The following is a 54,052-nucleotide window of genomic DNA, read 5'->3' as shown; positions in this document are numbered from 1 at the left end:
TGGCCGCGGGCTTGCTGGACGACGAATCGTGACGGTCGGCCTACGGGATGAGGTGTGGATCACCACTCTCTAGCATCCCCTTCTCTCGCTCACAGCGTTCTGCCAGCGAAACTCTACCGTACGTAAGGTAGGGTTATGATCATGAGAACAAGTTCACGCACAGATATCCTCGAGGCTGCGATGCGCGTGGTAGGTGATGTCGGCGGCGCCGACATCACCTACCAGTCCGTCGCCAGCGAAGCGGGGCTGACCAAGGCCGGCCTGATGTATCACTTCGCCACGAAAGACGCGCTGATGATCGCAGTCATCGAACATGTGATCGAACGGTGGCAAGCCGAACTGCAGCACGTGCTCGACGTGCCGATCACTGAGTCGACACTCGACGAGCGCGTTCGTGCTTTCGTGCGGTTCGCGGGCGAGGGCGGCGTGACGCAGGGGGAATTCGTGGTGTTCTCCGAAGCTGTCCGCCGCCCCGAGCTCTCCCGGCCATGGCTGGAATACCTGCAGACCTGGTTCGGGTTCGGCGACGGCGTCGACACGACACCGCTGCTGCTGGTCTGGTTGGCGGCGAACGGGCTGTGGGTAGCTGAGGCCACTGGCATTCTGACCATCGCTCCCGCTCAACGAGAGGCTCTGCTGATGCGTCTGACTGCACTGATCGAAGGGAGTCTCGAATGAAGAAATGGCTGATCCTGGGCGGGGCGATCGTTCTGGAAGTTGCCGCGACTCTGTCGTTGCGTGGCGCGATCGACAATCCGTGGTGGGCGATTCTTGCCATAGCGGGCTACGCCGGTGCGTTCGTGGCGTTGTCACTCCTGCTGCGCCTCGGTGCCCCGATCGGCGTCGTATACGGCATCTGGGCCGCCGCCGGCGTCGCGCTTACTGCGGTGATCGCATCGGTGATCTTCGGTGAACCCTTCACCTTCATGATCGGACTAGGGATCGCGATCGTGATCGCCGGTGTCGTTCTGGTCGAGACCGGCCATGGCGCGCCGAAGGCTGCTGACACGGAGGTCTCCTCATGACTTGGCTCTTGCTCGCCGGAGCGATCGTGACCGAGGTCGCTGCGACCATGTCTCTGCGGGCTTCGGAAGGGCTGCGGAAGAAGCGATGGATCGCACCGGTCGCCGTGTTCTACATCTCCGCCTTCTCATTGCTGACGATTGCACTTGCTCAAGGGATGCCGGTCGGCATCGCCTACGGGATCTGGGCGGCATCCGGTGTCGCACTCACGGCGGTCGGTGCCCGCGTGTTCTTCAAAGAGCGCCTCACCTGGCGGATGATCGCCGGCATCGTCCTCATCGCCGTCGGCGTGTTCGTCATCGAGCTCGGCGCCTCGGCCCACTGATTCGTCGCATCCGCGGCTACCGACCAGAAAGCACACCCATGTTCACCATCGCTCCCGCTTCCTCCGCCGACGTTCCCGAGGCGGCCTCCATGCTCGCATCCGCGTTCGCGCATGACACCGTCATGGGCACCCTCGTCGACGGCGAACACAAGCAATCTCGCCTCGCACGACTCTTCCGGGCGCTCCTGCGAGTCGGCGCGCTCCGTACGGGACGCATCGACCTCACTCGGCGAGACGTCGACGGCGGGCTGCTCGGCGCCGCCATCTGGGAGCCACCAGGACAGCACACCTCGCTCCTGGACCAGGCGCGAGAGCTGCCGAGCTTCCTCCGCGCGCTGGGCTGGGGAGGGCTCGGCAGGGCCGTACGGATCCAGACGGCCCTGGCCCGCCACCGTCCGGCCGAACCGCATTGGTACCTGGCACAGATTGGAGTGAGTGCTGAGGCTCGAGGGATGGGAGTCGGGTCTGCGTTGCTGGAGTCCAGGTTGAAGAAGATCGATGCGGAAGGACTGCCTACCTATCTTGAGTCGTCCAACGAGCGCAATCGATCCCTATATCGACGCCACGGCTTCGAGAGCATCGCATCGATCGACGGCATTCCGAATGCATCACCCGAGGCGATGTGGCGGCCGGCTCAGCGGTAGGCGACGCGCTTGCCGGTGGGCATGACCGCGCGAGTGCGCTGCGCGACTACGTGACTTCATGTCCGGCGTCGCGCAGCGCGGCCGCCTGCGGCGTGCGCGCTAGGCACCAGGATGAGGTCGCTGTCGAAGGTCGACACGACGAACATGGGGATTGCTCGTGCGGATATCGGCGACACAACCGACTGAACGACGCCGGTGACGTTGAACGGGATGGGGCCATCGATATACCAGGCGCACCAGGGTCCGACGGTATTTGCGCCCGTCGGATCGAGGGCGGGCGGGCACACAATCGGCAATTCGGAACTCGTCCGGGTGACCGAGAGAAGCTGCGCGTCCGCGGCGAACAGTTCCGGCGGGAGGGGCGCAGCCGGGTCGAGCCTTACGATGACGAACTCCTCATCGATGCGGGAGAGGCCAACACACTTGGGGGAGGGATCATGGGGTTGTTTGTCGGAGTTGCCGGCGGTCGGCCTCTCGTGCGGGATCATTGTCAGACTGGGCCGTGCCGTACGTCCCGGCGAGGTGATCGCGTAGGGCCGCGGCGAAGTCTTCGGCGTTGTCGCTCGCGAGATGACCGACAAGGCGCTCGTGTTCGGCGATGATCTCGGCGCAGCGGGCGAGGAGGAGGTCTCCGTAGCTGAAGAGCAGGAAGCGCTGCCGGTCGGCGAGCCGATCGTTCAACTCGAGCAGCACCGTATTCTCTGCCGACTCCACGAACGAGCGATGGAAGTCGATGGTCGATTCGATGAAGGCTCGGACGTCGCGAGCGGCGAACGCCTCGCGTTGCACTCCGATCGATGCGGTCAGTCGGCTTGCCAATCCGTGGCGGGCCTGCGTTGACGCGCGCGCGACACCTGCGGTTTCGAGCATGAGGCGTGCGTCGGCGAGATCGGCGGCGGCGCGTTCACTCAGTCCGTTCACGAGCGCTCCGCGCTTCGGGTAGACGGTGATCCATCCCTCGTCCTGCAACCGAGCAAGAGCTGAGCGGACGGGGGTGCGGCTCACTCCGATCTCCTGGGCCAGTGACGCTTCGCCGAGCATCGAGCCGGGGGCGTGGATCCCGTCGAGGATGCCGTTACGGATCGTCTGATATGCCCGCTCGTTGGCGCTCGGGTTGCTGTCTGACACAAACGTCTCCACCTCAGTTGTCGTGCGCTCTCAGGATACGACGTGGGACCGGGGCTCACCTGTGGTGAGGGGGAAACAGAGCGCGATCGGACGCCGCCGCTGTCACATCAGGCAGCGGCGCGGTCTTGCCAGTCGTTGCGACTGCGGAGCGTCGCGACGGCGCAGTCGGCTACGGCTGTGGTCTTCACGGACTCTCCTGGCACACCGACGATAGTGGTGCCGGCGGGAAAGCTCCTCGTGACGACTGCTCCTGCGCCGATGGTGGAGTAGGCGCCGATCGTGATCGGACCGAGGACTGCTGCGCCCGCACCGATGGTGACCCCGCATCCTATGGTCGGGTGCCGCTTGCCCGGTTGAGGACGTTGCCCGCCGAGAGTGACTCCGTGGTAGACCAGCACATCGTCACCGACTTCCGCGGTTTCACCGATGACGACACCCATGCCGTGGTCGATGAACACTCGCCGGCCGATTCGGGCCGCAGGGTGGATCTCCACTCCCGTCAGCGTCCGTGTCGTCTGTGCGCCGAGTCGCGCGATGAACCGGTGTCCTCGCCTCCACAACCAGTGGTGGATGCGGTGGGCCCAGATCGCGTGGAGCCCGGGGGAGAGCATCATGACGGCGATTGCGGAACCGGCTGCGGGATCCTTGGACTGCGCGGTGGCGATGTCTTCACGCAGCCGGCACCACGGGATGCCCGGATCGTGGCGGAGTCGCTTCATGGTTCTTCCAATGTCCAAAGTCTCTTTGATCCTGGGCGACCGTGCCGCCCGTGCGCCAGGATGCGGGTCCTGGCGCACGGACGGCTCGGGCATCAGATGATCGACAGCTCACGGAGTTTCGCGTCGACCTCGGCATTACTCGGCTCGACCATGTGGGTGCCGTCGGGGTAGACGACGACGGGGATGTTGGTCCGACCTGAAATGGCTTTGGCCTTTTCGGCTGCCTCAGCATCCGCTTGCACGTCTATATAGACAGTCTCGACACCCAGCCCGTCGAGCTGCCGCTTGGTGCGCCGGCAGTCGCCGCACCAATCAGCCCCGTACATCGTGATGCTGGAGCCACCAGTCGTCGCGCTAACTCGAAGGTCGTCAGATCGCTCACTCGGGACGACGGACTGTCTCACCGCAGGCGTTGCCGGACGGACCTCAGCGGCGGGCTGCGCGTCCTGCGCCGGGCCCTCGTCGAGGGCTGCGAGGTAGCGCTCGGCGTCCAGAGCTGCCACGGTTCCGGAACCGGCTGCGGTGACGGCCTGACGGTAGTGAGGATCGATGACATCGCCGGCGGCGAACACACCGGAGAGGTTCGTCAGCGAGCTGCGTCCCGCCACGGCGACTGTCCCGTCTGAGGTGAGATCGAGTTGGCCGTGCACGAGGTGCACACGAGGGTCGTTGCCGATCGCCACGAAGACACCCGTGACGTCGAGGTCCCTGGTCTCTCCGGTCACAGTATCGGTGAGTTCGAGACCCGCCACGCTGCTCGCGCCCCGGATGCCGGTCACTGCGGCGTTCCACACGAACTCGATCTTGTCGTTCGACAATGCCCGCTCCTGCATGATCTTCGACGCACGCAATTCGTCACGCCGATGAACGATCGTCACCTTGGACGCGAAGCGGGTCAGGAACAACGCTTCCTCCATCGCCGAGTCGCCACCACCGATCACCGCGATGTGCTGCTCGCGGAAGAATGCCCCGTCGCACGTGGCGCACCAGGACACGCCGTACCCGGACAGCCGATCCTCGTCGGGCAGACCGAGTTTTCGGTACGCCGAGCCCGTGGCGAAGATCACCGTGCGGGCCTCGTGCACCGTGCCTGAGCCGAGGACGACACGCTTCGTGTCACCGGTGAGCTCGAGTTCAGTCACGTCGTCATAGACGAGTTCGGCCCCGAAGCGCTCTGCCTGCTGCTGCATGCGCTCCATGAGCTCGGGGCCTGTCACGCCTTCCGGGAACCCGGGGAAGTTCTCGACCGTGGTGGTGTTCATCAATTCGCCGCCTGCCTCGACGGAGGAAGCGATCATCAGTGGAGCTAAACCGGCGCGCGCAGCATAGATCGCTGCGGTGTATCCGGCGGGGCCGGAGCCGATGATGATGATCTGTCTCATGAGTGATCAGTCCTTTCGTGCGTTCCCGCGTTCACCTTCACGATCGCTGGAGTACTAGTCACTTCAGCCCTGCTGTGTCGCGTGGGCGCGGACCTCGTCCATGTCGAGTGCGCGAACTTGTCCGATCAGGTTCTCCAATGCGGGCGCAGGCAAAGCTCCTGCCTGGGAGAACACAAGAATTCCGTCGCGGAACGCCATCAGAGTGGGGATCGACGTGATCCTCATGGCTCCCGCGAGGTCCTGGTTGGCCTCTGTGTCGACCTTGGCGAACACGATGTCCTCATGCTTGTCCGCGGCAGAGTCGTAGACGGGCGCGAACGCGCGGCACGGGGGGCACCAGGCCGCCCAGAAGTCGACCAGGACGATCCCGTCGGATTCGACAGTGGAGGGGAAGTCGGCCATTGAGAGGTCGCGTGTGGGCATGGGTTCTTCCTTTCGTGGGACGGCGGCACTTGTGGTCCGCCCTGAGGGGCATCGTGGCCACGCAGAAGGGTGATCGCTATACGACACACCGATCCGTGTTGTATCCAACATGAATGCTAGGACGGTGTAACGCGAAGCCCGACGGAATATTCCGCGCTGCTCGATGCCTATGGAAACCCGGCTGTGCGCGCCGTCTCCCGCACGATGTTGCGCCGCGGATGCCCTATAGACGCACGTACGCTGCGCCGGCGCGTTGCGCGAACACGATCGCAACGGCGGCAGAGTCGACCAGGCTGACCGGCGTCTGAAGTTGGCTCTCGTCGATGCCTCGCCGGCTGAGGCCGACTCTGCATGCCTCGATCGTGACTCCGGCAGTCACGTCGAGTGCAGGTGCGGAATCGAGGAGGCCGCCGAGCGCCGGGCCGTTCACGATGATCCGTACCCGCAGCGCCGGATCGGCCAGAACGATCGCGGCTCCTGCCCCGGTTGCGCGCGCGACATCCTCGGGGTTGTCGGCGACATGCACGATGACTTCGTCGCGCTTCTGGGTGAGTTCGGTCTTCATGCGTTGTTCTCCTTGATCGGTGGGGTGGGGGAGAGGAGCGAAGGGTCCCGGGTCGCGCGCTTCTTGCTCACGCGGACGATGATCCAACCGATGAGCGCGGCGACGCACGCCACGCCGATGACGACGCCGTCCGGGATGCGGGCGGCTTCGCGAAGAACGGTGCCTTCGAGCGCGGATTGGTCTGATGCGCCGAGGATGCCGCTCAGCGAGGTCGTGCCTGAGGTGACCAGGAGGAGGACTCCCACGCCGACGGTGAGCAAACCGCCGATCAGCCCGGTCCAGGTATTGCGCCAGCGTCCGATGATGATCTCGCGCGGTCGGATGAGGCGTTTGACGAACGGAAGCCGTCCCCACAGCAGCGAAGCGACCAGAAGGGGAAGCGCCATGCCAGCGGCGAAGACGAGCAGGATGATGCCGCCGGAGAGGGCATTGCCCGAGACGGCGGCGACCGTGAGGACCGCGCCCAGGATGGGTCCTGCGCAGACGCCGGCCAATCCATAGACGGTGCCGAGTGCGTACACGGCGACGTTGGAGGTGCCCTCGGTCGTCTCGCGTCGCGCGAGCAGGGGGATGGGAATGTTCAGCACCATGACCAGCCCCAGCGCGATCACGATGACGGAGGCGACAGTGACGAAAGTGAATCGATGTTCGTTCACGAAGGCGCCGAATGTGCCGGCGAGCACTCCGAGCGGTACCAGGCTGGTGATCAACCCGAGGTAGAAGATGCCGGTACGAGCGAGGAGCTCTGCGGGGCGAGCGAACGCGTATGAGAAGAACGCGGGCAGCAGCATCGCCGAGCACGGGCTCAGCAGTGTGAGGATGCCCCCGAGGAATGCGCCGAGAAGGCCGATGTCCATGCGGGTCTCACTTCGCCGCTTCTAGGGACGCGTCCAGGAACTGGCGAAAACTCTCGAGAGGCTGCGCCCCGGAGAGCGCGGTGTCCCCGGCGACGAAGAAGGGGACGCTGTTCACGCCGAGTTGCTGCGCCGACAGCGTGCTCGCCTTCGCCTCCTCCCTCAGCGCGGGGTCATCGAGGTCAGCCGTGAACTGCTCGATATCGGGCACACCTGCTTGCTCGGCGAAATCGATGAGGGTCTCACGGGGTAGATCTGCGTGTGCGCCTTCGGGGGCGACATCGTAGATCGCGGTGGCGAACTCCATGAACCGTCCCTGGTTCGCGGCCGCCCGTGCGGCAACGGCAGCGTCTTCAGATTGTTCTCCGAAGAAGGCGACGTCGTGGAACTCGACGCGCACGAGGCCTGTCTCCACGTATTCCTCGATCAGCGCGGGCAGTGTGTCGCGGCTGAACACCGCGCAGAAGGGGCAGCGCAGGTCCGTCCACTGCGTCAGCACCACGGGGGCGTCGACGTCGCCGATCGCCATCGGATCGTCGGCCTCACGCCGCACGAAGGGCATCTCGTCGGCCTGGCCCGGTTGTGAGGACGCCGATGCGGCGGGCCCCGAGGGCGGTGCAGAAGTCGGAGACTGGCCGGGCAGGAACTGGGCGACGACGACGATCGCGAGGAAGACGACGATCGCGACCAGGGCGACGGTCCATCGCCGTGAGCGGCGAAACTTCTCCTTCAGCGCGGTCATGGATTCGGCCTCTGAACTAGTCACCTTTGTAGGATACAAGATGGATCCAAGGCGGCGGTCCGACTCTCTGGGTCAGGGATCGGACTCGTGCGGCGCGGAATCACGTGAGCGGCGAGCGTGGCCGCGGAAATCAATTCTTCTCTCGGGGCGCCCGAGGCCGCTTCGATGCTCATTCCGTCGATGGTGGCCATGACGAATCGGGCCAGCACTGTACAGTCGGCGTCATCCGGGAGGTCGCCATCAGAGGCGGCGTCCCTGAGTCGCGACAAGACGGTTCGTCGCGTTCGTTCGCGTGCGTTCGACAGCAGGCCTGCAATCTCATGGCCGGGGTCGCCGGATGTCAGCCCCGCCTGAACCGTCATGCAGCCAGAAGGCTGCCCCGGTTCGGTGAAGATCTCCGCTCTTCCCGTTAGGAGAGCGAGCATCGCCTCGTGAGCAGTCGGGCGCGCCATGGCCATCTCTACCTGGGCGGTTCGGTCATCCATGTAGCGCTGAAGCGCCTTCTCGAACAGGTCGCGCTTGCTACCGAAGGCCGCGTAAAGACTCGGAGGGTTGATGCCGAGCGTTCGGGTGAGGTCGGTAATGGAGGTGCCTTCGTATCCTCGGCGCCAGAACAGCTCCATCGCTGCCTGCAGCGCCTCCTGATCATCGAACCCGCGCTTGCGACCTCCGGGCATGTGCTGTCTCCTCAGCCTGATCTGTGCGAGAGTTGCGCACATTCTGTAACGTCCACTACAGTGTAGCTTACAAGTTATTTAGTGAACGCTACAGAATGGAATCGTACTCACCATGGGCAAGTTGACTGGCAAGACGGTAGTGATCACCGGCGGCAGCACGGGCATCGGCCTCGCAACCGCAAAGCGGTTCGTTGCCGAGGGCGCCAGCGTGTACATCACGGGTCGTCGTGAGGAGGAGCTTGCCAAGGCGAAGAAGGACATCGGTGGAGATGTCACCACCGTCCGCGGCGACATCGCAGACCTCGCCGACCTGGACCGACTGTGGGCGCAGGTGAAGCAGGAGCGCGGCTCGGTCGACATCATCGTGGCCAACGCGGGAATCGCGGAGCCGGCGCCGCTGCCCGTCGCCACCCCGGAGCACTTCGATCGTGTCTTCGGCATCAACGCGCGAGGCACCTTCTTCACCGTGCAGAAGGCGCTGCCGCTCCTCAACGACGGCGGTTCGATCGTCCTCATCGCCGGAGCGGCGCACCAGGTCGGCTGGCCGGACTTCCCCGCCTACTCCGGGAGTAAAGCCGCCATCCGCTCCTATGCGCGCAGCTGGGCCGCCGCACTTCTTGACAGGAACATCCGCGTCAACTCGATCAGCCCCGGCCCGATCGAAACTCCCATTCTCGATGGGCTTTCGACTCCCTCGAACGATGGCGCGGCTGTGCGCGCCGGACTCGCCGCCACGGTGCCCATGGGGCGTCTTGGTGAAGCGGAGGAGATCGCGTCATCCATCCTGTTCCTCGCCTCGGACGACAGCAGCTACATGACCGGCACTGACCTCGCCGTCGACGGCGGCTCCACTCAGCTCTGATTCGCGCCCGGGCCGGCTGCGTTCTCCCGTAACCGGCCCGGCCTCTCGTATCGGCCGACTTAAGGAGACAAACATGGCTTACCACGAGCACACCGACCACCGTTACCTTCGCAACCTCCGTGCAGGGGCGCCCGACGCGGTGAAGGCCTTCCTGGCGTTCGATCAGGAGGCGCTGAAGGGCGCCAGCAAGGTGATCTCGCGCAAGAACACCGAGCTGATGGCCGTCGCCGTCGCTCTGACGACCCAGTGCGCCTACTGCATCGAGGCGCATGTGCTTGCGGCGAAGGCTGAAGGTGCTTCCGCTGAGGAACTCTCCGAGACCGTGATGATCGCTTCAGCACTGCGTGCAGGAGGGAGCTTCGCCCACGGATTCATGGCGATGAAGTTCTTCGACGGAGCGTCGGATCCTGAGACAACATCCAGCGACGTCGCTCCCAGCGGGACCGCATAGTCTCCGCTTGCACGGCATGGCATCCTGCACTCACGAACGAAAGGACACTCATGAACACGCTCGCTCTCATCGGCGCCGGACGAGGCCTCGGCGCAGCCGTCGCTCGTCGATTCGGTGCCGAAGGATTCCCCATCGCCCTCATCTCCCGCAGCCTCGAACGAGTCGAGGCCCTAGCCGCGGAACTGCGCGAGGAAGGCCTCATCGCTCGTGGGTATGCGGCGAACGTCCGTGACCCTCAGGCGATCGTCGCGGCGTTGGATCAGGCGACCCAAGACCTGGGGCCTATCGAAGTGCTGACGTACGCGCCTCTCCCGTCGAAGGAGTTCCTGCGTCCCGTACTCGAGACGACCGTCGAGGATCTTCGAGCCGCGGTCGAGTTCTCGATCTATGGGCCGGTCACGGCCATGCACCACGTATTGCAGGGGATGCGCTATCTCGGAAAGGGCAGCGTTCTGTTCGTCAATGGCAGCAGTGCCGCACGACCGAGCGCGGGCGTCGCCGGAACCTCTATCGCCTTCGCCGGAGAATCGGCGTACGCGCGCATGCTGCATGACACCCTCGCGCCGGAAAACATCCACGTCGGGCAACTCATCATCCCCGCCGCTATCACGCCCGGCCATCCCACGCACGATCCCGACATTCTCGCGGAGAGGGTGTGGACGATGCACGCCGGCAGGGGCGACTTCCGAGTCTTCGCCGAGCCGATGGCGGGGGCCTAGCCAGTAGGCGGCCCGGCGTTTCGCCCCTTGCCTCGCGCGAGCGAGGCTCAGCGGGCGACAGCCGATCGAGCCGCCTCGGCGGCTCGGATCCGAACGAGAGCCAGATCCAGAAGCGGCGTGCTGACGCCGAGAACGCGTGCCCTCTGGGCGAAGTCGCCGAGTATGTGCTCGGCTTCCGTCGTCTTCCCTGCCGACAGATCGCGGAACAGCGACGAGGTGAATGCCGACCCCGGTTCGGTGAGGATCCCCCGAGACTGCGCCTGGGATGCCTCGCGTGGCTCATGACCGGCGGCAGTGGCGACGCGCTCGGACTCGGCGATCGCCGATTCGAGGTAGGGGAGTCCGCCCGCTTCTCGGATGTTCCCCACTGTGTTGTCGAACAAGCAGGTGACGATGCCGGCGGCTGAGATGAAGGCCCACTTCTCCCACAGGTCTTGTTCCACCTCGGCTGCTTCGATCACTGTCAGACCGGCGACGTCGAGTGCATGCTTCACCCACGATGGCGGTGGCCCGGCGGGAAGGGAGCCTATGGTGACTTCTGCGAGTGAAGTCATCTGCACCGCTCCGCCCTGATCATCGAGCGCAGCGACGATCTTGATGAGACCTCCGATGACGTGGCCCGGATAACGTGCATGGAGCAGATCCATGTGCCTCATCCCGTTGAGGAACGGGATGATGATCGTCTCCGCTCCGACCGCGGGAGCGATTTGTTCGACCACCGCTTCGATCGCGCCGGCCTTCACGGCCACGACGACTAGCTCGGGGTCGCGTTGCGTCAGATCGCAGCGGACTTCGGGATCAGCGAGACCTGCCTGCAGAACTGGGTCCGCCAGGCCGCCGTCGAGTCCGGCGCGAAGCCGGGCGTGACCCGGGCCGAGGCTGACGAGGCCCGTGAGCTGCGTAAGCGGGTTCGTCTGCTGGAGCAGGAGAACGAGGTGCTCCGCCGCGCGGCGGCGTATTTCGCGCAGGCGCATCTGCCGGGAAAATGACGTACCCGCTCGTGACAGAGCTCGCCGCTGACGGGATCCCCGTGACGGTGACGTGCCGGGTCCTCAAGCTCTCCCGCCAACCGTATTACCGGTGGCTCGCCAACCCGGTCAGCGACAGGGAGATCGTGGAGGCGTATCGCGCGAACGCCCTGTTCGACGCCCACTGTGATGATCCCGAGTTCGGGCATCGGCTGCTCGCCGACGAGGCCCGCGACGCCGGGGAGCCGATGGCGGACCGGACCGCGTGGCGGATCGCCTCGGACAACGGCTGGTGGAGCGTGTTCGGGAAGAAACGCGGCAAGAACGACCGCAAGCCCGGTCCCGCGGTCCATGACGACCTCTGCACCGTGACTGACGCGGACGGGCGGGGGCGGCACGAGTTCACCGCGGACGGGCCGAACCAGCTCTGGCTGACCGATATCACCGAGCACAAGACCGCCGAGGGCAAGCTCTACCTCTGCGCGATCAAGGACGTGTTCGGGAACAAGATCGTCGGATACTCGATCAGCGATCGGATGAAGTCCAGCCTCGCGGTCCGGGCGCTCGAGAACGCCGTCCAGATGCGCGGTGACGTCGCCGGCTGCATCGTTCACAGCGATCGCGGGTCGCAGTTCCGCAGCCGGAAGTTCCTGCGCGCCCTGGCCCGCCACCGCCTGGTCGGATCGATGGGAAGAGTCGCGTCCTGCGGCGACAACGCCGCCATGGAATCGTTCTTCGCCCTGCTGCAGAAGAACGTCCTCGACCGCCGCTCCTGGACCACCCGGGAGCAGCTGCGGATCGCGATCGTGACCTGGATCGAACGGACCTACCACCGCCGGCGTCGGCAGGTCGCTCTGGGCCGTTTGACACCGGTCGAGTTCGAGACCATCATGAACCAGACCCTGGCCCTCGCGGCCTAACCAAAACTGTCACCTATCCGTGCAGCAGCCCCGTCTTCTCATCGCGGTCGGGGGTGCGATATGCCGTGAGCTGTTCGAAGACTTCGGCCTGTCCCACGATCACACGTCCTCGCCCTTCTTCGCTCAGGAGCGTCTGACGCAACACGAGCAGCATGGCAGTGTCGAGGAAAGTCAGGCTCTCCGAGCGCACGGCGTTCGGCGTCTGGTTAGATGGCGCATTGCGTACGAATGCGAACTCGTTCGCCGGGTCCACCACGAGGTCGAGGAAGAGATCCGCGAGCCGTTCGCGGATGGCGGATTCATCGCTGAGGAGCACTGCCCACAGTTGCGGCTCACGTGCTCCCGAGAGGTACGGTCCGCGCACAAGCCTCAGCAGCACGCGGCGAGTGCGATCGGGGAGCGTGCCTGTGTCCCCTGGCCAGAGGCTCTCGCCGGTTCCCTCGACGCCAGCACTTCCTACATCCGTCATGAAACCACCCCTGTGAAGCGGTGCGTGGGGATCACTGCGGTGCGTGAAACGCCGCTGGTGCTCGTCCATTCGAGCACCTCGGGCTCGTCGTCCGCCGCCCCGTGGGCGGCAGCCAATGTGAGCAGCCCGACGACGCTGGCGACCCCCTGCGTGGCCGGATGCGCTACAAGCACATCCGCCACCGTGCAGGTGGTGAACTGGGCGAGGACATCGTTGACGTTGCGTGTGAGCTCGTCAAAGTCGATCTCGGTCTCGCGCGCCAACGCGCGCAGCTCCTCCAGGTCAGCCACCTCGACCTCGATCGGGATGACCTCCTCGGACGCGTCAAGCTCCGCCGGGTCGTGGAGGTCGAGCGTTCCGATCGTCGCGAGCGCAACGGATGAGAGGTCGAGCGACAGCCCTATCGGATGCCATGGTCGAATGTGAACGGCGGCCTGGGTGCCCGCATGCTGGGCATCGCGCAGCAGTGAGCGCATGACGCGGTCGCGCTGGTAGTCCTGAGACTGCACATAACGGCGCAGGGCCCGGGCGAACACAGTGATCGCATCATGGATCTCTGCGCTACGGGCCTTCAGCGTCGTCAGGAAAGACCGCGGCAGTCGGCGCTCGGCTGGAGTGAGTTCGCGGGCGAAACCGCGGTCAAGCACACGGCGGATGTCCGCCTCGAACGCCGCGCCGAGCGCCGGGTCGAGTACGAGCTGCGAGAACGCGGAGAAGCTACGCCCAGCCTCCGACTCGGATATGTGGTCGACACCGCGAAATACCTCATCGACGACGGTTGCCTGCGACGCATCCGATTCGACGATTTTCAGACGCAACGATGCGTTGAGCGCTTCGAAGTCGGCGCGAACCCGCGCGAAATCATCCGGAACGTCGGATGCCTGTGCGAGCAGATCACGCGCACGCTCAAGTGCTCGGCTGTCGTCGAGGGCTGCTTCGTCGCCTGAGCGAAGTACGCGGATGCGTCGCTCTATTCTCTCAATCTCCTCATCGAGCAAAGCGATGCGTGTCGCTGCATCGGGGTCGGTGTCGATTGCGAGTTGACGGACCTGCACAGCGAGGCTCGCAAGCCGCGACTCCGTCGCACTCGAACGTGGCGCAGCCCGTCCCTCGACGAAGCGGATCGCGACGATTGCGTCGGGGGAGAGGTCAAGAGTCTCGCCACGTGACTCGGCAGATGCCCGTCGCGTGAGGAATCCAGCTGCGCGCCACTGTGCGCAGTAGCCCTTTGCGCTGAGCGGAAGCCACAATCCGTGGGCACGCAGCCGCTCAAGGTCTGCGTCCAGCCTCTCGTACAGTTCCTCCGCGTCAACACGTCGTTCATCGCCTCCGAGGTGATGCCCGAGCAGGCCAACAATGACCGGTGCCGAGTCGGCGTCCAGCAGCCGCCATGCCGCGTCGCTCTCCTTGAGCTGGGCGAGACGCAGGGTTTGAGCAACGGCAGGCATGTGTCCATTGTGGATCACAGCGCCGACATCATAGATGAAGGGCAGACGGACTGGCTCTCTTCGGAAGCTTGGGCAAGGCCGCGGCCAGGGGTGTCTATCCGTCCCGAGGAGCTTGTCAGAAAGCGGCCAGCCCACGGGACACGTCGAGCCGGCAACCGGCTTACCCGGGCTGACAGGCTCCTCGCGGGCGACTGAACCCGGGTGGCCTGTGAGGCAAGAGGAAGTGGACCAATCAGGTGACCACTTGCCTGCATCTTGTGCAACGTGTGACGCGCACGGCGCACTTCTGACACGGGAAATCCCCGGTCAAGTGGGCTATGGGCCTTGCTCCTGTCACCTGGGGGTTAAGGGGTTTACCCCTCCCGGACAGCCCGAAAAACTGAAAATAGAATGCCACGGGCTGTGGCGCAGCTTGGTAGCGCACCTGACTGGGGGTCAGGGGGTCGCAGGTTCAAATCCTGTCAGCCCGACAGAAAAACCCTGATGAGAAGACATTTTCATCAGGGTTTTGTTGTTTCCGGAGGTCGATCTTCCTGGTCCCCTTCTGGTCCCCCTGTCGCTCTCGGCGGGTTGCGACTGTGGACAACGGAACTCGACGTGAAGGCTTGTCTGTGGATAAGGGGACCAAAAGGGGACCAGAACCGTTTCCAGCCGGTGCGTAGGTGCCTGAAAGGCATCAGAGGCCACGCGTTGCGGGACCGCTTCGGGTGGCCTGACGCTTTTGACCGGAGGGTGACAGGAACGCGTTGGCTTGCTCTGCGGCGGACGCGAGGTGCCGGTCATCGGGATGCACATATCCGCGGGTCGTTTCCATGGACGCGTGCCCAAGGATCTCCTGAAGCACGTGGAGCGGAACACCAGCGTCGGCCATCCATGTTGCTCCCGTATGCCGAAGCCCGTGACGGGTGAGATCGGGCAAGCCGAGCCCTGCGACGATCGTGTCCCAATTGGTGGCGTCCCGGACAGTCGCCGTGGTGAGCACACCCCCCTTCGGCCCGACGAGGAGCTGATCTTCAGAAGCTTTCCCCTCGGCCAGGCGCTCGAGGACGGGGCGGAGCGGCTCGAGGATCGGCACACGCCGTTCCTTGCGGCTCTTGGTGGGTTTGGTGACGAGACCCCCTTTGCCGGGGAAGATCTGCCGGGCGATCACCACGAGGTTCTTGTCGAACCGCACGTCTCCGACTCGGAGGCCGGAGACTTCGGAGGAGCGAGCGGCGAGGAGGGCGGCGAGCATGACGAAATCGCTGTAGGGCTGACCGACCTTCCCGCACGCTTCCGCGAGTTTGGTGAGGGTCTTCATGTCCGGGATCGCATGTGCGCGTGGTGAGGCCTGCTCGGCGGATTGGGTTCGGAAGGCGTTGCGGTTCAGGCTGCGTTTGGCGCGGTTCTTTGCCGGGTTGATAGCGAGGAGCCCGTCGCGGACCGCCTCGTCGAGAACGCGTACGAGCGGGGCGATGGAGTTCTTGATCGTGGATGCCCCGTAGCGCTGTTCCCATTCGTCGATGGTGCGGTCGATGATGCCTGCGGTGATCTGCGTGACCGGCAGATGCCCGAGCGCGGGCAGGACTCGGAGCTTCAGTCCGAACCCGTAGATCTCCCCGGTTGAGGTGGGGTCTAGGCCGCGGGCCCATCGGTCACCGAGGGAGGTGACGAACTCGGTGAGCGTCATGGAGGTATCCATGCCCTTGACGGACGAGGTGCGTAGCTGGTCGAAGAAGGTGTGGGCGGCTGCTTCGTCGGGGACGATTTCGGAGCGGATGATGCGGCGCTTGGTGAGCGGGTCCGTCCACCGTGCGCGGGCTCGGACGCCGTAGGAGCGGCGCTCCATATCGGTGGAGACCTTCACCCCGATCGGCGGTACCGGTCGCGGTTCTGCTTTGGGGAGTGGCTCACTCCTGCGGGGCATGGTCGTGTTCTAGCTCGGCCAGCCATGCGTCGACCGCCTCGACCCGGTAGCGGGCGATGCCGCCCAGCCGGATGAACGGCGGCCCCGTTCCCGCGGACCGCCACCGTGACAAGGTCGACTCGGACACCTTCAGGTAGGTGGCGATGTCGCGGCTGTGCATCAGCGGGGACGTGGCAGGTGCGTTCGGGGTCTGGTTCATGAGACTTCACCGGTGGACAGGTCGAGCGAGCGGTAGAACTGGTCTTCTTCTTCGCGGCGTTTGGTGACCTCGGCTAACACGAACTCCACGAAGTCGGTCTCCCGGTCCTCGATGACGATGTCCTCAATGGAGGGTGCCGCCGGTTCGCCGGGCCAGCTTGTCTGTCGGGTGGGACGGTCGCGATCAAGGCGTGTGCCCGCGGCGGCGACCCAATCGCGAAGACGCAGCCGGGTATCTGCGAAGTCGCGGTGCCAGGCCAGCGGTGCGGAACCGGTCTTCTCTGCGTCGTAGGAGCACAACCAGTGCAGGTGCAGAGCGGACAGTTCCCAGAGCAACTCGGGATGATGGTGCCAGAACGGCGGGATGACCGAGGCGGGCAGGCCGTAGGTGTTTCGGAGCCAGTGCACCCACCGGTTGAGTTCCAGCCATTCGGCTTCCAGATCCTCGGGACTCAGCAGGTTCCAGTTGATCGGATGCGGGGGCTCGACCGGCAGCGGTCCCTCGAATTCGGCATCGAAGTCGTCCTCGTCCTCGACGGCTTCGGACTCCGGAGTGTTGTCATCCATCACAGCCACCGGCTCAGATGCTCGTCCGGGTAGCGACGCTGGTCTGTTGTCGCGGACTGGCCTCCAATGCCGCTTCTTCCTGAACTGTAGAGTGCCGTTCGACGGCTGACGGGCGTGGTGACCGGTCGACCTCGTAGCGGGTGCGAGCGAGGTCGTGTCCGATGCGTGAAGCGATGAACTCTTCGGCTTGGACGGTCTGCCCGTCCTTGTCGTAGCTGTACTCATGCACACGCCCGGTAGCGACGAACTTGTCGCCTTTCTGGAACCGAGCTGCGGCTTCTTCGGCGGTCTTTCTGAAGATGGCCAGATCGTGGAAGCTCGGGTCGAGCTGCGTGAACGATCCATCGGGTTCTTGCCGGGAGTGCTCAATCCCGACGCGCGCATGAAACCGTGCCACCCCGTTCTCGGTGGTCGTCAGCCGGGGCTGCGTGGCGATGAATCCGGAAATGGACTCCTCACCTCGCCGCCGAGGTTAGCCAGTCTGGATCGATCAATCGATAGGATCTGCTAAGGGAAGGCGGCCAACTGGTCGACGCTTGCGACAACGGGGGTGATAATGCTTCTCAGTGCAAACTGGCGGGACTGGTATCACTTCCGTCACCAGCAGGAGTGCTTCAAATCAGGCAGCGCGTTTGAAGATTACGTCTCGACCGTGCTCAGCCGTTTCCACGATGACTACGTGAATCCCGACCCCTCCGGAACGCTCGGCGACGGAGGATGCGATGGCCTCGCCGAGTCAGGGACGGTCTTTTTACGCCTGCTACGGCCAACGACCCTCCCGGAGCGCGGAACGAGAACTTGCCGCAAAAATCGGCTCGGACTTCGCCCGAGGATTCTCGCAGTGGGACAGCTTCCACACCTGGAGGTTTGTCACCAACGCGCCCGTTGGGCCAGTGTCGCTGAAAGTACTCACGGGACTCCAACAGTCGCACGGTCCCTCGAGCGAGCGGCCGCTGACGATTCGTCTTGTGAAGTCGGAAGATCTATGGAATGACGTCGTCGGCTCTCTCGACCAGTCCGTTCTAGATCAACTCTTTCCTGGCGCGCCGGGGACAGCGAACGTCGAGCTCGCCGACCTGCTACCGCTTCTCGACGCACTCGACACTACCGGCGTAGTGGTCGAGAGCGGCGGCGACGTGCTCCCGGTTCCTGCCACCAAGATGAACTTCAACGCTTTGCCAGACGCCTCCCGACTCGAGTTCAATGCGGGGAGACTTCTGGCGCCCCGCATCGATCGTTGGTACGAGGAGTCATCCGACCCCGGCCTCTACGACGCTCACGGTGAACGATTCCGGGCGCTGTATCGGGACGCCCGAACCGTGACTAGCAACTCTGCTGAGATCCTCGAACGGCTTTACGTGTCGGTGGCCGGTGCTAATTTCCGGATGGATGGCAAGCGGGCGAACGCCGCGTTTGCGGTGGTCTCGTATTTCTTTGACTCATGCCATATTTTCGAGACCCCGCCGAGCGCAGACGCCATCGCAGATACGGAGGCGGCCGATGCTCTTGCCCACTAAAGGCGTCTCATCTGATCGTGCCCTCATGACCATTGGTGCCGACATTCTTGACGAGCTCCTTGACCCTTTGTCGGTGTCCGCGCTCTGGGAGCGTTTCTCGAAACGAGAATCTTCCGTCGCACGAGGACGACGCATCACTTTCGATTGGTTCACTTTGGCCCTCGCCGCTCTCTACACGATGAACCTCATCGAAACGTCTACCGACGGTTTCATCAAACGAGCTCATGTTTCTTAACTCCCTCACCTCATCCGATCAGAGATTCAAGACCCTCCAATTCCGCGACGGGCTGAACGTCCTAGTCGCTGACCGCACCGAGGCGTCCGAACAAGGCGACAGCCGCAACAGCATCGGAAAGACCAGTTTCGTCAAGATTCTGCGTTACATTCTCGGGGGCGACCTTTCGTCCGAGTTCAAAGCACCAGAACTATCCGAGCACACCTTCACGGCCTCCCTCTCGCTCCCGTCCGCCCAAAATGACGAAGTCGACGAGGTCACGATCACTCGTGCCGTTTCGCCAACGACCCGAGTGAAAGTCTCAGGGTGGTCGGCAACCAACGGCGCAACTGACCTGCACATCGATGAGTGGCGTGCGCTGCTTTCGCGCAAAGTCTTCCGGATTCCCGAAGATGCCAGCCGTCCAACGGCAGGCCAAATTTGGGGCCAACTCATCCGCACCTACTTTGGCAACCCCATCAAGGGACATCAATCCGAGGCGGATTGGGAGTCCGGGGTAAAGCTTGGCTTCATGTTGGGGCTATCGCCGGAGATACTGGGCAAGGCTGGAGATGTTGACCGCCTCACCAAACAAGGCAAAGCAATTCGCGCGGCGGTTCGCGAGGGTGCGATCGCTCACCTCTCGCTCGATGAGTCAGCTCTTCGCGCTCAACTCGCTGCCGCTCGTCGGCAACGTGACCGCACCCAGGAAGATCTCCGTGCGTTCAGAGGCGACGAGCAGTATGCCGACCACCAGCGCGCTGCTGATGACCTGAGCGGCTCGATACAGCGGCTCAATGACGAAGCCCTCTCCCTGCAACGGCGACTCCGAGAGCTCAACGAGGCGCTCCAGGACGAAGCAGTCACCCCTCTGAACGGTGACTTGACGATGAGGCTCGAACGGGTCTACGCCGAGATCGGCGTCGTGCTCCCGGACGCAGTGAGTCGGCGTTACGAGGAAGTCCAGGCGTTTCATGAGTCCGTAGTTCGCAACAGGCGATCGTTCCTGGAACAGGAACTCAGCGCTGTCCACGAGCGACTCGACGCGATCAATGTCGAGCGACACCGCCTGGATGACCAGCGATCGACGATCATGCAGCTACTCAACGAGACAGTGGCCCTCGACACCTTCCTCAGCATTCAGCGCGGCCTCGCCCAGCAAGAGTCCAACGTCGCCGACATCGAACGGCGACTGGAGGCCGCGACATCCATCAGTACCATCGGCGACACGATTAAGCTGCGCACCGCAGAGCTCGTCGCCTCGGTCCGCACCGAGCTAAACGAGAGGGACGACCGGCTAAGCGAATCCATCGCCCTGTTCGGGGAATTAGGCGCGGAGATCTACACAGACCGTGAAGCATCGCTCCTGGTTGCTCCAACACCCAAGGGGCTCCTTAGCATTGGCCCGCACATTTCCGGGGACGCAAGCACTGGTGTTCGCAGCGTGGAAACCTTCATGCTAGATATGGTTTGCACAATTGCGGCGATCAAAGCCAACAGGGCACCGCGTCTCCTCGTCCACGACAGCCACTTGTTCGACGCCATCGATGGGCGGCAGGTCGCATCATGTTTGAACATCGGAGCTCGACTCGCGGAAGAACACGGCTTCCAATACATCGTGACGCTCAACTCTGACTTCCTCGCATCTGTTGAAGCGCAAAGCGATGGCGCGTTTGACGCAGACCCCTACATGCTGAGCACGCGACTTACTGACGAGACCGAGGCTGGTGGCCTCTTCGGGTTCCGGTTCGGGTAGGAAAGAGTGGGACGAGCATTCGTCCCATGGCGAAGCGTCCCCGCACCATGTGACCAAGCGCCGGACCTGGCTCAGCGTTCAGCGCGAACCGTCCCTTTCGTCGTCTGCGTGGCCCAGTTCCTGGAAGGCATCGGACGGGCTAGATGGGCTCTTCGGACATCCGGTGGGGGTTGAGGCTCGCCGGGTGAGCGCCGCGGGGTGAGGATCGAGGTCCCCGAGGATCAGTAGCGCCAACTGCTGTTCCAACCGAGGACCTCGACGTGTCTCACCATAGTTCGGGGCGCGCTTCCGCGCGCTCTGCCGCTTGCCCGTGTTCCCGCTGCGACCTGCTACTCGGCCTCGACGGCGTCCATGTCGAGGCCGTCGACCGTCGCAACGGGCTGCTGGTGGTGACGGTCTCGAGCCCGGCAGCGCCGACCGGGTGCCCGTCGTGCGGCGTCGTCGCGGTCGGCCGTGGTCGGCGTCGCCGAGTGCTTCACGACGTTCCCGGCGTAACGCGGGTGCGGATCGTCTGGCGGCAACGCGTCTGGCGGTGCGACGACGACGGGTGCGCCAGGAAGACGTTCGTGGAGCACTTGCCGACCCTCGTCGACCGGCGCGGCTCGCTCACGAAGCGAGCGATCGGGTGGGCGATCGGGCAACTCCGCCGCGAGCACGCCACGATCGAAGGAATCCGCCGACAGCTCGGCACCTCGTGGAAGACGGTGTGGCGGGCCGTTGAACCCGAACTGGTGCGGCTCGCCGCCGACGAGTCCCGGTTCGATGGCGTCACCACACTCGGCGTCGATGAGCACATCTGGCATCATGTCGACCCGCGTAAGCGCGGCCCGAAGGAGCTGACAGGGATGGTCGATCTGACCCGCGACAAGCACGGGAAGACGCAGGCGCGGTTGCTGGACCTGGTGCCCGGTCGCTCCGGGAAGGCCTACGCTACCTGGCTCGACGACCGCGGTGATGCGTTCGGGTCTGCTGCACGGATAGGTGACAGGTTGTAGTCACGCAGCCAGTGCGGCTGGCGTGTTCATGATGACCTCGAACTCGACGGGCGTCAAACGGCCCAGTCCGGCCTGGCGTCGGCGTCGGTGATAGGTTCGCTCGGTCCAGGTCACGATCGCGGTCCGTAGCTGCTCTCGGGTGGTCCAGGAGCGGCGGTTGAGGACGTTCTTCTGCAGCAGGCTGAAGAAGGATTCCATCGCGGCGTTGTCACCGCAGGAGGCGACTCGGCCCATCGATCCGACCAGGCGGTGGCGGGTCAGCGCGCGCAGGAACTTCCGGCTGCGGAATTGCGACCCGCGGTCGGAATGCACCACGCAGCCGGCGACCTGACCGCGTATCTGGGCGGCGTTCTCCAGGGCGCGAACGGCGAGACTCGCCTTCATCCGGGAGTCGATGGAGTATCCGACGATCTTGTTCCCGAACACGTCCTTGATCGTGCAGAGGTAGAGCTTGCCCTCCGCGGTCTTGTGTTCGGTGATGTCGGTCAGCCAGAGCTGGTTCGGGCCGTCGGCGGTGAACTCGTGCCGCACCCGGCCGTCCGCGTCGGTCACGGTGCAGAGGTCGTCGTGGACCGCGGGGCCCGGCTTCTTGCCGTTGCGGCCGCGCCTCTTCCTGAACACGCTCCACCACTGGTTCTCGGACGTGATTCGCCACGCGGTCCGATCCGCCATCGCCTCGCCGGCCTCACGGGCCTCGTCGGCGAGGAGCCGGTGTCCGAACTCGGGGTCGTCCTGGTGCGCGTCGAACAGGGCGTTCGCGCGATACGCCTCCACGATCTCGCTGGCCGTGATCGGGTTCGCGAGCCACCGGTAGTAGGGCTGGCGAGAGAGCTTCAATACCCGGCACGTCACCGTAACGGGGATCCCCGCGTCGGCGAGCTCAGTCACGAGCGGGTACATCATTTTCCCGGCAGGTTCGCCTGCGACAGATACGCCGCAGCCTTCCGAAGGACCTCGTTCTCCTGCTCGAGGAGCCGGTTCCGCTTGCGCAGCTCACGCACCTCCGCTGCCTCGTTCCGCGTCACGCCGGGCTTGCCGCCGTCGTCGACCGCGGCCTTCTGGAGCCACTTCTGCAAGGTCATCGGGTGGACGCCGAAATCTTTCGCGATCTGCTCGATCGTGACTCCGGCCTCGCGGCTCCGCGCGACGCGCACGACATCGTCACGAAACTCGGTGGGGTAAGGCTTGGGCACAATGACATCCTTCCAGGCCGCCCTCCCAGGCAAGCCAGATCAGATGTCACCTATCCGTGCAGCAGACCCTTCCGGAAGAACGTGCAGGTCGCGGCATTGGACCCGTTCGCCGGATACAAGACAGCGATCGACGACAAGCTCGAAGACGCCACCGCCGTGCTGGACGCGTTCCACGTCGTCAAGCTCGGCACCGCCGCCGTCGACGAGGTCCGCCGCCGTGTCCAGCAGGACACTCTCGGCCACCGCGGCCGGAAAGGTGATCCGCTCTACGGGATCCAGACCATCCTCCGCGCCGGCGCGGAGAACCTGACCGAGAAGCAGCGGGCCCGCCTCGCCGCGGCGATCGAGGCCGACCCGGCCCACGACGAAGTATTCGTCGCATGGCAGTGCGCCCAGCAACTCCGCTCCGCCTACCACCAGAAGGACCTGACCGAGGGACGGCGGATCGCCGAGAAGGTCGTCGACTCGTTCCACAGCTGCCCGATCCCCGAGATCGCCCGCCTCGGCCGGACGCTGCGCCATTGGCGCTCAGCGTTCCTGGCCTACTTCACCACCAGCCGCGCGAACAACGGCGGCACCGAAGCCATCAACGGAATCATCGAGCTACACCGCCGCCTCGCCCGCGGCTACCGCAACCGAGAGAACTACCGCCTCCGCATGCTCCTCGCCGCCGGAGGCCTCACCCCATGACCCCCACCGGATGTCCGAAGAGCCGCTAGATGCTCCACTCGGAGCGCCCAAGTAGTCACCTTGAGGGTCTCGCGGAGGTATTCGTGGGTGCCCGAAGAGGCACCGTTCAATTAGGTACTCAAGGCGCCTCAGGCCTCAGCCATGAGCGAGTGTTTAGGCAAGAAGGTCAGACGGCCCCAGGTAGTCGAGCTCGACGACGTCTCCTGCTCCGATCGCGGTAACTTTCAGCAGCCCCTGACGGCGCAGGTTCAGGCGCGTAGTCAGCACTCCGACTGGCTGAGCATCTGCTGCTTCGAGCACGGTTGTTTCGTCGGAGTGGGAGATCGCTCGGTATGGCTCGCCGGGGGTGGGCTGATGGCCAGGCATCCAGCTCACCGAAGTCTCGTGCACTTCACGAATCCACGTTCGCTGACGGAGGGCGACAGTGCGGGTGGCGAAGCTCATCCAGAGCTCGCGGGTGGTCGGTGTAGGCCAGGACGTGTCTCTTGTCGCGACCTGTGTTGCCTCGGAGATCATCCACTCGTGTAGCCCGGCTCGGGTTGTGAATGCAGCTTCGGTTGACTCCACCGCGACGAGCGCTCCCGACCTAGAGCCGAAGCCTGCTCGCATAAGCGTCGACGCGGCCCTGTTGAGTGTGCCGGCTTCCACAGCAGCGACGCTCAGTCCGGTCTCCGGACTGGATAGATCCCAAGGGAATGCATCGGGGTTGGGGTGCGCTGCAGCTCGGACACGGACGGCTTCGAGTGCCCACGGGAGCCGGTACGCCAGGGTATCTTCGATGAACTCAGCCGTTTCGAGGCTGTCGTCGGCCGCGATTTCCGCGACTGGGCGCCCTCGCAGCCACCCGACCAGGATCTCTTCCCAATTGTCGGGTTGAGACTTGGGAGTGAAGGGGAAGATCTCGAACACGATCTTGGCGAAATGGACTATGGCGTTGATCGCTTCGTCGTTCATGCCGAGCTGGATGGCCGCTTCGGCGATTTGCAGGTGACGGTTGAGTTGCTCAGCATTTGCATCGAGTTCCCGGCCGGTCGCGAGTCCAACGCCGGCCAGGTAATAGCCGCGCCGCTGATCCGGTGTCGTGCTCCGCCAGATAACTCCAGCACGGGCCACGAGACCTGTCCGCAGGGCGTTGCGCACCGGTTCCTGGTAGCGAGCAATTGTCCGTGCCCACAGCGATGAAGCGAGAACTGCATCGAGCGCGGCGCCGAGATCCTGCTCCGTGACAGAGGAGTCACTGAGCAGTCCGAGGATCGCGCAATCCAGGCTCGCGAGTTGGCCCGGCCAGAACCTCATGGCGTCGCTCGTGGTTTCTTCGTCTTCGGTGGCAATCGCGGGGAATGACCAGTCGGCAAGCCCGGTGACGTACTCGGTGAAGTCGTCCCAGTCGACTTCGCCGAGACTGTCGGACATCCTCTGGAGCATGGTGGTGAGGAGTCGGACGAGTCCGCTCTGCATATCCCGCAGCTGCGAATCTTCGATTAGCCGCTCCCAGTTCTGTCGTGTTCGACGGGTGGGCTCAAACATCGGATGCACCACGAGTCCGGACGAATCGACGAACGCTCGGCCAGCTCGGCCCACGATGTTGCGGAACTCGGCGGCGTCGATGATAGTCCGGTTTCGCCACAGACTATGGACCACCAGCGAACTCGCCGACAGGTTCAATCCCTGCGCCAGCGTGGGGGAGGAGACGGTTATTTTCAGCGCTCCCTGTTGCAGGAGCTTTTCGACTTCTTTCCGGTAGGGCCCGGGCAGAGATCCGTGATGGATGGCGACGCCCATGCGCAGGCAGGCTAGGAGAGGATGGTCGGCCCCGAACCATTCTTGGCCGATGCTGAGGGCGGTGTTCAGGACGGTAGGGTCGCCGTCAAAGACGCTGCGGAGTGCGCCTTGCCGGACCAGCTTGACGATCAGTTTGGCCAATGCGTTGACCGAGCTCTTCAGTGGGCAGAACACCAGGACGGTCTGGCCGTCATCGACGAGGCGCCAGGCGGTGGCCAGCGTGAGCTCTTGAGCGTCTTTCGGGAATGGGAGCTTGCGTTGCTTGCTCGGGACTGTCTCCGCGGTGAGGAACCGGGGGACATACGGTTCTTCACCACCGACGGTGATGTTGAGCCTTGCGTTGTTGTCGCGCCAGACGACTTCTCCGTATCGGAGAACGGTGGGACGCCAGTCACTGCTGATCAGCCCATTGGGTTCGTCGTCTGTGAGCCAATCAACGAAATCCTTGACCTCATCACCCTCGGGCAGGATCGCTGAGAGACAGATGATGCGCCGAGTCTTCGCGTCGGGGCGGCGAAGGAGCCGCTGAATCTGGACTTCGTATCGCACTTCCCGCTCGTTTGCTCCGATCATGTGTCCCTCGTCGAGCACGATCAGTCCGACGTCATCCAGTAGATCCGGATCGTTGCGCAAGGCGAAGTCGAGCTTCTCGGGAGTCGAGACCACGATGTCGCGGTCCTGCAGGATGCTCTCGTCGACATCGCTGACCCCGATGGTGCCGTACAAAGATGAGATGGTCTTGCCGAGCGGGACGAAGGTGCGTTCCAGAGCGGTCTCGGTCTGCGCGGACAGCGCGCGGAGCGGGGTGACAAACACCACCCTTTTTCCTTCGGCCAGGGTCGCGAGGATGCACAGTTCTGCGATGCGAGTCTTGCCTGCGCTCGTGGGCAGGCAAGAGCACGAGGTTGTCTTGCGTACTGAGCACTCGTGACGCGGCTTCCACTTGGGAGGGCCAAAGGTCGATCTCGGAGCGTCGTCGGCGGAAGAGCGAGGCGATGAATGTGGCACGTAGGCGATCCCAGTCGCCAGCGTCCTCGCCTTCCGGACCCGTCGGCAGTACTACATGGAAGCTGGCATCCCAGAGGCCCCGCAGCAGGTGAATCGCCAGTCGATGACACCACCACTGCGGCACCATGCTCAAGGCTGCCGCGCCGCGCATACCCACCTCGAGTCGTGCAACGGCGTCAGTGAGGAGAGTCGGCTCGCCACGTTCGAACGCCAGCATGGCCACGCTGATCGCACCCATGAACGCATCCGTCAATGCGGCATCGACGACATCCAGGACATCGGCCCCGTCCTCGAGGTCGTCATTGCCGTCACTGGGGGCAAGTGTAGAACGCAACTCCTCGGCAAGGCTCGCGTCCGCGGCCCGCTCGTCCGCGCGGCTTTCGGAGACGAGCATCGTCAGGCCATCCAGGTCCCGGAGCATGAGTAGCACCAGGCTTTTCTCGGTGGGGGAGATGTTCCGATCGTTGCGCGTAGCCGTCAGAAGCGAATAGGCCCGCGCTGAGAATCGAGCGAGATGAAAGCTAGCTGCGGCCACCACCCTGTGAAAGCCCGATTCTGGTGTCACCTCGCCTCGGGCGATGACTGATTCAATCGCTGTCGCCGCGTTCTCGAATGCCCGTCGAGATGCCTCGGCAGATCCCTCTAGATCGCTCAGCTCCAGTCCGTGCTCCAGAAGCGCATACCCGTAGGAGAGGAGGTCGTGGCTCAGTAAAACGTCAAATGGGGGAGCGTCCTCTGGGAGTACACCTTCGCGCCATATCATTGCGCGTGCCTCTCCGCGCGCAAGAAGCCGCCCGCGAAATCCTGATGTCGTTGCTCGACCGATCGCGGTTTCGAGATCCTCAACGCGTGCGGGCATCGCGGATCACCTTCTCGAAGACTCGACGGATGAACGACTGATGTTCTGGGATCTGCAGTCCCACACCGAGTCGCCGAATTTTGCCTTTATAGGCCTTGGTGTGATTGCGGAGCAACCCGAGAGGGTTGTTGCCAGACATTGTGAACAGCAGGTGCAGTACATCGCCGGGTCGGATACGTCCGCGAAGCTGAGCGGCGAGGATCTTGACGTGCAGCTTCGTCTCACCCATTTCGCGGAGACGCGCGGCGACGAACATCAACGCGTGAGGTGTCGGCAGGCCGTGCTCGCTCAGCAAGGCTGTTTCCGCCTCGTCCAGTGTCGAAGTCGAGAGGCTCGCGCGACTTTTCGCCTCGCCCTTGAGGAACTCGAGCTTGTCGTCGTCCACGATGCGAACGCCGAGGAGATCGTCGCCGCGCATGGGCATCTCACGGCTGTCCTTCCACCGCAGGCGTGCGATCATGCGGTATCCGAGTTCGCGCGCTACATACTGGGTGGCGAGGACCTCTCCGAGTTCGCCCGACCGGGTCCGCTTGCTGACCGGCAGCTTTCCGCTGAGAACCTCCGCCGCCTCCGGCTTGCCGAGCTCGCGTAACACTGCCGCGATCTCATCCGCAGAGACATAGTGACGAGGCACGGCGGCAGCGGCCCATTTCACCCCAGCATCGACCGCGACCTCGTCGGCTGGCACCATCCGCACAACCTGGTGAGAACCAACGTTCTCCCGGGTGGTGGTCACCCACGTCTTAATCCGAGCCATTCGAACAGTCCTCCAAAATTGGCCAGGTCAAAACGAGTCGTCCGGCCTGTGATAGCCCGGACTGCTCATGCGAGTTCCCACCGTTCATAGGTCAGACCGCCCGTAGGTTCGCTTGGCTGCGTGACCGAGCTTGTGCATCCCCTTCGAGGGAGAACGTCACAAGCCCGAGCATGAGATCACGGACGTCCTGGGCGCGCACGTCGAGTGCTCGAGCGATCTCGATGAATCCTGCGCCTTGGCCGCGCATATCGTTCATGACCTGCGTCAGTAGGCTGGAGCTTTCGGCGAGCAGGTCGGAGCCGGGCTCGCTTCGTCGGAAGCCAGCCATTGAGAGCTGCTTCGCCAGTGTGCTGTAGGTCCAGTCAGAGATGACACCTAGCCGATGCGCACGCAGATTGAGCGCCATTGCACTTACACGCCAACGCCTCTTGAGCATCAGGATGTCCTCGAGCATCAAGTTGCCGCGGATCGCGCCAAGGACGTCGGCGCGCGGCATCAAGAAAGAACTGGCAAAGTCGTTCGCTGCCTGCTCTTTCTCCTTTCCTGGTTCAACGTGCAACGACCCGCCATGCATGACGAGGTGCCCGAGTTCGTGTGCGAGGTCGAAACGTAGCCGTTCGGCAGATTTGTGCACGTTCAGGAAGATCACCGGCGTCGCCCCGTGCCGGAACGAGAACGCGTCGATGGCTTGCAGCGGCCCGCCGGCCGAGTAGACCTTCGCGCCCTTGGATTCGAGAAGCTGCAGAAGGTTCTTGATCGGCGCCACACCAAGCCCCCATGCGCCGCGCAATGCCTCGGCAGCTTGTTCGGGAGGAAGCTCGTCGTCGGAGTCGAGGAGGTCTTGGAGCTCTGGAACCTCGGGAGCTGGTGCCCGATATGTTGCTTCGATCCAGTCCGATAGTTCGATCGCCAGTGTTGACAGGCTTCGTGCTGTCGCTTCGTCCTTCTTTGCGAGTCGCGATGTTGCCCGGAAGTGAAAAGCATCCGACGGGGGGAGCGCCTTGACTGGGCGATAGAAGAAGTCGACCGGGAAATTGAGGACGCGCGCGAATTCACGGACAAGCTCCGGACTCGGCGTCTTCTTGGTGTTCTCGGCCTGAGATACCCAGGGCGCGGTAGTGCCCGCTTCAGTGGCGAGCGCGGTCGCGGTCATCTGACGGATGGCGCGCGCCATCTCAAGGCGTGCGGGAATGAAGGAAGTGCTCATCGCGGGGATACCGGCGCCTTAGCGCCGTGCGACGGTGAAGCCGAAGCCCTCGTCTTCTTCGGTGTCTTCCTCGAACGCGAACGCACCGAGCGCCAGATCGAACGGCGGGAAGATGATCCGTTCCGACCAACTGTCGATTTGCTTGCCAGCCATCGAGGTCGGACGGGACAGCTCCAGGAAGACCATGCCGTCACGCTCGTTGTAGAGCAGAATCCAGAGGTATTTGACGTCGATCTCGCCGTCGTCGGTCGGGTGGCCGAACATGGCCATCTGGCCGTTCTCGTCCACGCGGCGCGCGAAGGCCGAGCCCTTCGGGTTCTTGGTACTCGGTGTGCCCCAGTCGATGCCCGTGAACTCGTCGCCGCTACTGGTGATCAGCCCGAGGTTGAGGTCAGTCTGAGAGAAGTAAGGCAGGTTCTGCGGGTCCGAGCGCTTCCAGTCGAGCTGCAGCAGCATGAGTTGCTCATGAATAACCTCGACGGTGCGGTACCAGCGCGTCATGTTGGGCGCCGACTTCGGCGCACCCTTCGAGTAAGTACGACTCTCCGCCGCACCCACCGCGACAGCACGCTCGAACACGTTTGCCTGGAGACGCATTGGGGACAGATGGCGCGCGAGATCCTCGCGGGTCTTAGGGGTGTGAATCGCCATGACGGTTCCTCTCTCGCGGCCGGTGGTGAGTCCCACTCTAACGACCGAGTGAAAGAATCACCACATCAAATCAGGTACGGCGTGTCGAAGCGTTCAGTTCGGAAACGAAGGCTCCTCGCCCAATATCGCAGCAGGAAGTGCGGTCACCATCGCAAGCCCCACTCGGGGTCCGGAGATCGTTGGAATCGAGATGCGGGCCGAGTCAATGGCTCGGTACACCACACGGTCGCCGTCGATCGTGTCCGCGTACTGGCCGGAGGTGTCGAAGACGTACCGGCCCTGGACCGTTCCCAAGTAGGTTCCCGATCCGGCAAACAGCCGGTTACCGTCTCGTTGCAACGGACGGCCATTCTTTGTATAGAGCTGAGGCATGTTGGCATTCTCCGTCAGGCCTCCGACATTGCGACTGAAGGAATGGTATGCCGCTCACCGAGGAACAGAAAGCTGAACGAGCGCAGAAGCGTCGCATGACGAACGCACTCAAGGAAGAGGCACGCGCGCGTCGCGACGAAGCGAGGCGGCGGGAATGGTGCGACAAGGGGATGTACCTCACTCGCGAGCAGGCGGCCGCGGGTGAGGCGTGCCGAGGCTGCGGATTGCCGGTCATCGACAACCTCGGCAGTTGGCCGGGGACGATGTATCTCACGGACGAACAGCGCGTCATCTACGACGCGGACCAGAAGCGCTACCGCGAGATGCATCCGAACTGCGATGCGCACCGCTGGAGCATGGCAGGTTCGCGAGTGACGCATTGTGGCTACTGCTGCCCACCGATCCTGATGTCGCGCGAGCAGGCCGAGAGAATTCAGCGCATCTTTGCCACCGTCTCCGAGCGTCGGGAGGAAGAACTCGATGTCTGGGCTCGGACCCTGACGTGTGGGCACAAGGTGGACCAGAGCGTTCACCACTCCAGTCGGGAGCCGAGCTTCTCGACGCAGTGGTGCCCGGAGTGTGAGATCACTCGCGGTGTCGTGTCGTCGGAGAAGGTGGTCGAAGCTGCGGCGCGAATGGCGGAGGCGACCCGGAGGCGCGACGACAAGATTGCGCGCGCGGAGCGTGAAGTAAAGGAAGCGGAGAAGGCAGTTTCCGCGGCCCGCAAGAAGCTTGCCGAGGTTCAGGCTGAGCGGTGAGGGGCGGGTGCTGGTCCTCACGACTGCACCCGCTTAATGCTCGCGCCCTGAAATGCAATCGAGGTATGTCGCTCCGACGATCGGGATCCCAGCAGCTGGCAGGCGTGCGTGGCCCCCTATGAACGCGTCAATTGAACCTTGCTCGGCTACGTTGCAGCTCTGAGATGATTGCTGGTGAGACCCCGCCGGAAGGGAGCCATGGATACTCCGCCTCAGCTCGTACAACAGATCCTGTTCAATCTTGACCGTTTGGCCGACGGGAACGGGCATCACGAGTACGAAAAGATCTGCTTCGCGTTCGCGCGTCGCCGAGTCAGTATCAACCTGCTTCCCGCCACCGGGCCGGTAAGCGCTGGCGGTGACCAAGGGCGTGACGCGGAGAGTTTCTGGTCGAACATCGCAAACGAGATCCCGGCGACCTCGGTGCATGCCGCCACTGTGTCCGGCGGGCGGGTGGTGCTCGCCTGCACCATCCAGAAGAGCGACATCCCGTCGAAGATCCGCTCCGACCTAAGCAGCATCACTGGTCGAGGAACCACCGTGGATCGAGTTTTGTACTTCACGGTGGCGCCAGTGCCCGTCGGAAAGCGGCACGAGCTCATCGCTCAAGCACGTACGGACCACGATGTCGAGCTTGAGATCTTCGATGGTCTCGCTCTTGCTGAGCATCTTGCCGACCCGGACCTGTTCTGGATCGCAGCGGAGTATCTGAAGCTGCCAGCGTCTCTGGCTCCCGAACGTGCGGATGAGGACGATCCGCTGCCGGACTGGTACGTCCGTGACCGCGACTACTGGCGGGCGCGAGCAGACGCCGGGCGGACGATGGGTGATCTCGTGAGCCTGAAGGACGTTCTACGCCACGCGACTTACCACGACGAAGCACGCGGCGACTTGGGCGACTGGATCGCAAAGATGCGTGAGTTCCTCACCGGTGACGGGCCGCACGATGTCCAAATGCGAGCCCGGTATGAGATCGCGGTCGCGACGCTCCGCGGAACCGGGGAGCTTCATGCAGCTGACCCTCTTGTTCGCGAGTTCTTCCAGGCGATCACCGACATCGAGGATGATCTGCCGCTTATTGAGGACGCGAGCGTCTTGCTCCAGTACGGATACGGTTCTCGACTCCGCGGAAACACCAGCATCACCATGACTGAGCTCGACAATTTCTACGAGACGTTGCGCGCGCACATTCGGACAGCGCTCGCCACCGGCCCGTATCCAAACGCCAAGGCATTGCTGCTCGCCATCGATGTGCGCCTCGCTTTCTTCCAGGCATACCCGAACGATCTCCCTGAGCGGATCGAGGGGTTGCGTGACCCTCGTGACACTCTTCGGCTTGTCCTTGATGCCTATGACGCCGACGAGACCGTGCCCGCGCAGACATCCGCTTTTCCGCTTCGGGACCGCGACGGAGGCATGGCCACGCTTGCCTCACTCCTTGATGGGTTGTCATCCGCCTCGCTGTTCCCGATCGAGCACACAGCAGAATTGTTCGAGATGCTCACCCTCTCCCTCGCCGACCACCCGGAGTACGCGGAGCTCCGCGATGGTCTCGACGAAGCAGTCGCACGAGTCGGAGGTGATGCGACCAAGGCCGAACGCGCCCATGCACGAGCCATCACCTTCGCAGGCGCCGGCCAATTGCTCCGTGCTCTTGCCGAAGTACACGAGGCAAAGATCGCGTGGCGCCACGGCGAGACCATCGAAGACAGCATCCCCATGATGCTGCTCGCCGCCTCGATCTACGAGCATCTCGGTCTATTCTTCGCGGCGAAACTGCACGCGTTCGCCGCCGCAGTTGCCGCCAACGGTGCTCAACAAACCGACATTCGTCGCTTCGTGCCACAGTCCGTCGCCGTCGCGGCGATCAACGACTTCAAGGCAGGCAACTGGTGCTCAGCATCACGGCTCGTGCGCGTCACGATACTTGCCCAGAACATGTACGCCGAAGACCCCACGAACCTCGACCGCCACGCATACCTCGCAGAGGTGCTTCAGCGGGAAGCATTCGCCCTTCACGTCGCTCACAGTCTGGCGCCTGACTACGAACCCCTGATCCGAGCCACCGCCCACGATATGGGCACCGAGACGCTACTCGACGACATGGCCTCCCAGCTCGTCAACGACGAACACTGGACCATCGAGACCCTCGCTCGAGGACTCGATCGACAGGGATTCGGGCGCCCCTTCGCCGACGCTGGTGAGAAGCGGGACATACGCTGGACCGCCTTCGGCGCAGCCTGGACCGTGCGGAGCCGAAACACACGCCGCGACACCCTCGCCGCAGAACGGCTCATTTCCGGCATACAAATCATCCAGGCTGAACTCGCGCTCGCAGACGCTGTCTGGCTTCCCGCCGAAATTCACATCGAAGTGAAGACCGACCGAGACGATCGACCGATTGGTGCAGAGAATCTCGAGCGCATCCCAGACAACGACCTCAGCCGTTGGATCGTCCACCTCCAGCCAGGCAACAGCGTCCAGGAAGATCGTGCGCTCGTTGACATCGTCACTGATGCTTCACTGCTACTACTCGACAACTCTCTACTTGACCGAGAGAAATTCCTCACCCTCATCAACGACGCGTTCGCACGAGGCCTCGGACACAAGCTCTCAGGAGGGCGACCCTACGATGAAGCAGCCGACTTCCTCCGGGATGAGGACTACGGACGCATGGCAGCTCTTCCGAACGGGCCACTCGGTGAAGGAATCGTCCGTGATGCGTCCCCCGAGCACGCGGAGCTTGCGCTCCGAACCGATCTTTCGGACTGGTACGACCACGATGAGACAGTCGCGAACATCGAGCGACGCTATCAGCGCATGATGCCGATCGGACGCGTGACCATACCGCGGCTCGCCCGTACCGAGCGCACGGCCATCGTCCTCCACCAGCTCCGGGACGAGGGGTGGCGCGATTGGCAGCTGATGATGGCGATCACCAACATCATCGGCAACGCACGCCCGGGCTGGGAGGGATTGAAGGTTGCCGTCGACAGTCCGCCCGAAGTTCGTGAACGCGCCTCCGCGCTCCTACTGCGAGAGGAACTCGACACCGACCCCCAACTCGGTAGCGAGGCATTCACACGCGACAAGCTCCTCGCCGCGTTGGAATTCACTGCCTTGCTTACACTGCCGTCCTACGGGCTGCATCTAAACACACCCACCCCGAACGCCGCCGCCGTCCTGACCGTCCTCCGGGATCGGTTCAACTTCGGGACGGACGACGCGAAGCACGATAATCTCCTTGCTGCAACGCCTGGTTAGGGGACCAAAAGGGGACCAGAATCATGCAAATCATGCATCGCGTGACGTGTCCTGCATGATGTGATCCGCGGAACGACGCGGGTTCTATCTCGATTCGAGCCGTTTGGGCGCCTGGGGGTCAAGGGGTCGCAGGTTCAAATCCTGTCAGCCCGACCGACAAGCCCCGGAGAACCGCGGAAACACGCGGATCTCCGGGGCTTTTTCTATGCCTTCTGCGCCCGAAGCGCCCTTTGTCTCATATGAGTCTCACATGACGATGCGAGCTGCGCCGTCAGCTGCGAGAACCCGCTCAGGGTATGAGGACGATGCGCCCGAACACCTCACCGGCATCCATGAGTCGGTGCGCCTCGGCGGCGGCGCTCAGTGGGAGGGCGTCGTGAACCACGGGGGAGAGGATGCCGCGAACGGCGTCGTCGAACATCTCGCCTCGTACCCGGGTGAGCTCGTCGCGTGGCACGGTGTCGAGGCTGAGCGTTCCGAAGGTGATCGACCGGCGGAAGCCGGCCAGAAGCGCGGTGCCGAAGTCAGCGGGCGGGAATCCGCCGACCACGCCAACGGCGATCAGGCGGCCATTGGGTGAGAGGCGCTCGATGAACCGGGGAAGATCGGCGCCGCCGACGATATCGAGGATGACGTCGAACTCGGCCGGGGCCTTCGGGTCGCCCGCGCCGGCGCGGTCGAGCACGTGGGTGGCACCGAACGCCCGCAGGCGCTCCCCGCGTTCTGGAGATGACGTGGTGACGGCGATGGTCGCGGCGCCCGCGCGAGCGGCCAGCTCTACACCGGCCAGCCCGATGCTCCCGGCGGCGCCCCGCACGAGCACGGATTCGCCCTCGACAAGGTGAGCGCGTTCGAGCGCGAAATGCGCGACAGGTGCCGCGCCGCCCAGGGTCACGGCCTGGACGGACGAGAGTTCGGATGGCAGCGCGACGATCTCGTCGGCGCGAGCGATCACGTGCTCGGCGTACCCGCCCGAGATTCCCGTGAACGCCCAGACGCGGCGACCGAGCCATACGGGGTCGACATCGGCCCCGGTCGCTGTCACGACACCGGCGGTCTCGCTTCCCGGGATCATCCCCGAGTCGCGGGTTGCTTCGGCGATCCCGCCTCGGCGGATCACGACATCGACCCCGCCGACGCCGATCGCCTCCGTTCGAACGAGGACCTCACCGGCCCCGGGCGTCGGGACGGGAAGGTCCGTCACCTCCATCCCACTCGGGTCGCCGAAGGTCCGGATGATTACTGCGCGCATGGGGGTACTCCGTTTCGCGGCGGGTGATCGAACCCGCCTTCCGAAAGGTAACGGACGCCTGCGTCCACTTGACTAAAGTGAGACATATGCCCGCGACACTGCCTCAGGACCTGCGTTCCGACGCGAAAGAGAACCGTGACCGCGTCCTCGCCGCGGCTCGCGAACTGTTCGGGACTGACGGCCTCGACGTGACCATGCGACAGATAGCCCGACGCGCTGGCGTGGGGCCGGCCACCCTCTACCGGCGGTTCCCCACGAAAGCCGATCTCGTCCGGGCCGCCTTCGTGAATGAGCTCGACGCCTGTCGCTCGATCGTGGTCGACGCCCTTGCCGACACCGACCCGTGGCGCGGTTTCCGCGGCATCATCGAGCAGGTCTTGGTGCTCAACGCCCGGAACCAGGGCTTCACGGACGCGTTCCTCTCCGCCTACCCTGATGCCGTCGACTTCCGAGCACAGCGGGAGGATGCCGTGCGGGCGATCGTCGCCGTCGCTCGTCGTGCCATCGATGTCGGCGCCCTGCGCGCCGACTTCGTCCTGGACGACTTCCTGATCGTCCTGCTCGCGGCGCGTGGACTCTCAAGCACGACGGAGGCGGAGCGTACCCGTACCGCGCGTCGCTACGCGGCGCTCGTGATCGACGGACTACGCGCATCCGACCGGCACGGACCGCTACCTCCTGCGCCGGGGCTCATCCCGAGTGTCATCCCGGGGTAGACCGCGTGCCTCCCCGGCGAAGGTGAGGGGCGACTACCAAGAGCCGGGACCTGGCCGGGACCTGATGCCTGCAAGCCATGCAATCCCTGACATGAAATGACGCCGTTCGAGGGGCAGAAATACCCGGAAAATCAAGGATTCGGGCTGAACCGTCTACCTGGGGGTCAAGGGGTTGCAGGTTCAAATCCTGTCAGCCCGACCACAATGCAGAAGAGGGACCGGCCGGAGCTGGTGGGTGCGTCCCGTAGCGTGGTGTCAATTCCCGCGGGGTTCTCGTCGTCGGAGACGGTGAAGGGCCATCGTGGGAGACCCAGTTGTTTCCGGCAAGAAGCAAAGCAGAGATCCCACGATGACCCAGTACCAGTCTGCCCTGACGACCCTGATTTCCGAAGTCCTCACCGACCCGGACCTCGCGCACTCGGATGTGTTCCGGCGGATGCTGCAGGCGGGCCTGCAGGACCTCGTCGACGCGGAAGCGGCGTCGAAGATCGGTGCCGGCCGTTACGAGCGCTCGAGCGAGCGGACCACGCGTCGCAACGGGACCCGGCCGAAGACCCTCGCGACACCGGCTGGGGAGGTCGACCTTGCGATCCCGAAGCTGCGGGAGGGGTCGTTCTTCCCGTCGCTGCTGCACCCGCGCCGCCGGGTCGACAAGGCCCTCTACGCGGTGATCTGCCAGGCCTGGATCGACGGGGTCAGCACGCGCAAGGTCGACCAGCTCGTCCGTGCCCTGGGCAACGACACCGGCATCTCCCGCTCCACCGTGTCGAGGATCTGCTCCGAGATCGACGAGCAGGTGCACGAGTTCCTCCACCGCCGCATCGATCACACCTGGTTCCCCTACCTGTTCCTCGACGCCACCTACCTCGACGTCCGCCACCGCGGCCGCGTCGTGTCCCAGGCCCTCGTCGTGGCCACCGGCGTCTCAGGCGATGGCAGGCGGGAGATCCTCGGCATGGCATTGGGGGACGCGGAGACCACGGACTTCTGGACCGAGTTCCTCCGCTCCCTGCGGGATCGCGGTTTGAAGGTCGCGACCGACGCCGACCCGCTCGGCGTGACCCTGGTCACCAGTGACGCGCACGCCGGCCTGAAAGCGGCGGTGAAAGCGATCCTGCCCGGATCCGGATGGCAGCGATGCCGGGTCCATTTCGCCCGCAACGTCACCCAGCGCCTGGGATCAGCGCGTTCCAAGCCCGTCAACGCGTTGATCTCCACGATCTTCGCGCAGACCACCACCGAGGCCGTCTCCGGCCAATACCGGCAGGTCGTAGAGAGCCTGCGCTCCTCGTTCCCCGGAGATCGCGGCCATGCTCGAGACCGCCGAACCCGACCTCACCGCGTTCGCACCGCTACCGCGGGAGCACTGGCAGAAAGTCTGGTCCAACAACCCCATCGAACGACTCAACCGCGAGATCAAACGCCGCGCCGACGTCGTCCAAATCTTCCCCGACCGCGACTCCGTGACCCGCCTCATCGGCGCCGTCCTGCAAGAACAGCACGAGGAATGGCAATACGGCGAACGCCGCTACCTCTCCGACATCTCCATGCGCAAACTCATCCACATCCTCCACGAGACCGCCGAACCCGCCCGCACCGACCTGTTCCTGACCGCCTAAAACCAGCCCACCACGGAGCAGCAGGAATTACACCACAACACGGGACTTGACCACGCTGGTCCCTCTTCTGCATTCCCGAGCGCTTTCAGCGGGGCCACGCAGTGCGCCAGGCTTCCGTGCACCGCTGTTCTGCGCGTCCGTGTGCCGCCCCTGCAAATGGCCGCGCGTGGAGAGCGCAGCGGGGACACAGCCCGACCGAGAGGCACCCCTCGATCGGTGCCTCTTCGATCCGTTGACACCCGAGGTGCCGCGTCGGCGCGGACGGCTAGGCGTGTCTGACAATGTCTTGATCCAGGCGATGCTGGCGTGGATGAGGACCGCAGCGCGGTAGATGGTCGCATGCTTGTCGTAACGGGTGGCGAGGCCTCGCCATTGCTTGAGGTGGCAGAAGCGGCGTTCGATCACGTTCCGGTTCTTGTAGTCGGCTGCGTCGAGTCCGACGGGCCTGCCGCCGCGTGAACCACGACGCTTGCGATGCCCTTGCTAGTCTCGTGGTTCCGGGATCACGGCCTTGATCCCGCGCCCTCGCAGGTGTGATCGGATCGCACGTGACGAGTATGCCTTGTCGCCCCGGACGGCATGCGGGCGCGTGCGAGGACGCCCGATCGGACGCTCCACGCGCAACGGCTCCAGCATCGGGAGCAGCATCGGCGAATCACCAGCCTGGCCGGGCGTGATCACCGTGACCAGCGGGAGCCCGTTACCGTCGACGAGCTGATGAACCTTCGTCGACAACCCGCCCCTGGAGCGGCCGATGCCGTGATCAGGCGGCTCGACGCCCGGATTCGTGTAGTTCGATCCACCCCCCTGTGGGGCGGGTCGTGTTCGTCGCGTGCTGATGCGCACGAGCGATCGTTGAATCCACCGACACAGACCAATCCACCAGCCCCTCGGCATCGGCCTGCGCGATCAGCGATTGCACGATCGTGTCCCACGTGCCTTCGGTTGCGAGGCGGTGATGCCACGTCCACACGGTCTGCCAGGGACCGAACGTCTCTGGCAGATCGCGCCACGCGATCCCGCACCGATACCGGTAGATGATGCCCTCGAGCATTGTTCTCGCGTCCGAGAACTTCCGCCCCGGCCTGCCCGTCGGACTCGGCAACATCCCCTCGATCAGAGACCACTGAGCATCCGAAAGCAACTGGAACCGCGACACGACTCCAGGCTCTCAGCCGAACTCATCACCCCTTGTCAGACGGGTCTGCTGTCCGACCGTCCACCTGTCTTCACAGCTCATCTCGAGACGCTCCGTGAGTGCATCCCGCCCCGCGGCGGTGACGCGGACCGCGCGGGACGACGGGTCGCTGGTGACCCAGCCGTTGTCTCGGAAGGATCGGAGGATCGCGGCGCCGAGGACACCCGCGAGATGATCACGACGCTCGGTCCAATCGAGGCACATCAGCACCTGCGGGCGTCGAGTTCGGGCCCGCGAAGCCGACTCGATGCCCAGCCGTGCACACGCGGCCTCCCCGCGCTCGGTGAGACGCGGGGACGCCGTCACGTCGACATAGCCGCGATCAACGAAGGTGTCGCAGAGCCTGACTCCCAGGCTTCCGGCGAGGTGGTCGTAGCACGTGCGCGCCGCGCGAAGGCGCTGATCTTTCTCCACCTCCCGCAGCGAGCCGGCCGGTGCCGCCATCGGGGTCACCGACGCCAGCTGCTCGATGAGCGCGGCCGCCTGCGGATCCGCCAGCCGCAGATAGCGGTGCCGGCCCTGGCGCCGTTCCTCCACCAACCCACTGGCGACCAGCTGGTGCAGATGCTCGGTCGCCGTGGACCGGGCGATACCGGCGGTGGCGGCGAGCTCGGTTGCCGTCCACGCCCGCCCATCCAGCATCCCGAGCAGCATCGTCGCGCGACTCGGATCGGCGATCACGGCCGCGACCTTCGCGAGTGCCACCCCGTTCGCACGATCACCCATGAAACCAGTGTCCCGCGAGAACGGTTCGGTCGGCGCCGAACGGACAGAGCGCCACGATGGAGGCATGCGACGCCACCGAACAATCACTCCGACCGTGCTCTACTTCGGCACGCCCGTTGCGGTGATCTCGACCGTGAATGCGGACGGTACGACCAACCTGGCGCCGATCTCCTCATACTGGGCGCTCGACGATCTGCTGGTGCTGGGCCTCGGCGCCACGGGACACACCGCTGCGAATCTCCGTGAGCGGCCGGAGCTGGTGATCAACCTGCCCGACGAGTCGCAGTGGCAGGAGGTGGAGTCGCTGGGGAGGACGACAGGCGCTTCCCCGGTGCCGGCAGAGAAGCCCGCGAACATGACCTCAGCTCGCGACAAGTTCGACGCGGTCAGCTGGCATCCGCTCACCGCGACGACGGTTGCGGCCGCGCGCGTCGCCGAGCTGCCCGTGCACATCGAGGCACGAGCGACCCGCATCCACGACGAGGATGGGGGACTCGTCGTCGTGCATGCTCGATCCACGGCCGTTCACGTCGAGGACCGCCTCACTGTCGCCGATACGTCCTATATCGATCCGAGCCGGTGGCGGCCACTGATCTACACCTTCCGCCACTACTACGGACTGGGGAAGCGGCGCGGGATCGCGCAGCGCGCCGAACTGCAGCGCTGATGCGCGGGCGGGATCACGAGGGCATAGTGTTCACGCATGACTGATGTCGCACTGATCACCGGAACCTCCTCGGGCATGGGCCTGCACGCCGCGGTGGAGCTCGCTCGCCGCGGGATGCATGTCGTCGCCACTCTGCGTGATGTGGGTCGAGCCGCACCGCTGCGAGACGCCGCTGCCGCCGCGGGCGTCGAGGTCGATGTTCGCGCTCTCGATGTCGTGGATCACGACGCCGCTGCCCGACTCGTCGCCGAGATCGAGGCGGAATTCGGTCGAATCGACGTTCTTGTCAACAACGCGGGGCTGGGGGCCGTGGGCACGGCAGAGCAGCTGTCGATGGAACAGATTCAGGATCAGCTCGACGTCAACTACCTCGCTCCCGTGAACCTCACCAAGCTCGTCCTGCCGGGGATGCGCGAGCGCGGGGGCGGCCGGATCCTCACAGTGACCAGCGTGGGTGGCGCGGTGGGCCAGCCGTTCGCCGACGCATACTGCGGCGCGAAGTTCGCCGTCGAAGGGTTTATGCAGTCGCTCGCGGTGGTCGCCGAACGTTTCGGGCTTCGCGTGAGCGTGATGGAACCTGCTGCGGTCGCGAGCGCGTTCGTCGCCAATGCCGTGCTCCCCGAGAGCTCGGGGCCGTACGCGGCGCTCCTCGACGCCTATATCGTCCGAACCTCGGGAGCATTCGCCAACGCCCAGGCGCCCGAATCCGCGGGTGCCGCGATCGCCGATGCGGTGCTCGCGGACGAGTACCGATTCCGGTGGCAGAGCTCGGAGGGCGCGACGGCGTTCGTGGGCGCCTCGCTCGCCGACACCGATGGCAGCCGGGTGCTCGGGTTTACGCGTCCGTGGATCGCCGCCGGCTGAGGGCGACGTCGGGGGTCGGGGCGCTCGTCCTGCTGCAATTCGATGCGCCTCTTGATCCGCACGGATCGCGGAGATCGGCACACGCTCCTACAGCGTGATGACGAGGTTGCCGACCTTGCGCCCCGTATCGATGCGCCGGTGCGCCTCGGGGAGCGCGTCGAGCCCGCCGACGACCTCGGTCAGCGGGTCGAAGTCTCCCTTCGCGATGAGGTCGAGAATCGTGGCGAAGTCCTCGCGGCGCTCCGGGACCGGACCCGCAATGACGCGCCCGCGCGCTGTCGCCGTGTCCCACAGGCCGGCGACCGCGAGCATGACGACGCCGTTCGGATCCGTGAGTCGGAGGCCGTCAGCGCGACGGACGTTGCCGACGGCATCCAGCACGGCATCGAAGCGCTGCGGCAGCGTCTCGATGGGCGTCGTGCGGTAGTCGATCGTCTCTGCCGCCCCGAGGCGACGGAGCAGCTCGTGATTGGGGGCCGAGCTCAGCGCGGTGACCGCGGCGCCGGCGCGCGCGGCGAGCTGGATCGCGGCGGTTCCCACCGAGCCTGACCCGCCGTTGATCAGGACTCTCTGTCCCTGCTGGATTCGCGCGCGGTGAACGAGGAAGCTCAGTGCGGTGCTGCCACCGAAGAGTGCGGCGGCGGCATCCGCAGCGGTCACACCTTCAGGAATCACCGCGGCGGCGCTCGCGCGCACCACCACATACTCGGCGTGCGCGCCCAGCCGAGCCCCGGTCAAGCCTGCGACGCGGTCGCCGAGAGCGACGTCATCGACGTCATCGACGCCGTCGCCGCGGGATGCGACCTCGCCGGTGAACACGACACCGGGAACTTTTCGTCGCGGGCCGCGCACGCCGATCGCCAGGCGCGCCGGGAAGGCGAACCCGCGCGGGAATCGACCGGACCGCAGCCGCGCATCTCCGGACGTCACGGCGGCCGCTTCCACCCGCACCAGCACCTCGCCGGCCCGGGGCGTCGGTATCGGCGCTGTGGCGATGCGCACGGTCTCCGGCGGTCCGTATCGGTCGACGATCGCTGTCCGCATCTGCCCGTTCATGGTGCCCCTTACGCCTGTAAGTTTGTGAGATCAGAGTAGCCTTACGCTCGTAAGTTAGACAAGAGGTGAACGATGAACGTGCGGGAGCCACTCAGCGAACACCGCATCGTCGAGGCGGCCGCACGCGTTGCCGACGCAGGCGGGGTTGGTGCGATCAGCATGCGTAACGTGGGGCGAGAACTCGGGGTGGAGGCGATGTCGCTTTACCATCACGTCGCGAGCAAGGAAGCGCTGCTCGATGCGCTGGTCGACTGGGTGTTCGCGCAGATCGAGCTCCCCACGCCCGAGATGTCGTGGCGGATGGGGATGCGCGTGCAAGCTCGCTCGGCGCGCCGAGTGCTCGTCGATCATTCATGGGCGCTGACGCTCGTCGAATCACGGTCGCGACCCGGGCCTGCCGTGCTCCGGCATCACGATGCGGTGATCGGGTGCCTGCTCGGCGGCGGATTCTCGCTCGACCTCGTGGCGCAGGCTTTCTCGGTCCTCGATGCCTACGTCTACGGCTTCGCGCTCACCGAGCGCAATCTGCCTTTCGATCCGACCACGACGGACGAGGCCGTGGACCTCGCGGCGGAGATGCTGCCTGCGCTTGCGGCCTACCCGCATCTCGCCGAACTCGCCGTGCATCTGACGGGAGCGGGGGAGTACTCGTTCTCCGCACAGTTCGAGGAGGGGCTCGACCTCATCCTGGATCAGTTGGAGATGCGGGCGCGGCGAACGTAGGCGTTTCGTTGTCGGTGGCCACCGCTACGCTGTTGCCACATCCGTCGTCGCCCGATGACACGGATTCGAATGCGAAGGACCGCTGTGGCCCGTGACTGGTTGATCCTGGAAGATGCCCAACGCGATCCCGCGGTGAGCGCACTGTTCGATCGTGTTGTCGCGCAGGTGGAAGCGGACGAGCTGACTCCACGCGACGTCGACACGGCGTATCCGCGCGGGTTCGTCGCGGACGGGCGGAAGATCCTCGGCTCGGCGCTGATGGACTACGGGCTGCGTCGGCGTGTGGCCAGCGAGTTCGACGCTGCGGAAGCGCGGGCATTCACGGAGCGGATGCGCGGGCTGCTTGGCTGGTATGAGATCAGCTCCACCCTGCGCCTGTGGGCGGAATCTCGGCTGTGCGGCCCGTACTTCGTCAATGAGGGAAGTGAGTGGGACCAGAACTGGGTGCTGCGGGCTGATGCGGATCCTACCCAGATGCCCGCCGACTTCCTGGTGTTCGCGTGTTACATCGCGATCGGTGAGCTGAAGTACGGACCGAGCTATGCCCATGTCTCGGCCAACCGGATCTTCGGGTGGGTGACGGGTCTGGGATCGGACCTGCCCGCGCAGCTGCGTAAGCACGGGACGGGTGAGCTGCCGAAGGAACTCGCCGACTTCCGTGGCGACGGTGTCTCCGCGAAGGCCAACGATGCGCTCGCTGTGGTGCGGATCGTCGTGAAGGAAGAATCCGAGCAGGCGTATGGCCAGGCGCTGGACTACCTCGTCCGACTCCTCACCACCACTGACTTCCCGCGGACCTACGCCGTCGAGTTCCGCGGTCCGACGAAGACATACCTTCCGATTCGCGGGCTGCCGAAGAAGGGGGTGCACCAGCTCTTCGCGTCCGCCGTGGGGTACCCGGCGTTGCATCCGCTGATCGAGCAGTACGCGCGCGCGGCGATGCACGAGTACAGCTGGTATCAGAACCTCGACGATGTGAACTGTGCGATGCCCGGCACGTTCGCCGTGTTCGCGCTGGCGTTCGCCGGCGCCGAGAATGCTCCGCTCGTGCTGGATTACCTCGGCCTCGTCGACGGCGAGCATCAGTCGATGCACGGACTCTTCGTGGAGGCATACATTGACGCTCGTGGGTTCACGCCGGAGGCGTTGGCCTACCTGATAGCTGTCGCTGGGAACATCCAGCACCTGCGCCATCGCAAGACGTACCCCGCGCTCATTGCCGACCGTGCGCCGTTGGAGACGCTGCTCCACCTTCGGGCGACGCGGGACGGGACTCCGCCGTCGTCGATCGCTGCGCTGCGCGCCAACCTCATCGGTGACACCCGTGATGACCCCGGCTTCCGCGCCGCTCGCTTCACGATCTGGGGCGAGCGTGCCGAACGGGAGCGAGGCAAGCGCCTGATCGCGTCTGCGCCCGAAGAACTGCGCGAGCTTTACCAGGAGGTCTTCACCGATGCACGCTAAGCGGTCCTACAGCGAGGAGTTTCGTCGCGCGCTCGTCCGGGAAGCGCTCACGAACACCCCGACGGGTGGGTTTCCGGAGCTGGAGAAGCGCGAGGGGCTCAGGGCCGGCACCCTGTTCGACTGGGTTGAGGAGTTCGGGCCCACCTGGGAGGCGCCGTTTTCATCGCTGCACTTCTGGATCGGTCCAACTGCCCTGACCGAAGATGAGTTCTGGCGCTACTTCGATCACGCTGAGGACTATTGGGATCTCGAAGTTGAAGACGTCGAGGCGGCTGAGAGCGACGTCACCGGCTGTGGCTTCTGTATCGACACCGGCATGAAGTTCCTCTACGACGAGGATCTGCTGCAGGTGATCTGGTTTGACGAGCTCGTTCCGGTGCGAACCGTGATCGACGAGAGCACGATCGATGCCGGTGCCCCGACGGACGCAGTGGTGGAGGCGTGTGAAGCGCGGGGGATGACGACGGCGAACGCTGCGTTCGTCTACGCGGATCCGGCCTTCGTTGCTCCCGACACCACGCGACTCTTCAACGGGCTGCCGTATCTCGGGAAGTTCCGCGCCAAGGATGACGACTGAGGCGACAGTCCTCGGGGGAGTCGGATGTCTGAGCCCCTCGATATCCTTCCCGTACCCGTTCGAGCCGGTACAAGGAGAAAAATGGCGAAGCGCAAGACTCTGCCGAAGGACTTCGACGATCTGCTGTCGTCGGCCACGACCGCCGAGCTGATCGCCGTGTTCGACAGGACCCTGATCGATGCGCGGGGAGGGTACGCGAAGGGGACGGCGATCGGGTTCGTCGACTGCCCCGACGATCTGGTCCGTTGGCTCGCTGAACAGGGGCTCGATGTCGATGCCGCTGACACCTACGATCGCTCACCGCTGTGGGAGCGGGCCTTGCTCGGACGCGACGCGCAGATTCCGCTGCTGCTGTCGCTCGGAGCCGACATTCATCGTGCGGACCGATATGGCGACACGGCCCTGCACGCGGCGGCGGGCGGTCAGCGACTCGCCGCAACGCGCGTTCTGCTCAGCCACGGGGCGGATCCTCATCGCACGAATGAACGGGGCGCGACGCCGCTTCTGCACGGCCTGCGGCGCACAGCGAACATCGGGATCGGTGCGATGGCGGAAATCGCGAAGCTCCTGCTCGGCGCCGGTGCTGCGGTGACCGACGAAGAGCGAGCACAGGTCACGCGGATCGGTGAGGGCTTCGAGTTTCACCGCGAGGGGTTCAACCGTGACCTTCTGCCGGAGGCCGATGCCGGGCTGACGACGCTGTACGAGCTTTTTGACGTCGAGCCCGTGCCCCGCCGCAACATGCACGACGGCGTGTCGCCCATCACCGTGCCCGACGCGCCCTGGCAGGAACAGTACGAGGCGCTCTGGCAGCTGCTCGTGCCGTCGTCCGGACCGGCGCAGACGCTGCAGGGCGAGCTCGTGCGTATCAGCGGCAAGATCTCACGCGAGATCCTGGACAACGGCAGCCCGAACTGGGGCCCAGACTTCCGGAAGATGCTTCAGTCGATCCCTGCGGGTCTGGCGTCCGGTGTCGCGCTGACGGAGGACGAGATTCAGGAGGCGCGTCATCTCGCCCATGCGCTGCGTGGCGGAAACGATGACGGCGAGGGTGTGGCGCGGCTCAGCGAACTCGCGGTGATATGGGTGCGGCAGAACCCGACGCCGATTCCGCTGGGCGAGGTCGGTTACGACCGGTAACGGTGGGACAGGTCGTTGAGCTCCTGACGTTTGAGGCTGGTTGAGTGCTGTGCTGCCGCTGAGCTCCGGAGACTGACCCCGCCGGTGATGAACTCTGGCGGCGACCGCCGAGAGGTGTGTACCACCCAGCATTGCCGCTGAACGGGTCATGAAGGGCGACTGCTTGGCAGCGTGAACGGCACTCGATGACGTCAATCGCCGAGTTGGGGAATCGAGAACTGAGCCACCCGATCCCAATTGCGCTCTCGCGCTGGAACGTCACGTATCGAGGCTTTGGATGCGGGATGCTCGTTCACCAGCGCCGTTGAGCTGTCGATTCACCGAGATCTCATCTGTTTCTCATGCGAATCGCTCGAACAAAGATTCGAAAGACGAGAGAATGAAGCATGACCATTTCAACGACATCGCCTCGACCGGGGGACGACAGCGTGAGCGCTCTCCTGACTGTTGACGTGTCGGGAATGGTGTCCAAGATGTCGGCGACTCGAGCGGGGTCTGCCACGGATGCTGGCGCCTCGATCCCTGCCATCCCTGCCATCCATGCCATCCCTGCCGCCTCTGGGGCACTGGGTGGGCCGGGTGTGTTGGTGGCATCGGAGCCGGGTGGCGTGCCTGGTCAGCTGGGTGGGCGTGAGGGGGAGTTGGCGGGGTTGTTGGAGCAGGCTCGTCGGTTGCAGCGGGTGACGGCGATGTTGGCGGCGGTGCAGGCGTCGTTGTGGTCGCGTGTTCTGGGCTGGGCGATGGATGCGGGTTCGTCGGTGTCGCGGTCTTCGTCTTCGTCGTCGTCTTCGGTGGAGTTGGCGGTGCGTTCGGTGGCGGCTGAGTTTGGTGCTGCGTTGAATTTGAGTGATCAGCAGGTGCAGCGTCAGTTCAATGATGCGTACACGCTCGTGACGTGTTTCCCCGCGACGCATGCTGCGTTGGATGGTGGGTTGATCACTGCTGCGCATGCGCGGGTGATCGTGCGGGCCGGGGCGGGCATCGTTGATGATGTGGCGCGGAGCGCGTACGAGGGGGAAGCCGTCGTTCGGGCGCAGTCGACGACGACATGGCGGTTGAAGGGCATGCTGGCTGAGGTGGCCGAGAAGGTGATGCCCGTCACGTTGGATGAGCGTCATCGTGAGGCCCGTAAGGCGCGTTGCATCACTCTGACGGACGACAGTGATGGGATGTCGAATCTGTCGGTGTTCCTGCCGACGCTGCTCGCTCACGGTGCTGTTGACCGCATCATGAGCATGGCCCGCACCATCAAACACGACCCCGACGCGGCCGCCGCGACGAACGCGCTGAACGCTGCCGGCTCGCCCGGCGTGGCTGGTGAGTCCCGCGCGCCCGGTGAGGCCGGTGCGCCCGGCGATGATCCCCACGGCGGCGAGGATGTGCGGACGTTGTCACAGATCGCGGTTGATGTGTTGTGTGATCTGTTGCTCGGTGCGGCACCATCGACGGTGTCGGATGCGGTTGCCGCGATTCGTGGTCGTGTGCAGGTCACGGTGCCGATGACGACTCTCGCTGGCGTCACGGACACGGGGGTCTCGCTCGCGAGTGTCGGCCCGGTGGATGCGGAGAGCGTACGGATCCTTGCCGCGCACCAGCCCGGCTGGGATCGCCTCATGACCGATACCGTCACCGGTGATCTCGTGGCCGTGGACCGGTATACCCCGTCGTCCGCGATGCGCCGTTTCCTCGCCGCACGTGACGAGCACTGCCGCTTCCCCGGATGCCGCCGCCCGGTTCACCAGTGCGATCTTGATCACACCCGGGCGTGGGAAGACGGAGGCGAGACGTGCGTCGACAACCTCGCCCACCTCTGCCGCCGACACCATGTCCTGAAGCACAACTCGGCGTGGACCGTTGAGAATCTCGGCGGTGGGGTCCTCCGCTGGACGAGCCCGCTCGGCTACGAATACATCGACACCCCGCCTCATCACAGAGTGATGTTCACCCCAGCTCCGGTGGACGACCTGGCGCCGGCTCTGGACGCGGGCGTACCTCAACGCACACCGCCAGACACCCCGCCACCCTTCTAGGGCGGGGTACGTCGCTCCACAAGTTTGTCCCCGCCACCCGAAGTGCTGCCGACTGCCGCGATGAAGGCGAGTGCCGGAACGTTGCCGGGACCGACGTAGGCGACCCACAGCTGCGTTGCGTGCGTGTCCGGCTACTGAAGTGCGGTCACGAGGTCAGAATCCGACATCGATTCTGCCGGGCGAGGCCGGCGAAGGCTGATGGCGGCCAGCGCATGAGCACTGCATCGCGGGTGGTGGCCAGTGCATGAGCACTGCATCGCGGGTGCGAGCCAGCGCATGAGCACTGCATCGCGGGTGTGGCGTGGCTACCGCGGATCTCGCCCGCTGGGCGAGGGCAACGTGAATCGCTCCATGAGATCATCGCGACCTTCGAAGCGCCATCCGAGCGCAGAGAAGAAGGCGAAGGCAGCGGCATTGTCGGGATCGACGTAGGCCACCCACTGCTGGGTCGCCGGGTGCCCGGGCCAGCGAAGCGCCGCGGCCAGCGTGCGACGGCCCCATCCCTCACCCCGCCGAGTGGGATCGATCGCGACGTCGGTGACGGCGTGCTCCACGCCGGCCGGGTCCCACGCGCAACCGATCAGCGCAACGGGCGCGTCGGCGTGCAGCACAACGAGCTCGGCGCCCTCGCGATCGGACAGCACATGGTCACGCCATTCAGCGTCCAAGGGTCCGAGTTCGTTGTTCAGCATCGGATCCTGGAACCACTGCTGGATCCAGTCCCAGTCCGAAGCGACCAGCGGGCGGACCGTCACAGCAGGCGTCGGCGTCATAGCGCCAACCATACGGACGCGGCCGGACATGAGGCTGAGGGCTCGGCTCGGGGACCCGTTCTGAGACGGTGGCGGGTGCTCTGCCCGCGATGGCTGCGTTCGGTCCGGCGGGCTCCACGATCTCGCTCTGGATTAGCTTTCCGGGCGGTGAGCGGCGGGCAAATGGCGGCGGCTCGTATCCAGGCGCAGGTGCCCGTGCGACTATCTACGAAGCACTGGCGTCGCTGGTCACCCACCGACGTCGATGGCGACCGATCCACGCGGATTCCCGCACCCCTCGCATGGTCGAGGACCCCCGTCGCCGCGGAGGAACCGCGGTGGCGCAGCTCTCGATAGGATCACCGTATGGGAACCATCAACACCTACTTCAGCGCCCCCGACGATGCGATGGCGGCAGCGGTTGTGGATGACGGACCCGTGTCGTTCGCGCCCGTGGTGGACGCGGTAGAGGCGACCGTCCAGGGCGGCACCCTCTTCGCTCTCCTGACCGAGCAGACCTATGAGAAAGCGACGGCCGACCGCTCCTGGGCGCGACTGATCACCGAGCCGGATCATGAATCCGCCTGGGTCGTGTCGCTGCCCGCGGAGTTCACCGACGCCCTCGCGGATGCCTCGGACGAGCATCTGGCTTCGATCGTCGGGCCCTGGTCGCAGAGTGAGGAGTTCTGGGGCGGCGCGGATCCGGCCGAGTTGCTCGACATGCTTCGCGAGTGGCGCACGTTGGCCCGTACCGCACGAGAGCGCGGCGAGAACATGTACTGCTGGATGAGTCTCTGACGCGGCTGGAGCAGCTCGCGTCAGCGGTTGGCGTGCAGTCCGGTTACGCCGGAACTCAGCTGGGTGAATGAGGACGCGGCCAACTGCGCCGGTCGCGTGGCCGCGGCATCGTCAGACGACCAGGATTCGAGACTGAGACGGATCGCCGCGGTGGCGGCGGCCGCGAGCAGGCGGGCCGCCGTGACGTCATGTTTCGCGCCGCGAGCTGACGTGCCGAGTCGCGTGGCGATCACGGAGGCGAGGAGCCGCTCGGAGTCTGCGTTCACGCGCTGCCACACCGCCCACAAGGCCGAATCCTGCAGCGTGGAGCGCAGCAGTCCGCGGGTGAGTGCGACCGCGGGTTCGTTCGGATCCTCCAACGGCGTCAGGACGCGCTCGATGGCGCGCGCGATCGAGTCGCGGACGTCTGAGTCGTCGGCTTCCTCGATCGCGGCCCGCCAGGTCGCAGCGCCGACGCTCAGCAGCGGCGCGACCGCGTCCTCTTTCGTGGGGAAGTAGCGGTAGTAGGTGCGCGGAGAGACGCCGGCGGCGGCGGCGATCTCCTCCACGGTGACCGTCTTCGCATCTCGCTCGCCGAAGAGGCGCGCGGCAGCCTCGGCGATCTCCAGCTGGGTGGCGAGACGACGCCTCTCGGTCAGCGTGGGCGCGGAATCCATGTTCTTCAGCCTACGAGGGAAGAGAGGGGAGTAGTGTCACGGTTGGACCATATGGCACGATATGCCAAGTTGGCGTGTCGTGCAGTCTCTCATCTAAACGAAGGGTTGAACATGAACCGCTATGAAGGTCGTCGCGCGCTGGTCACCGGCGGAGGTTCCGGCATCGGCCAGGCCACCGTGCTGCGCATGCTGTCAGAGGGAGGCCGCGTTGTGGCAGCCGATGTCTCCGAGGCTGGGCTCACCGACACGGTGGCGAAGGCCGGCGACGCCGCCGAGCGCCTGCACACCGTGGTGGTCAACATCGCTGATGAGGGCTCGGTGAAAGTCGGAGTGGCAGACGCCGTCGCGTGGCTGGGCGGCCTGGACGTGCTGGTCAACGCGGCCGGCATCCTGCGCTCCTCGCACACGCACGAGACCACGCTGGACTCTTTCGAGCAGGTGCTGCGCATCAACCTGGTCGGTACCTTCCTGATGATCCGCGAGTCGATCCCCGCGCTGCTCGAAGGAAACGGTGCCGCCGTGGTGAACTTCAGCTCCACGTCGGCGATGTTCGCTCACCCCTACATGGCGGCCTACGCCGCGAGCAAGGGTGGCGTGCAGTCGATGACCCACGCCCTCGCCGCCGAATACGCGAAGCAGGGCATCCGCTTCACCGCCGTGCAGCCGGGATCGATCTCGTCGGGCATGACGGACGGCTCGGGCGCGAGCAAGCAGAGCCAGGGCCCGGGCCTGCCGGAAGACGCCGACATGATGCTCTTCATGAAGCTGCAGCCCGCACTCGGCGCGGGATTCGCCGGCCCGGAGACCGTGGCGGGCGTCGTCGCGATGCTCGCGAGCGACGACGGCGGGTTCATCACGGGCACCGAGGTGCGTATCGATGGCGGCACGCACTTCTGAGCCGGCCGGGGTGTGCGAGGCGACATCTCGCACACCCCGTTCACTCACCGCAAGGCGCCGTCATCGAGCGGGTCGTCCCCATCTTCGACGCCGAGCCCGAGCGCCTCCGCGGCGTCCGCACGGTCCGCCTCCTCGCGCTCGGATCCCGCGGCGTCCGCACTCCAGGCTCCGGCGTCGCGATCTGTTTCTGCGCGCTCGGATCCTGCGGCATCTACGCCCCAGGCTTCCGCATCATCCTCATCCGGTCCGCTGCCATCTGCGACCTCGGCATCACGCCCGGTGGTGGCGCCTGCGATCACCGCAGAGTCGGCGGCGTCGGCGCCGTCTGACGTCGCGCCCGACAGGTCGGCCGGAGCCTGATCCATCAGAAAGGCCCGGTCATCGTTGGGGTCCCCGGAGCCGCCATCCAGACCGGTGCCGATCGTGTCGTCGTCTTCCTCCCCGCTCGGAGAAATATCGTCCGAGACGTTGTCGACGGGTGCGGTGACCGCGCCGTCCGCCGATTCTTCGTCTTCTGCCTCGCTCCCATCCGTCATCGCGCCGTCCAGCGCGTCTGCCATGAGGGGATCGGTCTTGCCGGGTTCTCCACCAACCGGGAACACGGGGTTCGTCTGATCTTCCATTTCGTCCTCCTGTCGTCGGCTGCGGTGCAGCGTTCAGGCGACCGTAGGCGGGCGCCCGGAAACCGCGGACGGGATTGACGGAGCGACCTCGGCGCGCTACGCGAGCTCAGGCAGTCTCACTCCACTCGACCTCGCGCAACAGGCCGGGCAGCTGCGCCTCCACGCTGCGGCTGCGAAGCTCGACGACGCGTCCCTGGTCGAAGAGGTCCAGCAGCCGGGGGTCGATGTAGCTGGATCTCGCGACCGCGGGGGTGTTGCCGAGAGCGGCTGCCGTCTCACGCACCGCCTCCACCACGGCGTGCTTTCGGGCCTGATCGTCCGCCGGCACTCCGATCCGTGCCAGCGCGGCCGCGGCGATCACCGTGCCGTGGATGGTGCGGAAGTCCTTCGCGGTGAAATCCCCACCCGTGCGCCTGCGCAGGTCTTCATTGATGTCCGGAGCCCGCACGGGGCGATACCCGCGACCGGCACGCCACGCGAGCAGTCGCGCTCGCGGTCCTCGGGCCAGGAGTCGCTCCAGGACCGGTGCCAGGTCGGGATCGTCGATGCGCGATTCCCAGGGGACACCGCTCTTCCCGCGGAACGCGAGCGTGACCACGTCCTGGTCCACCTGCACGTGTCGGCAGCGGAGGGTCGCCAGGCCGATGCTGCCGTGCTCGCGCGCGTATGCCTCGGAGCCGATCCGCAGATAGCCGGTGTCGAGCATCCGGATGGCGGCCGCCAGCACCGTCGTTCGCTCCAGCCCGGGGGCGCGCAGATCCCGCGTGACCGAGCGTCGCAGCGCGGGGAGGGTGTCGGCGAGTTCCAGCGCTCGGTCGAACTTCTCCTGAGCGGCGTGCTGAGTCCAGGACTCGTGATAGCGGTACTGCGTCCGGCCCGCCGCATCCACGCCGGTCGCCTGGAGGTCGGCGTCGGGATCGGGGCTGATCCAGACATCGCGCCACATCGGCGGGATCGCCAGCGTGCGGAGGCGACTGAGGTCGACGTCGTCGCTGATCCGTCGTCCGTTCTCGTCCCGATACTCGAAGCCGCGGCCCCGGCGAATGCGTCGCCACCCCACGCGCTCGGTCATATTCGTATGCATTCATGTGTACGGTGCAGATGTCAACCCACTGGTGCACGAGGACGTGCTCCCGAGCAACGGGGCGCCGAGGTTTCTGCTTCGGAGTGTTCTCCGAGTTCGGCGCTCGTGACGGCGTGCATCGTGTGCATGATGCCATTTGCGACGGAATTCCGGCACGATGGACAGGACGACGTGACGGTTCGGGTGACGGTCGCTGCACCCGCTGAGGAGGGGGAGACTCATGACGCAGAACACGGCAATCGTGTGGAATCCATCGAAGACCACGCGCGACGCGCTGGAGGCGGCGCTGCCGGAGGGGGCCGAGGTCTCGTGGTTCGAGACCACGGAGGATGACCCGGGTCGCGGCGCCGCGGAGAGCGCACTGGCCGCCGGGGCTGAGCTCATCCTCGCGGCCGGCGGCGACGGAACCATCCGCGCCGTGGCAGAGTACCTCGCCGAGACAGCGGCGACTGCCGATCTCGGGATCGTGCCGCTGGGGACCGGCAATCTGCTGGCGCGGAACCTGGGGGTCCCGCTGAACAACATCTCGGCGGCAGTCACGCGCGCGTTCGAGAACGAGGCGACCACGATCGACATCGGCTGGGCGGACGTTCACCTGTCCGATGAGGTGCGGCGCCGTGCCTTCGCGGTGATGGCCGGATTCGGCATCGACGCGCACATGATCACGGAGACCAACGACGACCTCAAGGACCGAGCCGGGTGGCTCGCGTACGTCGAGTCTTTGGGACGCGCGCTCTCGGCGAGCGCCGTGATCGACATCCGACTCAGCGTGGATGGCGAAGATGCGGTGGAGGACAAGGCCCACACGCTGCTCGTCGGCAACTGCGGCATGCTGCAGGGTGGGATCGCCCTGTTGCCCGATGCCGATCCCTCGGACGGTGCGCTCGACCTGCTCGTGCTGCAGGCCGACGGTGTCGCGGGGTGGCTGGACACCGCTCGCAACATGATGTGGGACCACGGGATCAAACGACTGTTCGCTCGCGACACCGCGTCGGAGGACGATTCGGGCAGCGCGAGCACCATCCGCCGTCGGATGACGGCCCTCACGGTGGACCTGGCCGAGCCTCGCATGTTCGAGGTGGACGGTGACACGGTGGGCGAGGCGACGCGCGTCGAGTTCAGCATCCAGGCCGCCGCGCTCCGCGTGCGCTGAGAGGACATCTGCAGGGCCCTTCGCCTCGCGAACCGGGGGAGGGG

At 65.0% G+C, this 54,052-nt stretch carries 55 protein-coding genes, 2 tRNA genes and 5 pseudogenes; 30 read left to right on the top strand and 32 right to left on the bottom strand.

The genetic code is table 11. The features are described from left to right. The first annotated feature begins 141 nt into the window (after positions 1-141). From ACI3KU_RS11895 to ACI3KU_RS11880, 4 genes are read left to right on the top strand one after another with little or no spacing between them, the layout of a single operon-like run. The gene (locus tag ACI3KU_RS11895) at positions 142-678 is read left to right on the top strand and encodes a TetR/AcrR family transcriptional regulator (protein WP_404915487.1); all 537 of its coding nucleotides are present in this window, start codon (positions 142-144) and stop codon (positions 676-678) included. Beyond that, positions 675-1,025 carry a DMT family transporter gene (locus ACI3KU_RS11890; protein WP_404915489.1) on the top strand — a complete coding sequence of 117 codons (351 nt, stop codon included), beginning with the start codon at positions 675-677 and terminating at the stop codon, positions 1,023-1,025. Before ACI3KU_RS11895 ends, ACI3KU_RS11890 begins: the two co-directional genes overlap by 4 nt. Then, entirely contained in the window at positions 1,022-1,348 is a 327-nt protein-coding gene (locus ACI3KU_RS11885) for a DMT family transporter (protein WP_404915491.1), read from the top strand. Before ACI3KU_RS11890 ends, ACI3KU_RS11885 begins: the two co-directional genes overlap by 4 nt. Before the next feature lie 38 nt (positions 1,349-1,386). Further along, positions 1,387-1,992 carry a GNAT family N-acetyltransferase gene (locus ACI3KU_RS11880; RefSeq protein WP_404915493.1) on the top strand — a complete coding sequence of 202 codons (606 nt, stop codon included), beginning with the start codon at positions 1,387-1,389 and terminating at the stop codon, positions 1,990-1,992. 56 nt (positions 1,993-2,048) lie between these two features. On the opposite strand, the gene ACI3KU_RS11875 is transcribed toward ACI3KU_RS11880, so the two are convergent. From ACI3KU_RS11875 to ACI3KU_RS11830, 10 genes and pseudogenes are all read right to left on the bottom strand, one after another. After that, complete coding sequence (locus ACI3KU_RS11875; protein ID WP_404922513.1) at positions 2,049-2,480, bottom strand: ACT domain-containing protein; 432 nt, start codon at positions 2,478-2,480, stop codon at positions 2,049-2,051. Beyond that, a complete protein-coding gene (locus tag ACI3KU_RS11870) occupies positions 2,428-3,120 on the bottom strand; it encodes a GntR family transcriptional regulator (RefSeq protein WP_404915497.1) in 693 nt (230 codons plus the stop codon). Before ACI3KU_RS11870 ends, ACI3KU_RS11875 begins: the two co-directional genes overlap by 53 nt. 107 nt (positions 3,121-3,227) lie before the next feature. Further along, positions 3,228-3,839 carry a serine O-acetyltransferase gene (gene cysE / locus ACI3KU_RS11865; protein ID WP_404915499.1) on the bottom strand — a complete coding sequence of 204 codons (612 nt, stop codon included), beginning with the start codon at positions 3,837-3,839 and terminating at the stop codon, positions 3,228-3,230. A 92-nt stretch (positions 3,840-3,931) separates the two neighbouring features. Next, positions 3,932-4,165: a glutaredoxin domain-containing protein gene (locus tag ACI3KU_RS11860; protein WP_404915766.1), complete on the bottom strand. Its 234-nt coding sequence runs from the start codon at positions 4,163-4,165 to the stop codon at positions 3,932-3,934. 102 nt (positions 4,166-4,267) lie between these two features. Beyond that, positions 4,268-5,221: pseudogene (gene trxB / locus ACI3KU_RS11855) on the bottom strand (thioredoxin-disulfide reductase); the annotation flags it as partial. Between the two features lie 63 nt (positions 5,222-5,284). Beyond that, positions 5,285-5,644, bottom strand: a complete 360-nt coding sequence (locus tag ACI3KU_RS11850) for a thioredoxin family protein (protein ID WP_404915501.1) — start codon at positions 5,642-5,644, stop codon at positions 5,285-5,287. 223 nt (positions 5,645-5,867) lie between these two features. Beyond that, positions 5,868-6,209: a hypothetical protein gene (locus ACI3KU_RS11845; RefSeq protein ID WP_404922512.1), complete on the bottom strand. Its 342-nt coding sequence runs from the start codon at positions 6,207-6,209 to the stop codon at positions 5,868-5,870. After that, positions 6,206-7,066, bottom strand: a complete 861-nt coding sequence (locus tag ACI3KU_RS11840) for a cytochrome c biogenesis CcdA family protein (protein ID WP_404922511.1) — start codon at positions 7,064-7,066, stop codon at positions 6,206-6,208. Before ACI3KU_RS11840 ends, ACI3KU_RS11845 begins: the two co-directional genes overlap by 4 nt. 7 nt (positions 7,067-7,073) lie before the next feature. Next, the gene (locus ACI3KU_RS11835; protein WP_404915507.1) at positions 7,074-7,829 is read right to left on the bottom strand and encodes a DsbA family protein; all 756 of its coding nucleotides are present in this window, start codon (positions 7,827-7,829) and stop codon (positions 7,074-7,076) included. Further along, complete coding sequence (locus ACI3KU_RS11830) at positions 7,826-8,482, bottom strand: TetR/AcrR family transcriptional regulator (protein ID WP_404922510.1); 657 nt, start codon at positions 8,480-8,482, stop codon at positions 7,826-7,828. The genes ACI3KU_RS11835 and ACI3KU_RS11830 overlap by 4 nt, the downstream gene beginning before the upstream one ends. Before the next feature lie 112 nt (positions 8,483-8,594). Here ACI3KU_RS11830 and ACI3KU_RS11825 point away from each other — a divergent pair, with 112 nt between their 5' ends. From ACI3KU_RS11825 to ACI3KU_RS11815, 3 genes are all read left to right on the top strand, one after another. Beyond that, on the top strand, positions 8,595-9,344 hold the full coding sequence (locus tag ACI3KU_RS11825) for an SDR family NAD(P)-dependent oxidoreductase (RefSeq protein ID WP_404922509.1): 750 nt from the start codon (positions 8,595-8,597) through the stop codon (positions 9,342-9,344). Between the two features lie 73 nt (positions 9,345-9,417). After that, positions 9,418-9,795 (top strand): carboxymuconolactone decarboxylase family protein, encoded by a 378-nt coding sequence (locus ACI3KU_RS11820; RefSeq protein WP_404922508.1) that lies wholly within the window; start codon positions 9,418-9,420, stop codon positions 9,793-9,795. Positions 9,796-9,845: 50 nt separating this feature from the next. Beyond that, entirely contained in the window at positions 9,846-10,514 is a 669-nt protein-coding gene (locus ACI3KU_RS11815) for an SDR family NAD(P)-dependent oxidoreductase (protein WP_404922507.1), read from the top strand. Positions 10,515-10,561: 47 nt separating this feature from the next. Here the strand turns inward: ACI3KU_RS11815 and ACI3KU_RS11810 are convergent, their stop codons facing one another. Beyond that, a complete protein-coding gene (locus ACI3KU_RS11810; protein WP_404922506.1) occupies positions 10,562-11,263 on the bottom strand; it encodes a ketopantoate reductase family protein in 702 nt (233 codons plus the stop codon). 21 nt (positions 11,264-11,284) lie between these two features. Here ACI3KU_RS11810 and ACI3KU_RS11805 point away from each other — a divergent pair. Next, positions 11,285-12,402, top strand: a pseudogene (locus ACI3KU_RS11805) (IS3 family transposase); the annotation flags it as partial. A gap of 13 nt (positions 12,403-12,415) precedes the next feature. Here the strand turns inward: ACI3KU_RS11805 and ACI3KU_RS11800 are convergent. Together ACI3KU_RS11800 and ACI3KU_RS11795 are read right to left on the bottom strand one after the other, a co-directional pair. Next, the gene (locus ACI3KU_RS11800) at positions 12,416-12,871 is read right to left on the bottom strand and encodes a DUF4194 domain-containing protein (protein ID WP_404922505.1); all 456 of its coding nucleotides are present in this window, start codon (positions 12,869-12,871) and stop codon (positions 12,416-12,418) included. After that, positions 12,868-14,454 carry a DUF3375 domain-containing protein gene (locus ACI3KU_RS11795; RefSeq protein WP_404922504.1) on the bottom strand — a complete coding sequence of 529 codons (1,587 nt, stop codon included), beginning with the start codon at positions 14,452-14,454 and terminating at the stop codon, positions 12,868-12,870. Before ACI3KU_RS11795 ends, ACI3KU_RS11800 begins: the two co-directional genes overlap by 4 nt. A gap of 261 nt (positions 14,455-14,715) precedes the next feature. On the opposite strand from ACI3KU_RS11795, the gene ACI3KU_RS11790 reads away from it, so the two are divergent. Continuing rightward, a tRNA-Pro gene (locus ACI3KU_RS11790) sits at positions 14,716-14,789 on the top strand. Between the two features lie 206 nt (positions 14,790-14,995). Here the strand turns inward: ACI3KU_RS11790 and ACI3KU_RS11785 are convergent. From ACI3KU_RS11785 to ACI3KU_RS11770, 4 genes are read right to left on the bottom strand one after another with little or no spacing between them, the layout of a single operon-like run. Further along, entirely contained in the window at positions 14,996-16,165 is a 1,170-nt protein-coding gene (locus ACI3KU_RS11785; protein ID WP_404922503.1) for a tyrosine-type recombinase/integrase, read from the bottom strand. Between the two features lie 43 nt (positions 16,166-16,208). Then, positions 16,209-16,424 (bottom strand): helix-turn-helix transcriptional regulator, encoded by a 216-nt coding sequence (locus ACI3KU_RS11780; protein WP_404922502.1) that lies wholly within the window; start codon positions 16,422-16,424, stop codon positions 16,209-16,211. Next, positions 16,421-16,990: a hypothetical protein gene (locus tag ACI3KU_RS11775; RefSeq protein ID WP_404922526.1), complete on the bottom strand. Its 570-nt coding sequence runs from the start codon at positions 16,988-16,990 to the stop codon at positions 16,421-16,423. Before ACI3KU_RS11775 ends, ACI3KU_RS11780 begins: the two co-directional genes overlap by 4 nt. Before the next feature lie 13 nt (positions 16,991-17,003). Continuing rightward, complete coding sequence (locus ACI3KU_RS11770; protein ID WP_404922525.1) at positions 17,004-17,426, bottom strand: single-stranded DNA-binding protein; 423 nt, start codon at positions 17,424-17,426, stop codon at positions 17,004-17,006. Between the two features lie 286 nt (positions 17,427-17,712). Between ACI3KU_RS11770 and ACI3KU_RS11765 the strand changes: the two genes are divergently transcribed. The 3 genes from ACI3KU_RS11765 to ACI3KU_RS11755 are packed head-to-tail and all read left to right on the top strand — an operon-like array spanning position 17,713 to position 20,477. Next, entirely contained in the window at positions 17,713-18,507 is a 795-nt protein-coding gene (locus ACI3KU_RS11765) for an ABC-three component system protein (RefSeq protein WP_404922501.1), read from the top strand. Next, positions 18,491-18,742 (top strand): ABC-three component system middle component 6, encoded by a 252-nt coding sequence (locus ACI3KU_RS11760; protein ID WP_404922500.1) that lies wholly within the window; start codon positions 18,491-18,493, stop codon positions 18,740-18,742. The genes ACI3KU_RS11765 and ACI3KU_RS11760 overlap by 17 nt, the downstream gene beginning before the upstream one ends. Beyond that, a complete protein-coding gene (locus tag ACI3KU_RS11755) occupies positions 18,732-20,477 on the top strand; it encodes an ABC-three component system protein (RefSeq protein WP_404922499.1) in 1,746 nt (581 codons plus the stop codon). Before ACI3KU_RS11760 ends, ACI3KU_RS11755 begins: the two co-directional genes overlap by 11 nt. A gap of 329 nt (positions 20,478-20,806) precedes the next feature. Here the strand turns inward: ACI3KU_RS11755 and ACI3KU_RS11750 are convergent, their stop codons facing one another. After that, positions 20,807-21,052 carry a hypothetical protein gene (locus ACI3KU_RS11750; protein WP_404922498.1) on the bottom strand — a complete coding sequence of 82 codons (246 nt, stop codon included), beginning with the start codon at positions 21,050-21,052 and terminating at the stop codon, positions 20,807-20,809. Here ACI3KU_RS11750 and ACI3KU_RS11745 point away from each other — a divergent pair. After that, positions 21,044-21,472: a helix-turn-helix domain-containing protein gene (locus ACI3KU_RS11745; RefSeq protein ID WP_404922497.1), complete on the top strand. Its 429-nt coding sequence runs from the start codon at positions 21,044-21,046 to the stop codon at positions 21,470-21,472. The genes ACI3KU_RS11750 and ACI3KU_RS11745 overlap by 9 nt on opposite strands. On the opposite strand, the gene ACI3KU_RS11740 is transcribed toward ACI3KU_RS11745, so the two are convergent. Beyond that, positions 21,473-22,665 (bottom strand): IS3 family transposase gene (locus ACI3KU_RS11740; protein ID WP_404922496.1). Its coding sequence is split into 2 segments (ribosomal slippage): positions 21,473-22,378 and positions 22,381-22,665, totalling 1,191 coding nucleotides; the frame shifts between segments, so codons are not numbered across the junction. A 3-nt stretch (positions 22,666-22,668) separates the two neighbouring features. Between ACI3KU_RS11740 and ACI3KU_RS11735 the strand changes: the two are divergent. After that, positions 22,669-23,355, top strand: a pseudogene (locus tag ACI3KU_RS11735) (transposase); the annotation flags it as partial. Between the two features lie 153 nt (positions 23,356-23,508). On the opposite strand, the gene ACI3KU_RS11730 reads toward ACI3KU_RS11735, so the two are convergent. Next, a complete protein-coding gene (locus ACI3KU_RS11730; RefSeq protein WP_404922495.1) occupies positions 23,509-26,145 on the bottom strand; it encodes a DEAD/DEAH box helicase in 2,637 nt (878 codons plus the stop codon). Between the two features lie 55 nt (positions 26,146-26,200). Between ACI3KU_RS11730 and ACI3KU_RS11725 the strand changes: the two genes are divergently transcribed. Beyond that, positions 26,201-26,572, top strand: coding sequence for a hypothetical protein (locus ACI3KU_RS11725; protein ID WP_404922494.1), 372 nt, complete (start codon positions 26,201-26,203; stop codon positions 26,570-26,572). A 415-nt stretch (positions 26,573-26,987) separates the two neighbouring features. Here the strand turns inward: ACI3KU_RS11725 and ACI3KU_RS11720 are convergent, their stop codons facing one another. The 4 genes from ACI3KU_RS11720 to ACI3KU_RS11705 all read right to left on the bottom strand — a co-directional run bounded on the left by ACI3KU_RS11720 (position 26,988) and on the right by ACI3KU_RS11705 (position 29,991). Next, positions 26,988-27,695 carry a Hachiman antiphage defense system protein HamA gene (locus ACI3KU_RS11720; RefSeq protein ID WP_404922493.1) on the bottom strand — a complete coding sequence of 236 codons (708 nt, stop codon included), beginning with the start codon at positions 27,693-27,695 and terminating at the stop codon, positions 26,988-26,990. A 157-nt stretch (positions 27,696-27,852) separates the two neighbouring features. Beyond that, complete coding sequence (locus tag ACI3KU_RS11715) at positions 27,853-28,968, bottom strand: ImmA/IrrE family metallo-endopeptidase (protein WP_194637214.1); 1,116 nt, start codon at positions 28,966-28,968, stop codon at positions 27,853-27,855. Between the two features lie 18 nt (positions 28,969-28,986). Next, positions 28,987-29,619, bottom strand: a complete 633-nt coding sequence (locus ACI3KU_RS11710) for a hypothetical protein (protein WP_404922492.1) — start codon at positions 29,617-29,619, stop codon at positions 28,987-28,989. A 93-nt stretch (positions 29,620-29,712) separates the two neighbouring features. Continuing rightward, on the bottom strand, positions 29,713-29,991 hold the full coding sequence (locus ACI3KU_RS11705; RefSeq protein WP_404922491.1) for a hypothetical protein: 279 nt from the start codon (positions 29,989-29,991) through the stop codon (positions 29,713-29,715). 47 nt (positions 29,992-30,038) lie between these two features. On the opposite strand from ACI3KU_RS11705, the gene ACI3KU_RS11700 reads away from it, so the two are divergent. Beyond that, a complete protein-coding gene (locus ACI3KU_RS11700) occupies positions 30,039-30,749 on the top strand; it encodes a hypothetical protein (protein WP_404922490.1) in 711 nt (236 codons plus the stop codon). Between the two features lie 552 nt (positions 30,750-31,301). Beyond that, positions 31,302-34,013, top strand: coding sequence for a hypothetical protein (locus ACI3KU_RS11695; RefSeq protein WP_404922489.1), 2,712 nt, complete (start codon positions 31,302-31,304; stop codon positions 34,011-34,013). Between the two features lie 289 nt (positions 34,014-34,302). Here ACI3KU_RS11695 and ACI3KU_RS11690 read toward each other — a convergent pair whose 3' ends face one another. Then, on the bottom strand, positions 34,303-35,265 hold the full coding sequence (locus tag ACI3KU_RS11690; RefSeq protein WP_404922488.1) for a zinc-binding dehydrogenase: 963 nt from the start codon (positions 35,263-35,265) through the stop codon (positions 34,303-34,305). Positions 35,266-35,351: 86 nt separating this feature from the next. On the opposite strand from ACI3KU_RS11690, the gene ACI3KU_RS11685 reads away from it, so the two are divergent. The 3 genes and pseudogenes from ACI3KU_RS11685 (at position 35,352) to ACI3KU_RS11675 (ending at position 37,600) form a co-directional block, all read left to right on the top strand. Next, a complete protein-coding gene (locus ACI3KU_RS11685; protein WP_404922487.1) occupies positions 35,352-35,981 on the top strand; it encodes a TetR/AcrR family transcriptional regulator in 630 nt (209 codons plus the stop codon). A 140-nt stretch (positions 35,982-36,121) separates the two neighbouring features. Beyond that, positions 36,122-36,183, top strand: a tRNA-OTHER gene (locus ACI3KU_RS11680). Positions 36,184-36,330: 147 nt separating this feature from the next. After that, positions 36,331-37,600: pseudogene (locus ACI3KU_RS11675) on the top strand (IS256 family transposase). A 315-nt stretch (positions 37,601-37,915) separates the two neighbouring features. On the opposite strand, the pseudogene ACI3KU_RS11670 reads toward ACI3KU_RS11675, so the two are convergent. Next, a pseudogene (locus ACI3KU_RS11670) lies at positions 37,916-38,759 on the bottom strand (IS5 family transposase); the annotation flags it as partial. Positions 38,760-38,771: 12 nt separating this feature from the next. Next, positions 38,772-39,524 (bottom strand): ArsR/SmtB family transcription factor, encoded by a 753-nt coding sequence (locus ACI3KU_RS11665; protein WP_404922486.1) that lies wholly within the window; start codon positions 39,522-39,524, stop codon positions 38,772-38,774. 64 nt (positions 39,525-39,588) lie between these two features. On the opposite strand from ACI3KU_RS11665, the gene ACI3KU_RS11660 reads away from it, so the two are divergent. After that, positions 39,589-40,191 (top strand): flavin reductase family protein, encoded by a 603-nt coding sequence (locus ACI3KU_RS11660; RefSeq protein WP_404922485.1) that lies wholly within the window; start codon positions 39,589-39,591, stop codon positions 40,189-40,191. Between the two features lie 36 nt (positions 40,192-40,227). Continuing rightward, positions 40,228-41,055 (top strand): SDR family NAD(P)-dependent oxidoreductase, encoded by an 828-nt coding sequence (locus ACI3KU_RS11655; protein ID WP_404922484.1) that lies wholly within the window; start codon positions 40,228-40,230, stop codon positions 41,053-41,055. An 87-nt stretch (positions 41,056-41,142) separates the two neighbouring features. Here ACI3KU_RS11655 and ACI3KU_RS11650 read toward each other — a convergent pair whose 3' ends face one another. Then, positions 41,143-42,111: an NAD(P)-dependent alcohol dehydrogenase gene (locus tag ACI3KU_RS11650; RefSeq protein WP_404922483.1), complete on the bottom strand. Its 969-nt coding sequence runs from the start codon at positions 42,109-42,111 to the stop codon at positions 41,143-41,145. Between the two features lie 72 nt (positions 42,112-42,183). Here ACI3KU_RS11650 and ACI3KU_RS11645 point away from each other — a divergent pair, with 72 nt between their 5' ends. The 5 genes from ACI3KU_RS11645 to ACI3KU_RS11625 all read left to right on the top strand — a co-directional run bounded on the left by ACI3KU_RS11645 (position 42,184) and on the right by ACI3KU_RS11625 (position 48,045). Further along, a complete protein-coding gene (locus ACI3KU_RS11645) occupies positions 42,184-42,834 on the top strand; it encodes a TetR/AcrR family transcriptional regulator (protein WP_404922482.1) in 651 nt (216 codons plus the stop codon). 69 nt (positions 42,835-42,903) lie between these two features. Next, positions 42,904-44,298: a DUF6138 family protein gene (locus tag ACI3KU_RS11640; protein ID WP_404922481.1), complete on the top strand. Its 1,395-nt coding sequence runs from the start codon at positions 42,904-42,906 to the stop codon at positions 44,296-44,298. Next, entirely contained in the window at positions 44,288-44,875 is a 588-nt protein-coding gene (locus tag ACI3KU_RS11635; RefSeq protein WP_404922480.1) for an immunity 22 family protein, read from the top strand. Before ACI3KU_RS11640 ends, ACI3KU_RS11635 begins: the two co-directional genes overlap by 11 nt. 81 nt (positions 44,876-44,956) lie before the next feature. After that, positions 44,957-46,015, top strand: coding sequence for an ankyrin repeat domain-containing protein (locus ACI3KU_RS11630; RefSeq protein ID WP_404922479.1), 1,059 nt, complete (start codon positions 44,957-44,959; stop codon positions 46,013-46,015). 386 nt (positions 46,016-46,401) lie between these two features. Continuing rightward, positions 46,402-48,045, top strand: coding sequence for a DUF222 domain-containing protein (locus tag ACI3KU_RS11625; RefSeq protein ID WP_404922478.1), 1,644 nt, complete (start codon positions 46,402-46,404; stop codon positions 48,043-48,045). A gap of 305 nt (positions 48,046-48,350) precedes the next feature. Here ACI3KU_RS11625 and ACI3KU_RS11620 read toward each other — a convergent pair whose 3' ends face one another. Beyond that, the gene (locus tag ACI3KU_RS11620) at positions 48,351-48,818 is read right to left on the bottom strand and encodes a GNAT family N-acetyltransferase (RefSeq protein WP_404922477.1); all 468 of its coding nucleotides are present in this window, start codon (positions 48,816-48,818) and stop codon (positions 48,351-48,353) included. A gap of 345 nt (positions 48,819-49,163) precedes the next feature. Between ACI3KU_RS11620 and ACI3KU_RS11615 the strand changes: the two genes are divergently transcribed. Next, complete coding sequence (locus ACI3KU_RS11615; protein ID WP_404922476.1) at positions 49,164-49,595, top strand: hypothetical protein; 432 nt, start codon at positions 49,164-49,166, stop codon at positions 49,593-49,595. Positions 49,596-49,615: 20 nt separating this feature from the next. On the opposite strand, the gene ACI3KU_RS11610 is transcribed toward ACI3KU_RS11615, so the two are convergent. Beyond that, positions 49,616-50,251: a TetR/AcrR family transcriptional regulator gene (locus ACI3KU_RS11610; RefSeq protein WP_404922475.1), complete on the bottom strand. Its 636-nt coding sequence runs from the start codon at positions 50,249-50,251 to the stop codon at positions 49,616-49,618. Positions 50,252-50,362: 111 nt separating this feature from the next. On the opposite strand from ACI3KU_RS11610, the gene ACI3KU_RS11605 reads away from it, so the two are divergent. Then, on the top strand, positions 50,363-51,148 hold the full coding sequence (locus ACI3KU_RS11605; RefSeq protein ID WP_404922474.1) for an SDR family NAD(P)-dependent oxidoreductase: 786 nt from the start codon (positions 50,363-50,365) through the stop codon (positions 51,146-51,148). 44 nt (positions 51,149-51,192) lie between these two features. Here ACI3KU_RS11605 and ACI3KU_RS11600 read toward each other — a convergent pair whose 3' ends face one another. Both ACI3KU_RS11600 and ACI3KU_RS11595 read right to left on the bottom strand, forming a co-directional pair. Continuing rightward, a complete protein-coding gene (locus tag ACI3KU_RS11600) occupies positions 51,193-51,771 on the bottom strand; it encodes a hypothetical protein (protein WP_404922473.1) in 579 nt (192 codons plus the stop codon). A 106-nt stretch (positions 51,772-51,877) separates the two neighbouring features. Then, a complete protein-coding gene (locus tag ACI3KU_RS11595; RefSeq protein ID WP_404922472.1) occupies positions 51,878-52,843 on the bottom strand; it encodes a DNA topoisomerase IB in 966 nt (321 codons plus the stop codon). Between the two features lie 232 nt (positions 52,844-53,075). Between ACI3KU_RS11595 and ACI3KU_RS11590 the strand changes: the two genes are divergently transcribed. After that, complete coding sequence (locus tag ACI3KU_RS11590) at positions 53,076-54,008, top strand: diacylglycerol/lipid kinase family protein (RefSeq protein WP_404922471.1); 933 nt, start codon at positions 53,076-53,078, stop codon at positions 54,006-54,008. Positions 54,009-54,052 lie beyond the last annotated feature (44 nt).

The organism is Microbacterium sp. ZW T5_56 (genome assembly GCF_044987425.1).
Lineage (GTDB): Bacteria > Actinomycetota > Actinomycetes > Actinomycetales > Microbacteriaceae > Microbacterium.
Note: the sequence above shows the minus strand (reverse complement) of the source record. Positions and strands in the feature narration are given on the sequence as shown.

Excerpts from the sequence above, each read along its gene's own strand:
- ACI3KU_RS11720 (WP_404922493.1), bottom strand. The coding sequence starts at position 27,695 with ATGGTGCCAGCCGACGAGGTCGCGGTCGATGCTGGGGTGAAATGGGCC.
- ACI3KU_RS11615 (WP_404922476.1), top strand. The coding sequence starts at position 49,164 with ATGGGAACCATCAACACCTACTTCAGCGCCCCCGACGATGCGATGGCG.
- ACI3KU_RS11875 (WP_404922513.1), bottom strand. The coding sequence starts at position 2,480 with ATGATCCCGCACGAGAGGCCGACCGCCGGCAACTCCGACAAACAACCC.
- ACI3KU_RS11845 (WP_404922512.1), bottom strand. The coding sequence starts at position 6,209 with ATGAAGACCGAACTCACCCAGAAGCGCGACGAAGTCATCGTGCATGTC.
- ACI3KU_RS11650 (WP_404922483.1), bottom strand. The coding sequence starts at position 42,111 with ATGAACGGGCAGATGCGGACAGCGATCGTCGACCGATACGGACCGCCG.
- ACI3KU_RS11780 (WP_404922502.1), bottom strand. The coding sequence starts at position 16,424 with ATGAACCAGACCCCGAACGCACCTGCCACGTCCCCGCTGATGCACAGC.
- ACI3KU_RS11645 (WP_404922482.1), top strand. The coding sequence starts at position 42,184 with ATGAACGTGCGGGAGCCACTCAGCGAACACCGCATCGTCGAGGCGGCC.
- ACI3KU_RS11700 (WP_404922490.1), top strand. The coding sequence starts at position 30,039 with ATGCCGCTCACCGAGGAACAGAAAGCTGAACGAGCGCAGAAGCGTCGC.
- ACI3KU_RS11885 (WP_404915491.1), top strand. The coding sequence starts at position 1,022 with ATGACTTGGCTCTTGCTCGCCGGAGCGATCGTGACCGAGGTCGCTGCG.
- ACI3KU_RS11605 (WP_404922474.1), top strand. The coding sequence starts at position 50,363 with ATGAACCGCTATGAAGGTCGTCGCGCGCTGGTCACCGGCGGAGGTTCC.
- cysE (WP_404915499.1), bottom strand. The coding sequence starts at position 3,839 with ATGAAGCGACTCCGCCACGATCCGGGCATCCCGTGGTGCCGGCTGCGT.
- ACI3KU_RS11755 (WP_404922499.1), top strand. The coding sequence starts at position 18,732 with ATGTTTCTTAACTCCCTCACCTCATCCGATCAGAGATTCAAGACCCTC.
- ACI3KU_RS11640 (WP_404922481.1), top strand. The coding sequence starts at position 42,904 with ATGCGAAGGACCGCTGTGGCCCGTGACTGGTTGATCCTGGAAGATGCC.
- ACI3KU_RS11660 (WP_404922485.1), top strand. The coding sequence starts at position 39,589 with ATGCGACGCCACCGAACAATCACTCCGACCGTGCTCTACTTCGGCACG.
- ACI3KU_RS11665 (WP_404922486.1), bottom strand. The coding sequence starts at position 39,524 with ATGGGTGATCGTGCGAACGGGGTGGCACTCGCGAAGGTCGCGGCCGTG.
- ACI3KU_RS11620 (WP_404922477.1), bottom strand. The coding sequence starts at position 48,818 with ATGACGCCGACGCCTGCTGTGACGGTCCGCCCGCTGGTCGCTTCGGAC.
- ACI3KU_RS11765 (WP_404922501.1), top strand. The coding sequence starts at position 17,713 with ATGGCCTCGCCGAGTCAGGGACGGTCTTTTTACGCCTGCTACGGCCAA.
- ACI3KU_RS11880 (WP_404915493.1), top strand. The coding sequence starts at position 1,387 with ATGTTCACCATCGCTCCCGCTTCCTCCGCCGACGTTCCCGAGGCGGCC.
- ACI3KU_RS11655 (WP_404922484.1), top strand. The coding sequence starts at position 40,228 with ATGACTGATGTCGCACTGATCACCGGAACCTCCTCGGGCATGGGCCTG.
- ACI3KU_RS11830 (WP_404922510.1), bottom strand. The coding sequence starts at position 8,482 with ATGCCCGGAGGTCGCAAGCGCGGGTTCGATGATCAGGAGGCGCTGCAG.
- ACI3KU_RS11630 (WP_404922479.1), top strand. The coding sequence starts at position 44,957 with ATGGCGAAGCGCAAGACTCTGCCGAAGGACTTCGACGATCTGCTGTCG.
- ACI3KU_RS11595 (WP_404922472.1), bottom strand. The coding sequence starts at position 52,843 with ATGACCGAGCGCGTGGGGTGGCGACGCATTCGCCGGGGCCGCGGCTTC.
- ACI3KU_RS11685 (WP_404922487.1), top strand. The coding sequence starts at position 35,352 with ATGCCCGCGACACTGCCTCAGGACCTGCGTTCCGACGCGAAAGAGAAC.
- ACI3KU_RS11815 (WP_404922507.1), top strand. The coding sequence starts at position 9,846 with ATGAACACGCTCGCTCTCATCGGCGCCGGACGAGGCCTCGGCGCAGCC.
- ACI3KU_RS11895 (WP_404915487.1), top strand. The coding sequence starts at position 142 with ATGAGAACAAGTTCACGCACAGATATCCTCGAGGCTGCGATGCGCGTG.
- ACI3KU_RS11690 (WP_404922488.1), bottom strand. The coding sequence starts at position 35,265 with ATGCGCGCAGTAATCATCCGGACCTTCGGCGACCCGAGTGGGATGGAG.
- ACI3KU_RS11600 (WP_404922473.1), bottom strand. The coding sequence starts at position 51,771 with ATGGAAGATCAGACGAACCCCGTGTTCCCGGTTGGTGGAGAACCCGGC.
- ACI3KU_RS11850 (WP_404915501.1), bottom strand. The coding sequence starts at position 5,644 with ATGCCCACACGCGACCTCTCAATGGCCGACTTCCCCTCCACTGTCGAA.
- ACI3KU_RS11725 (WP_404922494.1), top strand. The coding sequence starts at position 26,201 with ATGGAAGCTGGCATCCCAGAGGCCCCGCAGCAGGTGAATCGCCAGTCG.
- ACI3KU_RS11610 (WP_404922475.1), bottom strand. The coding sequence starts at position 50,251 with ATGGATTCCGCGCCCACGCTGACCGAGAGGCGTCGTCTCGCCACCCAG.
- ACI3KU_RS11800 (WP_404922505.1), bottom strand. The coding sequence starts at position 12,871 with ATGACGGATGTAGGAAGTGCTGGCGTCGAGGGAACCGGCGAGAGCCTC.
- ACI3KU_RS11890 (WP_404915489.1), top strand. The coding sequence starts at position 675 with ATGAAGAAATGGCTGATCCTGGGCGGGGCGATCGTTCTGGAAGTTGCC.
- ACI3KU_RS11825 (WP_404922509.1), top strand. The coding sequence starts at position 8,595 with ATGGGCAAGTTGACTGGCAAGACGGTAGTGATCACCGGCGGCAGCACG.
- ACI3KU_RS11840 (WP_404922511.1), bottom strand. The coding sequence starts at position 7,066 with ATGGACATCGGCCTTCTCGGCGCATTCCTCGGGGGCATCCTCACACTG.
- ACI3KU_RS11705 (WP_404922491.1), bottom strand. The coding sequence starts at position 29,991 with ATGCCTCAGCTCTATACAAAGAATGGCCGTCCGTTGCAACGAGACGGT.
- ACI3KU_RS11625 (WP_404922478.1), top strand. The coding sequence starts at position 46,402 with ATGACCATTTCAACGACATCGCCTCGACCGGGGGACGACAGCGTGAGC.
- ACI3KU_RS11820 (WP_404922508.1), top strand. The coding sequence starts at position 9,418 with ATGGCTTACCACGAGCACACCGACCACCGTTACCTTCGCAACCTCCGT.
- ACI3KU_RS11635 (WP_404922480.1), top strand. The coding sequence starts at position 44,288 with ATGCACGCTAAGCGGTCCTACAGCGAGGAGTTTCGTCGCGCGCTCGTC.
- ACI3KU_RS11715 (WP_194637214.1), bottom strand. The coding sequence starts at position 28,968 with ATGAGCACTTCCTTCATTCCCGCACGCCTTGAGATGGCGCGCGCCATC.
- ACI3KU_RS11760 (WP_404922500.1), top strand. The coding sequence starts at position 18,491 with ATGCTCTTGCCCACTAAAGGCGTCTCATCTGATCGTGCCCTCATGACC.
- ACI3KU_RS11590 (WP_404922471.1), top strand. The coding sequence starts at position 53,076 with ATGACGCAGAACACGGCAATCGTGTGGAATCCATCGAAGACCACGCGC.
- ACI3KU_RS11775 (WP_404922526.1), bottom strand. The coding sequence starts at position 16,990 with ATGGATGACAACACTCCGGAGTCCGAAGCCGTCGAGGACGAGGACGAC.
- ACI3KU_RS11710 (WP_404922492.1), bottom strand. The coding sequence starts at position 29,619 with ATGGCGATTCACACCCCTAAGACCCGCGAGGATCTCGCGCGCCATCTG.
- ACI3KU_RS11860 (WP_404915766.1), bottom strand. The coding sequence starts at position 4,165 with ATGTACGGGGCTGATTGGTGCGGCGACTGCCGGCGCACCAAGCGGCAG.